Below are 55,705 nucleotides of genomic sequence, written 5' to 3'. Positions count from 1 at the left end.
CCAGCTTCGCGCTGATTCGCACCATTCGTGAGCAGCTGCGGCAGTTTACGCCTCAGGAGGCCGCTGCCGTGGTCGATATTGAGTTTGAAAATACCGAAATCTCGATCGTGGTCGACGGGGTGCCGCACTTTTCGCGCACCGTCCCCATCGGCACGTTTCAAATTCAAAGTGCTCTCAGTCGCGCCATGAACCTGCCCCCCTCGCGCAACACCGAGCTGCTTCAGGGCATGACGGTGCCGATTCAAACGATGGATACGGTGGGTGCGCCCCAGATGGGCAATACCAACCCCGGCACGACCGCCATGCTGCGAGTGCTGGGCGAGTTGTCTGACGAACTGCGCCGCTCCATCGACTTCTACCTCAACCAGGGCGAAGACATGGAGGTGGCGCAGCTGCTGCTGGCGGGGCCAGGGGCATCGATTGGCCAGCTTGACGAGTTTTTGGCCCAGCGATTGAGCTTGCCCGCCAGTCAAATCGATCCGATTTCGGCCCTGTCTTTAGATGTTGCTGAAGACATTCCTGAAAGTCAGCGGGCTGGGTTGGCGACGGTGATTGGCCTTGGTCTGCGGGAGGTATAGGTATGTACGGTCTGGATATTAACTTTCTGAAAGACCGCGAAGTTCGGGTCTTTGACGCCAAGCCCCGATCGCGGGGTGGCGGAGCAACGGTAGTCGGCGATCGCAGGCCCCTATATATAGGCCTGGCAGCGGCGTTAATTCCTCTGGCGCTGGTAGGCGGCTACTGGGCTGTCACCCGAGGCCAGGTCAATCAGCTCCAGGTGCGCAGTGCCGAACTCGATGCCGAAACAGCCGCGCTGCAAAGCCAGCTTCAGGAGATCAGCGGCATTCAACAGCAGATAGACCTGGTGCGAGCCGAAAACAACGCCTTTGTGACGGTATTTAACGACATCATTCCCTGGTCGGCCCTGCTGCAAGACATTCGCACCCGCACCCCGGCCCGCGTGCAGATTGTCAGCCTGAACCAGACCGAGGGTGCCCCGCTAGAGGTTGACCCCGCTGACCCCAACGTGGCGGCTTCACCACCGGCTGGGGGCATTTCGATTGAGGGGGTGTCTTGTTCCTACGATGCCATCAATGACTTTGCGCTGGTCTTGCAGCGATCGCCGCTGCTGCAGTCGCAGACCGTGGCCATTACCCAGGCCCAGCAGCAGCCCAGCCTGCTCGACCCCCAAACCCAGGGCCGCTGCCCGGGTGCTGCGGTAGATGATCCCGACTTTTTAATCGACTACGGCATTGGTGCCAACATCACCGACACCCCGGCCTCGCAGCTCATTGATGAGCTAGAGCGCCAGGGCACCGTTGGTTTAGTAACCCGTCTTCGGGCCCTGAGAGAAAGAGGAGTGATCGAATGACCGCCACAGGAGATTTTCTTCCCGGTGAAGATAACCAGGGCCTAGAGCAGGTAGGCCCATCCTACCCAACGGCCTTTGGGGTTGAGCTAACGCCAAAAGTGCAGGCCATTGGCCTGGCCGTGCTGGGTTTGCTGGGGGCCTTTGCCCTTTGGAACTTTGTTGTCAAGCCTGTTCGCGAGCAAAAAGTGGCCCTTGAGGCCGAAGTGGCGCAAAAGCAGGCCCAGGTAGATCAGCAGCGGGCCAGTCTGCAAGACCGCGCCGCGCTACAGGCTCAGCTCAATACGGCCCTGGAGCAGCGAGTTGGTATTTACAGCCTCCTGGGCGACCAGCAAACCGTCGATACGCTGCTGCTCGATATCAACCAGCAAATTCAAAACAGCAACGCCGCGATCGCCGACGTGCTGCGGGCCGACCCGGCTCGTCTCGACAACGCCCAGCTGGCTGCCCTGGGGCTCAATCGCGAGCAAATTCAGCGAGTTAGAACTACCTTCCCCGGCGATACTCAGCTGCAAAGACAGCTCTACACCTCCGAACTGCTGCGGTTTAACCCCAGCCCTCCGGTAATTTTGGCTGACGGTCCGGCTGAGCTCAACGGCAAACTCGAACGCTATACCGTAGATGTCTCGATGCAGGCGCTGTTTCCCCAGACCCTGAGCATCATGCGCAACATTGAGCGCCTAGAGCCACTGATTGTGATTCGAGATTTGCAGCAGAGCATTGCGCCGCCGCCCGAGGGAGCCACTGAAGAGCAGCTCCTGGGCATTAGCCGACTGCTGCTGACCGACTTCACCCTAGAGGTTCTGGTGCCCGTTGGTGATCCTACTGTGCCGCCAACGCCGCCCCCCCCAGAAGTTCCCGCTGAAGGTGAAGCGGCCCCTGTCGAAGGCGCAGCCCCTCCTCCGGAAGGGGGTTAACTCAACCTTTTGGAGCCCAGTTTCTGTCGCCACTACCGTGGCCCCAATCTACCCGCCTAGTTATAACCCCGCGCGGCCCTGCCGCATCTGTGATGGAGGAGTGAACCGTGAACCGCCTGATGAACCTACACCCGATTTTGCTGGGCAGCGCCCTGGTTGCCCTGGCTGCCCAGCCTGGCCTGGCTTCAGTGACCAGCATTACCAATGTCCGCCTCAACCCTACCGCCACCGGCCTCGATCTGGTGTTTGAAACCGAAGGCGGCGATAACAGCAATGTCTTTACGGTTAACCAGGGCAATAGCCTGGTTGCCGACATTACCCGAGCCCAGCTCAACCTGCCCGATGGCGGCAGCTTTACCCAGGCCAACCCCGCCCCCGGCATTACTCAGGTCTCGGTAGTGCCCCTCGATGCCAACAGCGTGCGAATCACCATCGATGGCGATGGCCAGACCCCTGTGGGTGAAGTAGACTCTAGCGGCGATCGCGTCGTACTCTCCGTTCGCAGCGATGGTCAGGCTGCCCAGGCTCCAACTCCGGTACCCACCGAACTCGAAACCATACCAGCCACCACCACCACCCCTGAGGTCGCCCAGGCCGCTCCGGTTCCAGAGCCAGCCCCAGACGTAGCTCCTGTGGTTCCGGCTCCCGCTAACCCAGATGTGCTGGTCCCCAACCCCGAAGTCACGATTGACGGCAATCCAGTGCCTCGTCCCCAGGTGCAGCAGGCTCCCCCCTTCCTGCCTCGGGCTGTTGCGCCTCCCATTGGTGATATTTCTGTTGCTGAAGGGGCACCCACCTTCAACAACATCAACTTGGGCAGCAACGAGCGCATCCCCAAGCTGCTGCTGCGCGATGCTCCCGCCCGTGAGGTCTTATCGCTCCTAGCGCGGGCCGCGGGCCTCAACCTAGTCTTTACCCCCGCTGGTGGAACCGAGGGAGGCCAGGAGGGTGGAGCTAGCGCTGACGGTCCGCCGATTAGTCTAGATATTGAAAACGAGTCGGTGCAGGATGTGTTTAACCACGTGCTGCGGGTAACAGGGCTGCAAGCCAATCGAGTGGGCCGCAGTATCTATGTGGGCCCTACCCTGCCGGTTTCAGCCCAAAATGTTTTGGCTAGAACACTGCGCCTGAACCAGGTTGACGCTACCGTTGCCACCAACTTTTTAGTCGCCCTCGGGGCAGAAAGCGCCGTCAGCCGCGAGCGCTTGGTCACCAATGTTAATGCTGTTGAGGTGGCCGAAGGTGCTCCTGCCCTGACCGAAACCCAGACTGCAACCGTAGAGCAAATCGAGGTTAACCGGGTCGACTACGAAGATAGCCAGGGCATTCTGCGCGGCTTGCAGGTCGTGGCTGACGAGCGCACCAACTCGGTCACCCTGGTAGGCCGAGCCGATCTAATTGCTATTGCCACCGAGCAGCTTACCCGTATCGACCTGCGCCGACGGCAGGTGGCGGTCAATGTCAGGGTTATTGATATTGACCTCAACGCCATCGATGCTTTTGGTACCAGCTTCTCATTCCAATCCGGTGTCTTTGGGGTGCTTAGCTCTGGTGGACTCGGCATTCTCAACCTTGGCGATGGCGTACCAGGTACTCCTTTTCCCTCGACTGTACCTAGCGGTACGCCGATTGGTCCTCGCCCCCTCAATGGCCCTAGCCCCAACAACACCTCTGGCAATTTCCTGGCTCAGCTGCTGGGAACGGTGCAGAATGGCAGTGGTAAAATTATTACTGACCCAACTTTGATCGTTCAGGAAGGGCAGACGGCAACTGTTCAACTTACTCAAGATGTAGTAACTGAAATAGAACAAACTATTGAAACAACCGAAACTGGTAACCTCATCACTGAGGAGATTACGACTGAACCGGCTGGCCTAATTTTGCAGATCGATGTCGATCGCATTGACGACAACGGCTTTGTTTCGCTATCTGTGGCACCCAGCATCTCAGCACCTACAGACACCTTCACTGCCTCAGCAGGGACGTTCTTCTTGCTATCAGAACGCCAAATTAGCTCGGGTCAAGTGCGAGTTCGTGATGGTCAAACTCTGTTGCTTTCTGGCATTATTCAAGAGTCTGAGCGCAATAGCGTTACCAAGATTCCCATCCTGGGCGATATTCCCATTTTGGGTGCGCTGTTCCGCAGCACCAGAACCGATAACCAACGCCGTGAGCTAATTGTGCTGCTGACTCCCCAAATTCTAGATGATTCTGATAATTCAACCTTTGGCTACCAGTACACCCCCAGTGAACAGGTTCAGGAAATTCTAGAGAATCGCGGCCGCCAGCCGGAAGAGTAGAGTCTTGGCATTAGCAGTTGCTCTCAGCAGCAGGCTGCAAACCTCAAGCTCCTGCTTGAAAAAATAGCTGAATCAAAAGGGTAGGTTTCCGTTCTGGTGCCTGCCCTTTTGATTTGCGGTTCAGTTTATTCAGCTACGTAAGAGCCATACATGATGTATTCGTCGCTTTTTAGCTGGGTTTCGCCGGGGTAAAACGCTATTTCTATGGAGGTTGCAGCGCCACTGGTGTCAGCCTTAGGAATGAGCTTGATGTACTGGTTTTGGGTGTCGTAAAAGCTGGGGCTAGACTCAAGCCTGAGCAGGTAGCCCCCCTCGGTGCCAACCAGCGTATAGGGGCTGCTCTGGCCGCTACTCCATTGCACCTGGTCGGGGGTGACGGTCATGGTGCCAAAGGCCAGCAGTACATTGCTGAGGGGCTGCCACTCATGAATAAGCGTATCCGGCAGGGCCGCTGCGGCAGTTGAGGGGGTTGTATCTGGAGCGGCAGGGGTGGCGGCGGGGGGGTGAGTGGCGGCAGGCTTGGGGGCTGGCTCGGCAGGGGCTGCTGGGGCGGCTGGGGTTGGCTCAACGGCGGTAGGCGGGGGTGAAGGATTGGGGCGGCATCCGGCGATCGCAGCTCCTACCACTACCGCCAGCACCCATCCCGCTAGAGTATGGCGGCGCTGACGCCGTGGATGGGCTAGTATTGCGACCGTATCTACCATTGCTATGCTCCAAGGCAGGACCTGGTGCCATAGTAGCGTTTTGCAGACTTGCCGATGTTTTGGCTAGGCTGCAAAAAAATGGGTTTCAGGAGCACGGCAAGAGCCAGAGCCGCAGCTTTTTTGGTGCAGGATGTATCGGCGATCGCTGGTGTGGGTAAAGTATAGGCAGTGCCGCCCTGGATAGAGGTTTAGCCGAGTCAGATGTTGTAAAGACAGCGACTTGTATATCCCAGGTGCGATCGCTAAAGTTGGAGTGCACCCAGGGAGATAGGGTATGGCTCAAACGGTTCAGTCTGCGGCAACGACGGCAATTAAAGAGGCTCAGCCAGATGTAGAGCTACGTCAGGTATTCAAGACCTTCGGAGCCGATCTGGCGGTACGCCAGCTCGATCTGGCGGTGCAGCCGGGCGAGTTTTTTAGCATCTTAGGTCCCTCGGGCTGCGGCAAAACCACCACTCTGCGACTAATTGCGGGGTTTGAAACCCCCACCGCTGGAGAGGTGCTGATCCAGGGCACCAGCGTGAGTACGGTGCCCGCCCACCGCCGCCCCGTCAACACCGTGTTTCAGAGCTATGCCCTGTTCGACCACATGACCGTCAAAGACAACATTGCCTTTGGCCTCAAAATTCGGCGGTTGGGAACGCCTCAGGTGCGCGATCGCGTAGCCGAGGCCCTGCGACTGGTCCGCATGGAAACGATGGCCAACCGCTACCCGGCCCAGCTCTCCGGTGGGCAGCAGCAGCGTGTGGCGCTGGCTCGCGCCTTGGTCAACCGTCCTGCCGTCATGCTGCTTGACGAACCGCTCGGTGCCCTCGACCAAAAACTGCGCAAGCAGATGCAGGTCGAGCTGGCCAACCTGCACCGCCAGCTGGGCATTACGTTTATTATGGTCACCCACGACCAGGAAGAGGCCCTATCGCTGTCGAACCGCATCGCCGTGATGAACAACGGCCAGATTGAGCAAATTGGCACACCTAGCGATATTTACGATCGCCCCCGCACGCCTTTTGTCGCTGACTTTATTGGGGATACTAACCTGCTGCCCGGACGCGTAGACCAGACCTACCCCGCCCAGGTGCAAGTCACCACCGCGAGCGGGCTACGGGTGCTGGCTCAATCTGCTCAGGCTTCCCGCCCTACCGTTCAAGATGTCGTCGTGAGCGTGCGGCCTGAGAAAATCAACCTCAGTTTGAGTGCTCCCGGCAGCGGTGGCAACTGCTACCAGGGTCAGGTCAGCCACCTGATGTATTTAGGCACTCACCTGCACTGTGTGGTACGCCTTAGCTCCGGCGAAGCCCTAACGGTGCGGCAGCCCAATCGCGCTGAGTCTATTACTGTGGATACCCCTGTCTACGTCCACTGGGCCGTCGATGACTGCCTGGTGCTAAACGCCGCCTAGTAGAAGGTCTACATCTCTGCACTGCGGCTACAAAACCAGGGCCAACAGTAGACCTAGCGCCACAGCTCGGCTAGTCGATCCCCCTTTAGGCTCGCCTGTCCTCCTCCTAAATACAGACTCCTGGGGCACATCCTCATATACTGAATAACTAAATATTGGCATTGCCCGCCATCTCCCTACAGCCGTTGCCTGTCTGATTCGCCCCCTAACCACCTTGGAGAAAACCGTGTCTGCAAAGCGACTCCTGACCTCCCCCTACTCACGTCGGCTAGCCCTGAGTCGGCGGCGATTTTTGCAGGGGTCGGCGGCAGTCTTAACTGGCCTTGCCGCCGCTAACTGTCGTCAGAATCTGGCTGGTCCGCCAGCAGGCGGTAGCGGTGGCGATGGCGCTCTGCATATCTACACCTGGGCCAACTATACCGATGACAGTTTGGCGACCGCCTTTACTGAACTCACCGGCATTCCGGTGGTGGTCGATATCTTCGACTCCAATGAGGTCATGCTGACCCGTCTGCAGGCAGGCGGTGGTGATGCCTATAGCCTGATCTACCCCTCCGACTACATGGTGTCAGAGATGATCGACCTGGGCCTGCTGACGGAGCTAGACCAGAGCCGCATCACGGGTCTAGACAACCTCAAGGCCCAGTGGCAAAACCCCGCCTACGACCCCAACAATGCTCACAGCGTGCCCTTCTGCTGGGGCACTACCGGCTTGCTCTTCAATCGCGAGGCTACCCCTGGCGTACCCGCCGACTGGGATTTTTTGTGGGAAAACCAGGACGCCCTTTCTCGCCGGATTACTATGCTCGACGATATGCGTGAGACCCTGGGTGCCACCCTCAAATCCTTAGGCTACTCGTACAATTCCAGCGATCCCGAAGCAATCCAGGCTGCCTACAACCGTCTGCTTGAACTCAGACCTCACATTGCTGCCTTTAAGACTACTGGCTTTGAAAACGAACTGCTAAGCGGCGATTTGAGCGTGTCGATGGCCTACTCTAGCGATGCGATCGCCCTCACCCTTGAGGACGACCGCATGGAGTACATCATTCCCGCCAGCGGTGCATCGCTGTGGACCGATACCCTGGCCATTCCCGCCACCGCTCCCAACGTTGACGCCGCCTACCAGTGGATCAATTTCATGCTGGACCCCGAAGTGGCCAGTGCTGCTGTAGAACGCCTATTTTTTGCCACCGCCAATCAGGCCGCTTTTAACCAACTGCCCGCCGAAATTCAAAATAATGAAGACCTCTACCCCCCCGAAGCGGTACTGGCTAAAAGCGAAGGTATTGTCGCTGTAGATACAGCCAGCACCGATCTGTTTGACCAGCTGTGGACCGAAGTGACCAGCGCTTAGAGAGTTCAAAGTTCAAAATTCTGAATTTTGAACTTTGAACTTTGCATTTCTAAAGGCTCCTCTCCTATGACCCCTGTCCCCTCCCCACCGCGCCCCTGGGCCGCTCGCTTCGCTCCCCGACGCTGGCTGGGGCCAGTTGTGCTGCTGGGGCCAGCTGGGGTATGGCTGCTGCTGCTGCTGGTGTTGCCTACGCTGCTGATTTTTGAGATCAGTTTGGTGCCGGGGCTGCGCCTGGGGCAGCCCAGCGACGGTTACGGGCTGGGCAACTATCTGCAAATTTTGCAGCCGGTGTACCTGCGGGTGATCGGGCGATCGCTAGCCTTTGCGGTAGGTTCAACAGTGCTCTGCCTGCTGCTGGGGTTCCCGGTGGCCTACTGGCTGGCGCTGATGTCGCCTCGGCGCTGGCGCAACCTGCTGCTGGTGGGGTTCATTTTGCCGCTGTGGACCTCGTCGCTGCTGCGGGCCTATGCCTGGGCGGCCATTCTGCGCCCTAGCGGCGTGCTAAATACCATCCTCACTGGCCTTGGGCTACCAGCTCAAAACTGGCTGAATACGCCTACAGCGGTGTTTATTGGCCTCACCTACAGCTTTTTGCCCTACATGGTGCTCATTCTCTATGCCTCGCTCGAAAAACTCGACACCCGCCTGCTAGAGGCCGCTGCCGACCTGGGGGCAACGCCTTCTCAGGGCTTTTGGAAGATTACCGTGCCCCAAATTCTGCCCGGCATTGCCGCCGGTTGCCTGCTGGTGTTTATCAGCACGCTGGGCGACTTTGTGGTGCCCACCCTGCTAGGTGGAGCTTCGTCAATGAATATTTCGCGGCTGATCTACAACCAGTTTCTCGGCCCTACCCGCGCCTGGGGCTTTGGCTCAGCGCTGAGCATGGTGCTGATTTTGGCCGTCAGTTTCGCGATCGCCCTGCTCCTGCGCTACGGCGACAAACGCTCCGTATCCGAAACCTGATCTAGCTCGGTCTAGATGGTGCATCCGTGCAGCGATGCACCATCTAGACCTACGTGACCCCTCATTCTCCCCATCTCCCCTATCCCCCCATCTATCCATCCCCCCACCTACCCAACCACCCACCTACCCATCCACCCGTCTACCAACCTACCACCCATGCCCGCCTCGCGCTCCATCACCTGGCCCAGCCTCTTCACCGCCCTGATGTATGCCTTCATGTACTTCCCCATCATTGTGCTGGGGGTGTACAGCTTCAACGACTCGCGCTATAGCGCCAGTTGGGAAGGGTTTAGCCTGCGCTGGTATCGGGCGTTGTTTAGCGATCGCCGTCTGTTGTCAGCCCTGCAGGATAGTCTGACCATTGCGATCGTGGCGGTAGCGATTTCGGCTGTGCTGGGCACCCTGATGGCCATTGGTCTGGCTCGCCATCGGTTTCGGGGCAAGGGGCTGTACCGGGGGGTGTCATACCTGCCGCTGATTGTGCCCGACATCGCGATCGCGGTAGCTACTCTGGTGTTTTTAGCGTCGATGGCGATACCGCTGAGCCTGGGCACCATCATTGCGGCCCATATGGTGTTTTGTCTGGCCTACATTGCGGTGGTGGTCGCCAGCCGTCTCCAGCGCCTCGACCCCAACCTTGAAGAAGCCGCCCTCGACCTGGGGGCTACCCCCACCCAGGCGCTCGTCAAGGTGCTGATTCCGCAGCTGGCACCGGGTATTCTGGCCGGTTGTCTGCTGGCCTTTGTGCTCAGCATGGATGATCTGCTAATCTCCAGTTTTACCGCTGGCGGAGGAGCCAACCCACTGCCCATCGAGATTTTTAGCCGAGTACGCACCGGGGTCAAGCCCGACATCAACGCTCTCAGCGTGGTGCTCATTCTAGGCTCGGCCCTACTAGCGGGCCTGGCTGAGTACGTGCGCTATTGGGGCGATCGCCAGCGACAGACGCCGTAGTCTCCCCGTCCGTCTGCCTTCCCTCCGGCCTACAGTGGTGCTGGAACAAAACGTTGAAACCCAGCATCTATGGTTCAGTCCAGCTTAGAACAGAGATTCTCTACCAGCAAAACTCCGCTTCTGCATCTGCACCAGGTTTAATTCAAAGTGCCGCTGTAGCCTCGGCAAAATCGATAGCTAGTCCAGTGCCTATTTCAGCCAGACGCTATTGGTGAATGAGTGATTTAAACCACACAGCGATTTGCTGTCAATCACGCGTAGGCAGGGTTAGAATCACGCCCAGCCAGAGGTTGTATCACCCTAAAGCTTGAAGTATCGGGCGATATTGAGAATAGCCTCAAATCGTTCAGGTTTTCGTCATGTCTCAAGTCACTAGCCAGTCGCTCAAAGCTATTGTTGATCAAATTTTTGCTGAACGCCGCATTAGCCGACAGGTGCAGCGAGAGCTAATGGACGTGCTGCTCAGCCAGCCTACGCTCAGCAATCAAGACCATGCTACGGCGCAGCGTGTGTTTGACGCTATCCGTCAGGGGCGGCTACGGATAATCGATTAGTTGCCAGTTTTCAAATTGGTCATATCTGACCTAAGAGATAGTTTGCTAGATGGAAAGCATTTTGGCCTGTTTATGCTACAGGTAAACGAGTTTTTAGCACTCTAGCAACGTCTATGGCTTTATTAGCCCGGTCTGTTATAGATAATAGGCCGGGTTCAATTTTTTAAACTACTCAAAATATGGCGACAAGGGAATAAAGTCTTGTGTTTTGGTACCTGGCTAGACCAACTTGTCTAGGCACGCAGCAAGCGTCGGCTCCAATTAAACATCTAGGGTGCCAGACAACGCTTCATACATGGGCTTTTGTACCCTCGACCTCGGTCATAGTCTACAGGGTCAAGGCAATATTGAATGAGTTTCCGGCGTTTCACCTATTCTCTGGTGAGAGAAACAAAAGAGGGTTGACCGTGGTTTCGATTAATTCTTGACGATCTTGAATTATGAAATCTCATTCTTTTGCTGAACTGAATTATGCCTGCTGATGGATAAGCCTGCACAAAGGGCTTGTTATGGTATCTCTGTTGATGCCCATAGTAGAGGTATTTTGATGACTAATTTTCATGATCAAAACGAGAGCATTTCTAATAATCCTGAACAGGCCAATCAAAGTGCTTCGCCTCAAGACGTAAACGTTGCTGAGCGGGCTAATCACGACTCTGACCAGGCCGCCACCGAAGCTTCGGGTCTTGTTTCTGACCAGTTTGCTAACCGGGCTGAAGATTTCTCTGACCAGGCTTCTGACCAGGTCCAAAACGCCAAGTCTGCGGTTACTCAACCGCTGCCAAAACCCCCCGGTATGTCTAGCACTCAAGCTACTGCCGATGAACTGTTAAAGCGGTTGAACTGGGGTGAACCTGCCCTAACTATTATTGATGCTCGCAGCCGCCAATCCTTTAATGCGGAGCGCATTACTGGTGCTATGTCTAGAGATCAAATCGCTGAGGCAACTCAATCTCTGGAACACCAGCGAGATATTTATGTCTACGGTGACGGTGGCGACCAGGCTACAGAAGTTGTCAATCAGCTGCGCCAGGCAGGCTATCAGAAAGTAGCTCTTTTGCAGGGCGGACTGTCGGCCTGGAAGGCTATTGGTGGGCCTACCGAGGGTGTAGAAGCCTTTTCTTCGCCCGCTGGCGCTAAGGTCTAGGCCGAAGCAGGTCGCGTAGATTCTGCTGCTTTGATGCGGTCAACAGCGTCTTGCGATTAAGGTGCCCGCTCAAGGGAGCCAAGTACGACATCTGACTTGGAAAAACTCCTATCTAGAACCAGTAATTTGCGGGAGGATTGCAGCGCAATCCTCCCGCAAATTAGTTTAAATAAAGAGAATTTGACGTAACACAAAACCTAAACCGCACTTCCCCGATTTCATAAATTCATAGAAGCCAAACGGTAGAGGCGTAGGCGTAGTTGAACCAAAATCTTTGTGGCACGTTGCGCTGTCCCAGTTTCTAACTATGATCAGGGTTGATGTCCTAAGCGCAAAGGCCATTACTATCGCTATAGATCAAAAGCCCCCCTGACAAACGCTATGTCCAGAGGGGGCTTATTTAGTGTTTTTAGATGGTGTGTCCTAGAACGCACTAGCTTAACTTGGTTAGTATTAGTGGCGTTCTGCACTTGTCTGAGTCTATCCGGCAGCGCTATGGGGCACTATATTTAGGCGCGATCGCGCCGTCGCCAGAATCCAGAGAATTTCTAGCCCTCTTTGCCCTCTTCTGGCTTCACGGTCGGTAGGAAGTCGGGCTTTTCTTTGTCTTCCCAGCCTGCGGGGCGCTTGGAGTTGTACCAGGCCACAGAACCCAGGGTCACTGCGGCTATAAAGCCCACCACATAGACCAGCACAAGGGATGAAGAGGTTGCCGCTTCACCTGATACCGCAAAATAAAGTGCCATAGCTATATAAATCTCCAAAATTGGTTGTCTTTTATCCTACGACGATCGGTCGGTCAGGGGATCACCCCCAGGTCTGACCCTGTTGTCACAGCAGCTCTCAACTCACCGGCAATCTATGCCCTTCGGACTATTCCCCACCGGCAGCAGGGGGTGGCGCTTCTAAGGGTGGTGGTGGTGCCACGATAGGCGGCGGCGCGGGAGCTGGGGCTACCGGAGCCGGGGCCGGAGCTACCGGAGCCGAATTCACCGGGCGCGGCGCGGGAGCTGGGGGTGCAGGGGCAGGTGGGTCATTGGTAACGACTGGAGCAGGCGCTGCGGCTGGCTCCGGGGCAGGGGCACTAGTATCTCTAGGCCTGCCGCTGCCGTTGTCGTCGTCATTATTGCTGACGGTCGCAGGTTCCTCATTGCTGCTCGACGAAGACGGCTCACTCTCCGAGCGGCTAGCGGTCTGGCGACCGCCGCCGCCAGACCCAGAGGCTGACTCCGACGGTTGAGACGGTCCGTTTTCGGCCACCACTCGACCGGGCTTGACCGGACTGAGGGTGATGGTGCCCTCGCGTCCGCCCAGGCGAGGCAGGCTCGGAAAATCTTCAGAGGGAATATCGTCGGTCAGCTTGGCCATAAAGTCGCGCCATACAGCAGCGGCCATGCTGCTGGCTCCGCGAGTGGGCGTGTTGTCGTCGTTGCCCATCCACACCCCAGCCGCCAGCTGGGGAATGTAGCCCACAAACCAGAGGTCGCGATATTCCTCAGAGGTGCCCGTTTTACCGGCTACCGGGCGGCCCAGGTAAGCGTTGCTGCCTGTGCCGCCCTCTACAACCCCGCGCAGCATCCAGGTCATGATCGCGGCCGAATCGGCGTCAATGGCCTGCACCGACTCGTTGGGCCGTTCGTAAATGACTTCGCCATTGCTGTTAAGCACCCGTCGAATGCCGTGGGCTGGGCGATGTATGCCCTTATTCGCCAGGGTGCCGTAGGCGCTAGTCAGCTCTAGTAAGTTGACTTCTGATGTACCCAGGGCTAGCGAGTAGGCAGGCAGCAGCGGCGATTTGATCCCCATCTTCCCTGCCAGGTCAACTACCGGGTCAAAGCCCACATCGACCAGCAGCTTCACCGCCACGATGTTGACCGAGTTGCGCAAGGCCTTCAGCAAATCCATGCTGCCGCTGTAGTTTTCGCCGTAGTTCTTGGGTTCGTAGCCATCGACTACGTAGCGGGCGTCGACGTAATTTTTGTACGGCGATATGCCTCCGGCGATCGCCGCCGCATAGACAAACGTTTTGAAGGTTGACCCCGGCTGTCGCTGCGCCTGGGTAACGCGGTTGAACTGGTTTTCGCTGGTAAAGTCGGTGCCGCCGACCATGGCCTTAATTTCGCCATTGCGGGGGTCAACGGCCACCAGAGCTACCTGCCCTACTCGCTGCCAGTTGCTGTAGCGTTCAACGGCCTCTTCAACGGTTTCTTCAGCACGGCGCTGCCAGACCACGTTGAGGGTGGTTTCAACCGTCAGGCCGCCAGCTTCAAGCTGGTCGGGGGGCAGCAGCGCTTCCAGCTGCTTCTGAATATAAATTGTGAAGTAGGGAAACTCGCTGTAGAGAAACTTGGGCTGGTTGGGGGTGACTTCTACGCTGGCGGTGATGGCCTCTTCGGCTTCTGCTCCGGTGATAGCCTTGGTGGCCAACATGCCGCGAATCACGCGGTTGCGCTGGCTGCGGGCGGCCTCGACATCGACGGCTGGTGAATAGAGACTGGGGGCTGGGGCCATACCGGCAATCATGGCCGACTCCGCCACGGTGAGCTGGTCGATAGTTTTACCGAAATAAATCCAGGCGGCGTCGGCGACGCCGTAGGCCCCAGAACCCAGATACACCAAGTTGAGGTAGCGCTCAATAATTTGCTCTTTGGTCAAGCTTTTTTCGAGCTTGACGGCCATTAGGGCCTCTTTGAGCTTGCGCTGGTAGCTGCGTTCTTGATCGAGAAAGACAATGCGCGCCAGCTGTTGGGTAATGGTGCTGGCCCCTTCAACGGTTTCGCGCTGCTGTAGATTTGTCAAAACGGCGCGGGCAATGCCCCGGTAATCGACGCCGTTGTGCTCGTAAAAGCGGCGGTCTTCGGAGGCGATAAATGCGTTTACCAGGTGCTTAGGAATGTCGTCGTAGGTGATGGTTTCTCGACTGGCGGGGCCAAGCTTTTGCAGAATGACTCCATCGGCTGACACCATCGTGACGGTGCCGTCGCGCTGGTAGGTCAACGCCACATCAGGATCGGGCAGCGTAGCGTTGGTGTGCTCGAACACGCGGTAGGCACGTGTTCCTCCCCCGGCAATGCCAGCCCCGGCCAGCAGCACCACCCAAAACAAGGGCCGCAGGAACAGCGGGCGGTAGCTGCGCGGCGGTGTCCCCTGCTCGCGGGAGGGCGCAGTCTGATCTTCAAGCGATCGCGGTGAAGCGGTCGTTTTAGCAAAATTGGTCGAGCTGACCCTAGCGCTCTTGCGCTCCGAGGCCTTGCGTCTGCCAGAACGCGATGACTTCCCTGTAGGAAACGACAGCCAGGTTAACCAAGATCGAGCCATAGCACCGTTGCCCTTCACGTCCTCTGAGAACTGTATGGGGTTTCGACCATTTGTTCAAGGGTATAACAAGTCCAACCCTGGAGCTGAAGTTTTACCAACGGCAAAACTCCACTTCTGGACCTGAACTCGGTTTGTTGCCCTTTGATTTGATGGATCCCCTAAAGCGCCGCGTGCCCCAGAGCCAGCCCCGTCACCAGCATACCCAATACCAAAAAAGGCTGAGCGCTGGCCTGATACTTGACGTCGTTGCCCAGGGGGTCGCGCAAAAAGTACATATCCTGAAAGGTGATCTGAGGAATGATCAGCAGGATCAGCAGCACCGCGTAGAGGTTTTGGTGAATGGCCATCAGGTAGGCCGCTACGCCCCCCTGAAAAATGTCGATCGCCAGTACGCAAATCCAGGCGGCGGTGGTAACGCCAAACATTACCGGCAGCGACTTCAGCCCCATCTGGCGATCGCCCTCTACGCTCTTGAAATCATTCACCACGGCAATGCCCAAGCCCGCCAGGCTGTAGAACAGGGTGAGCACCACAATCTGCCAGGTCAGGGTGCCAAACAGGGCGTGGCCTGCCCACCAGGGCAGCGCAATATAGCTGGCCCCCAGAGCGTAGTTGCCCAGCCAGCCGTTTTGCTTGAGCTTGAGGGGCGGCGCTGAGTAAATGTACGACACCAGCGAACCGCCAATAGCGAGCGCCGTAATGGTTGGAAAGCTGTGCCCGGCCCAGCGATCGAGGGCAAAGGCCACCGCCACCCCACCCACCAGCAGCACCAAAATTTGGGCCACCACCTGACCGATGGAGATCGCCCCCGAGGGGATGGGGCGGTAGGGCTCGTTGATGGCGTCGATGTCGCGATCGTAGAAGTCGTTAAGGGTTTGGGTATAGCCGGTCAGCAGCGGCCCTGAAAGCAGCATACAGGCCGCCGCAATCAGCACGTACTCTAGGTTCCAGTGGTAGTTGCCCGAGGAGGCGGCTCCGCACACCACCCCCCAAATCAGCGGAATCCAGGTAATGGGCTTCATCAGCTGCAGTCGAATCTTCCAGATCGAGGTTTCGCCTGCCTTAGCACCCTTCATGCCGAGGAGCTGACGAGCCGCATTGCCCTGGGCCTTGGGTGCGACTTCGGAGGCCACGGATTCAGCTTCGAGGGTACTCTCAGCCGCCAAAGTCGAGTCTGGAGCGCCGTTGACTGGAATGGAGGACGGTTGTTCAGCCATGATTTGTGAAATTGCTAAGAGTCGGTGAAACGTTAGGTCAGCGCGATACTTAACCCACGGTGCCACATTTTTTAGTTCAGAATCAAACCCTCGCCCTAGCAAGGACAGTTTTACCGCGAACCGATGACATATCGCTGGGTCAGCTGACTCAGTGTCCGTCAGAACGATCTCGATGCCTTCTCAGCCGACTGACCACTGCCCCTAGGGGAACACCCGCAGCAATGCCAATCGCGGTGCCAAGCGCTATGTTGTCCATGCCAACGCCAAGGGCAACGCCAATACCGATGCCAATCGCTATGCCTATACCCACTCGACAACTGCGCTCTCTAAACGGCTGATCTCTGCGGTCAGCATCGCCAGATCCTGTTATCGGCTCCTGCCACCAGGGCGGTGAAGGGGGTGACCAGACGACCGCCCTCTAGAAATTAGTCCTTAGCTAAAGGAAATAACCAGGTGCTGATCTTGGAACTTAGCCCCGGCTACCGCCTTACCCTGCAGCGCCGTCGGCAGCAGCAGGTTGCGCCGCTGGTCACCCGCCTCAATGGTAACCTCGGGGCCGTACTGGGTGAGCTTGACCTGGGTTTTGTCGAAGCTGGGCAAGAACAGCCGCACGGTTTTAGCGGCTACATCCACGCTGACCGGGCGCGGGGCTGCTGCTGCCCACTGGGCCGGGTCGGGTAGCGATTCCACCGCCGCTTCCCACCCCTGGTCAACGACTGAAGGAATTGGCACCTGCGGCAGGGGCGCAAAGGCGTTGATCTGCTCATTATCGAGGACGCCGTGGTTGACTAAAACACCGCCTACGGTGAGGCCAATCTGCTGGGCGCTGCCCCACAGGTAGCGGGCGGTAGCGACGGCACCAGCGGTGGGGGTTGTCACCAAAAAGGCCGCCACGCGGCTGGGGTTGGTGACCGCCTGGCGACCCTCTTCAAGCTGCGATCGCACCTGCCCGGTGGGCTGATCGAGCACATCGCCTGACCAGTCGACCGCCAGCACCGCCGAAGCCATCGGCTGCAAAAAAGGCGACAGCACCTTGCCCACATCCGACTGCTGAAACACGCCGCGAAACCGTCGCAGATACCAGTCGAGAATTTCGGGCATGCCCAACATGCGCAGGGTGGCCATAGGATCGGTGCTGTCGTAGACGATCACGTCATAGCGATCGCTAGCGTCGTACTGTCGCAGGGCATTGAGGGCCAGAGCGCTGTCCATCCCCGGCATCACCCCCAGTTCCTGGCCGTAAACCGCCTTTAGAAACGGCGTGCGCAGGTATTGGGCTTCCAGGGTCTTAACTTCGTCCCAGCTTTTCTCTAGCTGTGTCGCGGCCTGAAACTGCATCGCCCACAGGTTGGGCTCCAGCTCTGCAGGCTCTGGCCCCAGGGGTTGGCCCAGCAGCAACGCCGGGGCCGGGGTCGCGTCTTGAATGACCAGCAGCACCCGCTGCCCAGCTCGCGATCGCTGCTTAGCCGCAGCAATCGCAACCGTCGTGCAACCGCTGCCGCCCTTGCCTAAATAGGTAAGAATTAATGCCATAAAAACTGGGCCTACATGTTTTGCGAGGTCATCCTTGCCTTAGATCCTGGCTGCAGATTATTTTCCCATTCGCGCCATAGCAGCTCGGCTACATTCCCCCCATCTAAAGGGGGAAAGAGAGAATCATCCGCAGGAAACTTATTTACAGTAGGACTCACCACTCAACGTCGCCCACTACTGAATGGCAGATAGTTCGTCCTCGAAGAACCATGTGGTGTAGCGGTCTTCAAACTCCACCACTACGCCCACACCGCTGCCGTCTACCATTTTGAAGCGACTTACGACACCCTGCTTGCCGAGGTAAGTCGCCGTTTCTTTGGAAACCCGATCGCGTAGACGGGATACCTTCACCTTCTGGCCAATCTCTAAACCCATGTTTACTGAGGGCTCCAACTGCATATCCAACAAGAAAACCAAAACACAGTGTATCAGCGTCTTGGCCCCTGTTGATCGTCAAACTGTGATCCTCAAAATCCACTATTGTGAAACCTGGGAAAGGGTTAATCTACGGCGGCGGGAAATTGGGTGGATGGGTAGGGGATGAGTGGGTGAGTGGGTGGGTGTACCTGTTTGGAGCGGGGAGAAACTGAGCTTTGGGTGTGTGACCGGAGGAAACCGGGAGTGGAGCGGGGTTAGTTAGCGTTGGTAGCGTAATTTTAAGGAGTAAGGGGAATGCTGGCGAAACGGATTGTGCCCTGTTTGGATGTGAAAGCCGGGCGGGTGGTCAAAGGGGTCAACTTTGTCGATCTCCGCGATGCTGGCGATCCGGTGGAGCTGGCTCAGGCCTATAACCAGGCGGGGGCCGATGAGCTGGTGTTTCTCGATATCACGGCTACCCATGAAGACCGCGACATTATTTATGACGTGGTGTACCGCACTGCTGAGCAGGTGTTCATTCCCCTGACCGTGGGCGGCGGTGTGCAATCCTTAGAGACTATTAAGAAATTGTTACGAGCCGGAGCCGATAAGGTCAGCATCAACTCGGCGGCGGTGAAGCGACCTGAACTGGTTCGGGAGGCCAGCGATCGCTTTGGGGCGCAGTGTATTGTGGTAGCCATTGATGCTCGTCGCCGCGAAGACCCCAGCAACCCTGGCTGGGACGTCTACGTGCGCGGCGGTCGCGAGAATACAGGACTCGATGCCCTGAACTGGGCTGAAACCGTTGTGGCTCAAGGGGCGGGCGAACTGTTGGTGACCAGCATGGATGCTGACGGTACCCAGGCGGGCTATGACCTGATGCTAACCCGTGCGATCGCCGACAGGGTGCCGGTGCCGGTGATTGCCTCGGGTGGAGCGGGCAACTGCGACCACATTCACCAGGCCCTAACCGACGGCAAGGCAGAAGCGGCATTGCTGGCCTCGCTGCTGCACTACGGTCAGCTGACGGTGCAGCAGGTTAAAGAGCACTTGCGCGATCGCCAGGTGCCGGTCCGTTTGACCTAGCTGGCAAACGCCATTCTGGCAAAAGCGAAAACATTCTGTGGAACTATGCCGGTTTTATGAATGCCTGTTACGATGTGTAACATATAGGTGAGAAGCTTTACGTTTCGAACTTTACATTTTTGCCGTCAAGTCTTTCATCGTAGACCTCTTTCATGCTGCTGCTCATCCTGACTATCGTTATTGCCTTAGTGGCCTGGGCACTCCGCCTGATGGAGCAGGCTGTCAAAGGTCAGGAGTTTTCCCTGATGCTGGCTGGCTTCCTGGTAGCTTCCTCTGCCGCTGCCCTGATGGGAGTCTATTTTTTAATGGGCAACTACGTGGTTTACATGAATAGTGCTGCTGCCCAGCAGATGTCTGCCCTAGACCCGCTCGATATGCCCTACTCGATTTATGCCAGCGCCACCGTGCCCGACTCCTCTAACCCGGGGGTTGACTACTGGTTGACTCAAGCTGATTAGAGTCCTGTCGAGCTAGGCGGCATCCGCCATTTCGTTACAAAAAAGTTTGCTACAGCAAAGCTGTCGGGATACATGTCTCGGCGGCTTTGCTGTAGCAAACTGATTCCGCGCGGGTCCGGGAGAAGTAGGTCAGCAGCGCCATCCCTAATTCAGTGCTCGCCAGGTGGCGGGGCCAACGATGCCGTCTACGGTAAGGTTATTCGCCGCCTGGGCTTGTCGCACAGAGGCCTCGGTTTGACTGCCAAAGATGCCGTCGATCGCGCCGTTATAGAACCCTTTGGCCCGCAGCCGCTGCTGCAGCTGGCGCACGACATCACCTTCCATGCCGGGGCGCAGCACAGGGAAGGCTGTGGCGTTGCCGCTGTTGCTGGCGGGGGGTGTATTGGCGGCTGGCGTGTTTGTCGCTGGCGTATTCGCGGCTGGGGTACTAGCTACCGGGGTAGCACTGGTGGAGGTTGTAGCCGCAGGCGGGTTGGCTTCGCTCGGCGGGGTGGGAAACAGACGGCTCCAGGTGGCAGGGCCGACAATGCCATCGGCGGTGATACCCGCAGCCGTTTGAAAACGGCGCGTGGCGGTGGCGGTGTCTTCTTGGTACAGGCCAGTCACCTGACCAGGGTAGTATCCCAACAAAATGAGCATGGACTGCAGCTCGCGCACTGACTCGCCCTGACTGCCAAGTTGGAGGGTAGGCCGCACAATACGCCCGCCGCTGACAGTTGGAACGGCGGGTTGGATAGCCGGGGTGGCCTCCTCTGCTGGGGCCTGAGTCTGGGCAAAACTGGCGGAGCTGCTGAGCAGGGCGATTGCCGTGGTCATTCCCCAAAGACTAGGGCTGACCCAACCTTGGGTAACCCGTTTAGTAAAAGGGGAGGCGCAGAACATAAACTTGGCTCCAGACGGGGGTGACAGTAAGCGGCAGGCGCTTGACAGCAAGCATTATAGGATTGCTATCCAGAAATAGGATACTGCACCCCCTTAAAATTCACGGTTGACGACTAAATTCGTCTTTTACTTCTAACGTTGGTTTCAACTAATGTTGGTCTCAACGATTCACCCAGCGCCAGGATGCACCGGCATGAATGCACCCCAAGCCACGGCACAGCGAGAAATATCGCCGAGATTAACGCCAGGCTCTCTGCCGGATCGGCTGGGGGCAGCGCTGGAGGCCATCGTCATTGGCGATCGCTGGCTGGCCGACCAGCGGCGTGGGGTCGATGCTGCCGCCGGGGGGTGGCAGGGGGGGCTGTTGCGGGTTGCCCGTGCCTGCGCTCAAGGCGATTTGCTTTTGCCGCAGCGGTGGCAACCCCATTTTCAAATGCTGCCCGATACCGCAGCGCTGCTGCTCAATGCCTTGCCCTATCTATGGCTGCAGGCCGACGCCCACAGCCATCATCGGACGACAGTGGCTAACTGGGCTGCCGACCTGGAGCGCTGGCGCAGCCTCCCCAGCGGAGAATCGCCCCAGGTGGTGGCCTGTGAAGGTTTGTTTGACCTTGTCTGCCAGGCGATGGCGGCTGAAACCGAGCTGAACTGGAGCGATTTCTCCACTCTAGTTCTGGCTCCTACTCTAGAAGGTGAAGATAATCCCCTGGAGCCAGCCCTGCGGCTTGTGACCCAGAGCCAGGGCGAGTTTGCGGTGGTGTTGGGCGCGGCCTATCAGCGGGGCTGGGCGGCTACGGAGATAGCTCTGGCCGGGATGCTGGTGGGCCTGGCGGGCGGGCGAGCCGGGCTGGGGGCGAACCTGCGGCAGCGCTGGCTGTTGGCGTACCCTGAGGCGAGGCAGGACGGCTGGCAAACTCTAAAAGCCGACGACCTGGAGGCGATCGCGCTAGCCCTGCACTACCGCTGGGCAGGGCGGCCAGAGCCACGGGTGGGGGGAGAGGCTCGCGATCGCCTAGAACAGCCTCCTTTCCCCCTCGGGATCAGAGTTTAGGGCCAGGGGTACAGGCGTTGACCAAACCCGCCGCCTATAATAGCGTTTGAGAGGCTCCGGTTGGGCTGGCGGCTCGAGCGCACAGCGGGGAGAGGAGCGTCTCAAACGCTCGCTGCTGACGATTCATTTGGCTGGCCCCGTAGTCTAGGGTCTTTCGGCCTCTGCCCACCCCTCTAGCTGTCTTAAATTTATGAAGGCAATTCAGGAATTTGTGGCTGTGGTTGAGCGCTGGTGGGCTGTAGAGCAGCGGACCATAAAGCTGATCAGCCCTCGTTCTAAGCTGGTACCCCGGTCGCCGTCTCTAGAGACTATACAGGCCAACGATAGGCCGATCGTATCTGGCTCTGTCCAGCCCGTGGAGTTGCGCAAAGACCGACCGCAGCCCTGCCGCCCCCTGCGGCGACGCAAAAATATTCGCCATCCCCAGCTGGCCTTTGTGCTGACCACTCTGAGCCTAACAGCCGTTTTGGGGCAGCGCTTTTACAATCAGCCGGGCTTGCAGGTTGGCAGCGTGGCTCCTAACACGATTTTTGCCCCCGCCGATGCTCGGGTAGAAGACAAAGAAACCACTGAAGAACGTCGTCGGGATGCCCGCAACGGGGCTCTACGGGTCCTGCGAATAGAGCCTGCCACAGACGAGGCGGTGCTGCGATCGCTGAGTAGCCTGGTGGCGGAGGTGGGCGATGTGCGCCGCCAGGCCGGAACGGTGCCCTTTGTCGCTACTAGCGTTTTGTCAACCCAGGTGCAGAGTTACCTGCGGCGCTCCGACGATGCCACCTGGCTAAAGCTGCGGAGTCTGATCGACCCCTTGGCCAACGAAAGCGCCCGCGATGAGCGGGTAACGCTTGATACCCTGCTGCGCAACCAGACCATCACCCCCGATCAGCAGACTGCTCTGGGCGAACTTTGGGCCTATGGTCAGCGATCGAGCAGCGAGGAGCTGAGCCAGCTCTTAGACTCGGTAGAGCGAGCGCGTCAGGGCTACCAGGAGGCTATGGCCAACTTCACGCTGCTGGTTTCCCAGGCCGAGGGGGTTACCGAATCTCCCCAGGTGCTTGACCTGTCTTCTCAAGAATGGGCCAGCGCTCAAGTCGAGATCCGCAAGGCAGCGGAGCGTATGCTGGCCCAGGGCATTGCCTCTGGGTTACCTCCCGACGTGCTCGATCGCGCCGTCTATCTCCAGCTCAAGGACACCCTGCCCCAATCGATCGAACCCTTTGCCCGCCAGCTGCTGCTCTCTACCCTAGAGCCCAACCTGATTGAAGACAGCGATCGCACTCGCCTGCAGGCCGATATGGCCGCCGAGGCGGTCAAACCCGTCTTTGTAGAAGTGCAGCAGGGGGAACTCATCATTGCTGCTGGTGACATTATCACTCAGAGCCAGTTTGTGCTGCTCGACAGCTTTAACCTCAGCCAGCGCCGCTTTAACTACTGGGGGCTGGCTATGTTCGGCGGGCTGGTGGCTGGCGGGGTGGGCGTGTTTTTGCTGGTTGAGCGCTGGGTGCCCCAGCGACTGCGTCAGCAAGACTACCTGCTGCTAACGGCTATGGTGGTCAGCGCTGGGATCATGAAAATGGTCGGAGTGGCGGCCTACGGGCTGCCCGCCATCGGCCTGCTGGCTGGCAGTTTTTACGGCCCTGTGCTGGGGGGAACCCTGGTTGTGCTGGTGGCCGTACTGCTGCCGGTCGGGGCCACGGTAAGCGGTATTTCGTTTATGGCTGGGGCGGCAGGAGCTTTTGTGTGCAGCCTGCTGGCGGGCCGTATGCGATCGCGCGAAGAGCTAGCCCTCCTCGGCGGTGGCGTTGGCCTGACCCAGGGGGTAGCCTACCTGCTGCTGACGCTGGTGGTCAGCCCGGTATCGCTGATCTCGGCCTGGTCGGGCATGCTGACTGGGGCCGCTCTCCAGGGCATCTACGGCGTAATTTCTAGTATTGCCGCCCTGGGCTTAAGCCCCTATCTAGAGCACCTGTTTGATCTAGTGACTCCCATTCGCCTGGCCGAGTTGTCAAACCCCAACCGCCCTATGCTCAAGCGGCTAGCGTCGGAAGCGCCCGGTACCTTTCAGCACACAGTATTTGTGTCGAGTCTGGCGGAGGCTGCCGCCCGCGCCCTGGGCTGCAACGTAGAGCTAGTACGAGCCGGTACTCTATACCACGACATCGGTAAAATGCACGACCCCCAGGGGTTTATCGAAAACCAGATGGGCGGCCCCAATAAGCACGACACCCTCAACGATCCCTGGCTAAGCGCCGAAATTATCAAAAAACACGTCACCGAGGGCATCGTGATGGCTCGCAAATATCGCCTACCCAAAGCCGTGCAGTCCTTCATTCCCGAACATCAGGGCACCATGTTGATCAGCTACTTTTACCATCAGGCCAAGGAAATGACCAAAGATGAGCCAGCCCTGATCGTCAAAGAAGATGACTTTCGCTATGATGGCCCCATTCCGCAGTCGCCCGAAACCGGTATTGTCATGCTGGCCGACTCCTGCGAAGCCGCCCTGCGATCGCTCACCGATGCCACCCCCGACGAAGCTCTGGCTATGGTCAACCGCATTCTGCGCGCCCGCTGGAAAGATAACCAGCTGGTAGAGTCAGGTCTGACTCGCGACCACATGGCGCTGATTGCCGAAATTTTTGTGCAGGTGTGGCAGCAGTACAACCACAAGCGCATCGCCTACCCAAAAGCCGCCTTAGCACCTAAGCTCAGTTAACCGCAAGCCCCAGAGAAAACAGCTCGCCCAGATCCTTAAATAGGCTTTTGAGCTGGCAACCGCCCCTTGGCCTGGGAGTCGACAATACCGTGATGCTCAACCGGGCGGCTGTTGGCCAGGGCTACATTTGGGGCTAATTAACTGGAACGGCCTATGTATACTTGGTGCAAATTAGCCGAAGAAAACGCTAAAACACTCCAAAGTCGGGCGCAGAACGGAGATAGTTAAGTAGTATTTTTACTAAATTATGAACTTATCACAAAGCCCTGACAGCGCCTCTGTGGAATGATTTCACGGTCAGAGTAGACTTGGATATAGCAACTTAAGAGTCTTAATAAATGCTCTTTAGACTGGCCTTTGTACCATCGGCTTTTGCGATAGGAAGCTAAGACGTGTACATTTTCTGCGCCATCAGCCCCAGATTTCGCCAACCGCTCGTATGCGTCCAGAGCTTTGAATAGGAGCTATATGACCTCTGTAGTTAATGTTACCGACAGTGCTTTGACTGTTGATTCTGAGAATCAATTGGAGCAGCCCGATACTTCATTTAAAGCGTTAATTCAGCAAATTCAGGAAGACTGGATTGCCCATGGTCGCGATTGGACTAAGCCTGGGCTTAGGGCTGTGGTAGTCCATCGGTTTGGCGTATGGCGCATGGGCGTCAAGTCTAAGTTTTGGCGGGCACCGCTGAGCTTGGTCTACCGCATGATGTATCACAAAGTGCGAAATACCTATGGTATTGAGCTGCCCTACTCGGTCAAGCTGGGGCGACGAGTCGTTGTAGAGCACCAGGGCAATATCGTTGTGCACGGCAACTGCGTCATTGGCGATGACACTATTATTCGGCAGGGCGTTACGCTGGGTTTGCGTCATCTCGATCGCCCCCTGGATGCTCCAATCTTGGGCAACCGGGTCAATGTGGGAGCGGGCGCTAAACTGTTTGGCAAAATCACGATTGGCGACAATGTCAACGTGGGGGCTAACGCCGTAGTTTTAATCGATGTGCCATCAAATTCTACTGTGGTAGGAATTCCGGCCAAAATTATCAAATCTAAGGCAGACAGCTTGGCTTAAGCGATTGCTGGCTTGCTCCACCCCTTGCCAGCGCCAGTTGATAGATAGACTGGAGCCCATCACGATTTTTATGCCTCAGGTGTTCTGTATCCTGGGGCATTTGTGTGTACGTCTCTGACTAGCGCGCTCAGAATATGACCAATTGGCTAACCGCTAAAACTGGGGTGGCTAGCGAACTCGCAATCGGCCCGAGAGTTGCCAACCGATAAGATGGTCGCTATGAGCGACAAAAAGTCTATGCGTGGGGAGACGACCCCGCTAGACTAGCCATAGTCTGAGGCTACTCCTACGCTATAGTTTTTCTGCCATGCTCGGCTATTTGCTCAAGCGTCTGCTGGTGGCGATTCCAACGCTGCTGGTCATTAGCGCAGTGATCTTTTTTATCCTGGCGCTGTCGCCCAGTAACCCGTTGGGCGACCTGGCGACAAACCCAGCGATTACGCCGGAGGTGCGGGAAAATATCCGGCGATCGCTGGGCCTTGATCAGCCCATTCCCATTCGCTACCTGAAGTGGACGGTGGCGCTGTTTAGCGGCAACTTGGGCTACTCGTTCGTCAGCCGTCTGCCGGTGGCGGAGTTGATCGCTCAGCGACTGCCCGTAACGCTGTGGGTGATCGGCGTAGCCTATCTGTTGAGCGTCGCTTTGGCCTTGCCGTTGGGAATCATCGCGGCCCTGCGGCAAAATACCTGGATTGACCGCACCATTACCACAGTGGCGTTTATGGGCTTCTCCACGCCGCCGTTTTTTTCGGGGCTGGTGCTGATTATTGTGCTGAGCGTGCGGCTGGGCTGGCTGCCCTTTATCTACGACAACACGCTGGTGGTAAACGATTTGGGCAGCCTGGGGCAGTGGCTGCGGCAGTCGATTATGCCGATCGCCACGCTGGTGCTGTTTCAGACGGCGGTGCTGCTGCGGTTTGTGCGGGCCGCCATGCTCGAAGAAATTCCGCAAAACTATGTGAAAACGGCGCGGGCCAAAGGACTGGGGCGCTGGCGCATTGTCACCCTGCACATGCTGCGCAACGCGCTGATTCCGGTGGTGACGCTGGTGGCGCTGGATATTCCTACCATTTTTACCGGAGCGCTGGTGACGGAGCAAGTGTTTCGGGTGCCGGGGATTGGGGCACTGCTGATTGAGTCGATCTACCGCAGCGATACGCCGGTGGTGATGGGGATTGCTTTTATCTACGCGGTGCTGGTGGTGGCCTTTAACCTGGTGGCCGATCTGCTCTACGGCGTTGTTGACCCCAGGGTGCGCTATGGCCACTAATGCCGTTGCGCCCAAGTTGACCGCCACTATGAGCGATCAGAACCGCGCCTGGCCGCGACTGTGGGGCGATCGCACTGCTCGACTGGCCCTGATTGGGCTGGGGATATTGATGCTGGCGATCGCCCTGGGGCCACTGCTTTACCCAAGCTCTCCGAGCGACATCGACTTTGGCCGTGCCCTCCAGCCCCCTAGCGTTGCCGCCCCCCTGGGCACCAACGACCTGGGCCAGGATCAGCTGGCTCGGCTACTGCTGGGAGGCCGCATTTCGCTGGCGGTGGGGCTGGCGGCTACCCTGGTGGGCATTAGCCTGGGGGTGGGCATTGGGGCGCTGGCTGGGTTTTGCGGCGGCTGGGTCGATGTCTTGCTGATGCGCGTTACCGACCTATTTTTGGCGTTGCCTCAGCTGCCCCTGGTGTTGCTGGTGGTCTACCTGCTGGGCGACCCGGTGCGGCGTGCCCTGGGGCCAGAGCAGGGCATATTCTGGCTGATTGTGCTGCTGATTGGCGGGCTGAGCTGGATGTCGGTGGCCCGTTTAGTGCGGGCTGGGTTCTTGAGCCTCAAGCAGCGCACCTTTGTAGAAGCCGCCGTTGCGCTTGGTGCCCGGCCCTGGGGCATCGTTAAGACCCACCTGCTGCCCAATATTCTCGGTCCTGTGATTGTGGCAGCTACGATTGGGGTTGGCAACGCGCTGCTGGCTGAGTCAACCCTGAGCTTTTTGGGGGTGGGCTTTCCGCCCGATGTGCCCACCTGGGGTCGTATGCTCTACGATGCCCAAAACTACATCGAGAGCGCGCCTTACCTGGTGCTGGCCCCCGGCTTGGCTATTTTCCTCACCGTTCTTTGCATTAATACGCTGGGCGATCGCCTCCGCGATAGTCTAGATCCCACCAGCCGCTAAACCGCTATGGCTCTTCCCCAGCAGCAGATCCTCACCCAGGTCGCCCGGATGTTTCCGGATGCGCTGTTTTACGCCCCTATCCAGGCGCGGCTGGTGGCCCTCACCATTGATGATGTGCCGACGCCAGGCGATCGCAAGGATGCCTCTACTCGCCTCATTCTCGCCGCCCTCGATCGCTACAATCGCACCGCCGAGCACCCGGTACAGGCTACCTTCTTTGTCATCACCGACCATCTCAATCCGGGCAGCACCATTCTGCAAGAGATTTTGGCCAGCGGTCACGAAATTGCTAACCACGGCACCACCGACACTACCCCAGCTATTTTGCAGCCAGCCCAGTTTGCCCGCCATTTTCAAGAGGCCCACGATCGCATTACCGACCTGATTCAGCAGCCCCTGCGCTGGTACCGGCCAGGGCGTGGCCTCTACAACCGGGCTATGGTCGACCACATTCGGCTTACCCCCGGCTACGAGTCGCTGGTGGCCCTGGCCTCAATGGTGCCGTTCGACACCCTGCGTCCCCTCAGCACCCCCAACCTCAACACCTGGTACCTGGCCCGCTTTATCTTTCCGGGGGCTATTTTTGTCATGCACGGCGGGTCAATGGAGCGCTGTGTGCAGACGGCTCAGGCGCTGCCAACGCTGCTCGACCTCATAGATCGTCAGGGGTTTCGAGTGGTAACGCTCTCGCAGCTGTACGACAGCCTGAACCCAGATAGCCCAAGCCCAGATAGCCCAAGCCCAGATAGCTCGACAGCAGAAAGCCCTACAGCAGAAACTCCTGCAGCGCCACCGCCACCCCATCCGCATCCACCCCCGGAGCCACCCAGTCAGCCCCCTGCTTGACGGGTTCAGGCGCATCGCCCATTGCCACGCCAATGCCCGCGTAGCGCAGCATTTCGAGATCGTTGTAGTTGTCGCCGATGGCCATGACCTGGTCGGGTTTAAGGCCCAACAGGTCTTCGGTCAAAAACCGCACGGCTTCGCCCTTGTGGGCTAAGGGGTGGGTGGCCTCAACGAAGTATTCGACCGATCGCGTCAGATACAGGTCTTCGGTGGGGTAGCGCTGGCCCAAATGGCTCAAAATATCGCTGAGCAGGTCGATATTGTTGCTCAAGGTCAGCAGCTTGGTGGTTTCGATCGCCACGTTGTTGTTCAGCAGCATGGCCAGGTCGCCAGCGGCAATGGGGCGTATGCCCGATCGCTGGGCGTAGGCCTCGGTGTCGTCGATAATCGTCCGCACGTGGAGCTGGTCGTCGATATACAGGTGAATCGACAGGTCGTTATTGGCCTCCATGGGGGCCAGGTAGGTCAAAATTTCCAGCGCCAGCTGCCGGGGCAGGGGCGTGTGGCGGTGCAGCTTTTGGGTTTTGGGGTCTTTGATGAAGGCCCCCTGGTAGGCCATCAGCGGCAGGGCTGAGCCCACCAGCTGGTGAAACCGCAGCGCCGATTGGTACATGCGCCCGGTGGCGATCGCAACCGCAATCCCCCGCTGCTGCACCTGGCTAATGGCATCCAGCACAGGGGCATTGATCTGGTTAGACTCTCCGGCCAGGGTACCGTCGATATCGAGCACGAGTAGACGAATGTCGGCAGTCATGGGGTGAGCCTGTGAACGTTTCCGCGTTTATTATCTCTGGCGCAGGGGCTGATTGTTAACGCAGGCTAGGGACAGCCAGATTGCAGGGGCATCGTCAGAGCCAATACCAACTCTCAAATGAATACTCTCAATTTGCGGGGGTGTAGCATGTCACGTCCTGATAGGGGCAATGGGTGTGAATCGGGGTTCATTAAACTGAATTTTGTCTAAGTCTCAGGTGACAGTGCACTGTATAGGCGCACAGTCCAATATATTGAGGCATAGAAAAATGTCATCATCCTGCTGAGTTGAAGCCCGATTTTTTCGCCTTTGCCGCTGTTGTAAACCTGTTGCTCAGCCCTACGACAAAACCGCGAGTAGACCAGCCGTGCATAACTGAAAATTCAATATTTCTTTACAAAAAACCTCACAAATTATGGTTTGGATTTAGCATGAAGGTAGGTCGTAGACAGAGATTTTCGCTGGTAAGGTAAGGGGTTGAGCTTAACTGTTCTCTCCTGCCAGTGAACATCTATCGATGACCGATACTCAGCCCTAACACCGACTTTGTCTTCATAGAAAAATGGAGGAAAAGTTATGCCTATCATGCGTTACGATCCCCTGGGTGACATCGCTCGTTGGGAGCCATTTCGAGGTATTGAGCGCTTGCACCGAGAAATGAATCACCTGTTCGATCGCTTTCTGGCTGAGGGTGATGGCGACGGCGACAGAGATCTAAAATCGCTAACCTTCATGCCTTCGGCAGAAATGGAAGAAACTGATGATGCCATTCATCTCAAACTTGAGATTCCAGGGATGGAAGCTAAAGATTTAGATCTTCAGGTCACCGAATCATCGGTTTTAGTCAGAGGCGATCGCAAGTCAGAGTCTAAGCACGAAGAAAAGGGCTTAGTTCGCTCAGAATTTCACTACGGCCAGTTTGAGCGCATGATCCCGCTGCCCGTGCGCATTCAAACTGACCACGTGCAGGCTGACTACAAAAACGGCATGGTGCATCTGACTCTGCCCAAATTGGAATCAGAGCAGCAAAAAGTTGTGAAAGTCGATATTCACTAAGCCGTTCTGAAGGGGGGCTGCGATCGCGATCGAAGTCTCCCTTCCTTCCCCCGCCGCCCGTTCCCAGGAGGTAGACCATGCTCGATGCTGTTGCCCACGACATGCGGTTTAAAGACCGTGCCGACGCCGGGCGACAACTCGCCGAGCGGCTACAGCGCTATGCCCACCGTGCCGATGTGCTGGTGCTGGGGCTGCCTCGCGGCGGGGTGCCGGTGGCCTACGAAGTGGCCCAGGCGCTAAATGCGCCGCTGGATATTTGCCTGGTGCGCAAGCTGGGGGTGCCAGACCACGAAGAACTGGCCCTGGGGGCGATCGCCTCGGGCGGGGTGCGCGTGCTCAACGCCGATGTCGTCAGCGGCATGAATATATCGGCCTCAACCATTGACGCGATCGCCGCTAAAGAACTGCAGGAGCTGCAGCGCCGCGATCGCGCCTACCGGGGCGATCGGCCCCCACTGGATGTTCGCGATCGCACCGTCATTCTGGTCGACGACGGCATTGCCACCGGAGCCACCATGCGCGCCGCCGTCTCGGTGATTAAACCTCAGCAGCCCGTCCGCCTAATTGTGGCCGCCCCCGTTGTGGCCCCGCCCATCTACCAAGAGCTGAGCCTGGCGGTCGATGAGGTGGTGTCTGTCGCGATGCCCGAAGCCTTGCGCGCGATCGGGTTTTGGTACGAAGACTTTGCTCAAACCAGCGATGCAGAGGTGCACCAGCGCTTAACTGAGCAGTCCTAGGCCGTCATGAGGTACTTGCCAGGCCGCTTCAAAAAAGGCCAGTTCGCAGTCCATCGCGTAGCGGTAGGCAGCCCGGTGGCTGGGGGTATCAACCGCTTGAGCATCGATCAGCGCTTCGAGTTGGGCGGCCAGGGGCTCAAACTGGTCGCTGCTGTAGGTCTCAATCCAGGCGCTGTAGCGGTGGGGCGGCGGCTTAAGCTGCGCCAGGGACTGCCCCAAAAATGCGTAGAGCCGCATGCAGGGGGCCATGGCGATCGCCGTCGCCTCAGACGACTGCCCCCAGGCGGTGCTGAGCAAAAAATCGGTATAGCGACGGGTCGCCGCCCCAGGGGTAACAGTGGACAGGTCTACGCCCCACTCTTGAGCGTAGCCGCCGTGCAGATTCAGCTCGCCCAGCACCCCGTCAGCCAGCTGGTGAAAAACCTGGAATGTCTCCCAGGTAGAAGCCTTAGCAGCAGCGATGCTGTAGGCCCGGGCAAAGGCTTCTAGAAAGAAAGCGTCCTGGCCGACGTAGTAGGCAAATTTCTCTACGGCCAGGGTGCCATCGCCCAGGCCCTGCACGAAGGGGTGTTGCAGGCAGGCCTGGGCCAGGTCGTCGTTAGCGTGCCACAGAGTTTGGGAAAGGGGCATGGGAACAAAAGATGTTGAGGAGATGAGGATAGACGCGGAGCGGCTTCCCGCAGGATGGGGTCGAGAAGATAAGGGGATGAGGACGATGGGACGGAGAAGGCGTTGACGTAGGGGCGCATAGCGTGCGCCCTCAGCTAGGACGGCAAGAGCGCCTGGGCCAGATCGAGCGAGAAATAGTAGGCGTTGTTGACCTCGCCCCAGAGCACCTCAAACGGGAGGCTGGGTTCGCCCAGGTGGCTGATTACCAGGCAAGCGCCGGGCATAGCGGAGCTGCGGGTGTAGTCGTTGACCGTAACCACGGTGGGCAGGCCAGCCGCGATCGCCGCGTCTACCCCCTGGCGGCTGTCTTCGATCACCAGGCAGGTGGAGGGGTTGAGATTCATAGTATCAATCACCAGGTTGTAGATATCGGGAGCGGGTTTTTTGGTTGGCACCATATCTCCGGCGGCGATCATCTCAAACCAGGTGGGCGACTCTGGCCCCAGCAGATGCTCCAGCAGCGGAATCACGCTGTCTTTGGCGCTGGTAGTGGCGATCGCCAGCCGCACTCCCTCCCGCCGGGCCGCCTCGATCAGTCGCCGCACCCCAGGCCGCAGCGGGATTACGTTGCTGGCGACCAGCGATTGAAAGTGGCGGGCCTTGGCCTGATGCAGCGCCACCACCAGCTCATCGGTATCGGTTGAAGGCTGAAACGTCGGCTGGTAGCGATCGATGTAGTGGCGAATGCGCTCTTTGCCACCGGCTACCCGCAACAGCTGACCGTAGAGGCCCACTGGCCAGTGCCAGGACAGACCACATTCTTGAAACGCCTGGTTAAACGCAACCCGGTGGCCATCCCGCTCCGTTTCGGCCAGGGTGCCGTCAACATCAAAAATGAGCGCTTCAAGGGTTTTCATGGGGGCCGGAGGGGAAACAAGGGAAGATAGAGGCTGGCTGAGGCCAAAATTGTGCTCCAAGGGCAGAGGCTGGCTACGTTTCTCCCTGTCACACTATGAAAATGCCGGGAGCTGCCTTGCTTAGCCAGTGCTGGGCCGATCGTCAGCGATCGCGAGAGGGCCAGGGAATGTTCACAAAGCGTCTCAGGTTGGGAATCGCCCCTGCTCTTCACCCTAGACTGTCGCCTCCAGACTGTCGCCTCCAGACTGTCGCCTCCCAGCAGCATCCTCAAAAGCGGCCCCAAAACTACAGAAAGCACAACGATTCTAGCCGAGAAGCCCACCGTTTCACCGTAGGATGAAGAGGCGACTTGCGCTAAAAAACTGGGTCAGCGTCGGCCCCGGCGCAGCAGGCTGTTGTCAACGGTTACGAAGCATATGGATATCAAAAACGGTTTTGTCGCCGCAGTGGGCAATACTCCCCTAATTCGCCTCCCCAGCGTTAGCGAAGCGACCGGCTGCGACATTTTGGGTAAAGCAGAGTTTCTCAACCCCGGTGGGTCGGTCAAAGATCGTGCGGCCCTCTACATCATTAAAGATGCCGAAGAAAAAGGCTTGCTCAAGCCCGGTGGCACCGTGGTCGAAGGTACCGCAGGCAATACCGGCATTGGGTTAGCCCACATTTGCAACGCCAAGGGCTACCGCTGTCTAATCGTTATTCCCGACACCCAGTCCCAGGAAAAAATTGATCTGTTGCGCACCCTGGGGGCTGAGGTTCGCACCGTGCCCGCCGTGCCCTACCGTGACCCCAACAACTACGTTAAAGTTTCGGGTCGCCTGGCCGAAGAACTCGACAACGCCATCTGGGCCAACCAGTTCGACAACTTAGCCAACCGCCTGGCTCACTACGAAACCACCGGCCCTGAGATCTGGGCGCAAACCGACGGCAGTATCGACGGCTGGGTAGCCGCGACCGGCACCGGCGGCACCTACGCAGGTGCAGCTCTATTCTTTAAAGAGAAAAATCCTCAAATTCGCTGCGTTGTAGCCGACCCCATGGGCAGCGGTCTCTACAGCTATATCAAAACCGGCGAAATCAACATCAAGGGCAACTCGATTACCGAGGGCATCGGCAACAGTCGCATTACCGCCAACATGGAAGGTGTACCGATTGACGATGCCATTCAGATCGAGGACTCTGAGGCGCTGCGGACGATCTATCAACTGCTCTATAAAGACGGGCTGTTTATGGGTGGTTCGGTGGGCATTAACGTAGCGGCGGCGGTCAAGCTGGCCCAGCAGCTCGGTCCTGGCCACAAGATTGTTACGGTGCTGTGCGACGGCGGCTCGCGCTATCAGTCGCGTATTTACAGTCGCTCCTGGCTAGAAGAAAAAGGGCTGTGGTCTGAGGATCTGGCCCCTGAAGTGCCCACTGGAATGGCTTCGCCTGTCGCCTAGATCTGCCCCGTAATCTACAGCCCAACGTGGTCGCCTGGAATCGCGATGATTACTGTCTTTGTAGGGCAGATGGTTGCAAAGCAGATCGACTACACTAGGACAGATCAAAGGAACAGACTAAAGGGGGCCGTCTGCGGTGCAAATATGCCTCAGCGCTACCCGAGTTTACCCTGCTCCATAAATTCTCGGGGACACACCTGTGACCGACCAGTCTGACAAATCTTCGCTGCCGCCCGAACCTGCCCTAGATCAAGGTCCAGGACAACGTAAGCAGGTGTCGCAGCCCAATCCCTGGATGGAAGGGCTGCAAACCATTGGGCTCAGCGTGGTGTTGGCTCTAGGAATTCGGCATTTTGTGGCAGAGGCGCGCTACATTCCCTCTGGCTCGATGGAGCCAACGCTGCAAATCAACGATCGCCTGGTGATCGAAAAAATTAGCTACCACCTCAACCCCCCTGAGCATGGGGATATTGTGGTGTTTTGGCCGCCCGAAAGCCTCACCCCTCCAGGCAAGCGGCGCGATGCCTTTATCAAACGCATTGTCGGCCTGCCGGGGGATGTGGTCGAGGTGCGCGATGGTGAGGTCATTCGCAACGGCGAGGTGCTGAGCGAGCCCTACATCAAAGCCGCCCCCGACTACCAGTGGGGGCCGGAGGAAGTGCCCGACGCGTCTTATTTGGTGCTGGGCGACAACCGCAACAGCAGCTACGACAGCCACGCCTGGGGGTTTGTGCCCGAAGAAAACATCATTGGCAAGGCGGTAGTCCGGTTTTGGCCGCCGGGTCGGGTTGGCCTGCTCGACGATTGAGATTGACCCCGCAAAAGCTGTTGCATGACAATTGTTTTACTCTGTCAGATGCTTAAATCTTCTGGGGTTTATTCAGGGAACCTTAACACAGCAGGTTAGTGTGCAAGCTGGCATCGGGTTTGTACAGGTGTCCAAGGTCAGCTTTGGGCTGGCGCTGCTATCCTGGTTATCTGTCAGGTTTTGCCCTAGAGCTTAATGCTGGTGGCCGTTGCGCCATTGATTGCCATTGTTAATTCAGCCTCTTAGCAGGCGAGTGTTCCCGTTGGTTATATGACTTTTACCCCTGCCGATAAACCGCCCTTTGCCATTACGACCCCGCTCTATTACGTCAACGGCTTACCCCACATCGGCAGCGCCTACACGACTATCGCTGCTGACGTCGTAGCCCGGTTTTACCGCCTGATGGGGCACCCGGTGCTGATGATTACCGGCACCGATGAGCACGGTCAAAAGATTCAGCGCACCGCCGAAGAACGGGGCGTTTCACCGCAGGAGCACTGCGACGAGTTTGTGGCCGGGTTTGAGCGGCTGTGGACGTTGCTCAATATTGACTGCGATCGCTTCATTCGCACCACTGCCCCTCGTCACAAGGTTATTGTCGACGAGTTCTTTCAGCGCGTGTGGGACCGGGGCGATATCTACAAGGGCCAGCAGCAGGGCTGGTACTGCGTCTCCTGCGAAGAATTTAAAGAAGAGCGCGATCTGCTGCCTAACCAGCACTGCCCCATCCACACCAATAAACCCGTTGAGTGGCGTGACGAGTCGAACTACTTTTTCAAACTGTCGAACTACCAGACTCAGCTGGAGCAGCTCTATGCCGATCGCCCCGACTTTATTCAGCCCGAGTCGCGCCGTAACGAAGTGCTGAGCTTTGTGAAGCGAGGGCTGCAGGATTTCTCCATTTCGCGCATCAATCTCGACTGGGGTTTTGCTGTACCCACCGACCCCGGCCACACGCTCTATGTCTGGTTTGACGCGCTTTTGGGCTATATCACCGCGCTGCAAGACCCTGGCGAGCCGCCCAGCCTTGAAAAGGCGATCGCCCACTGGTGGCCCATCAATACCCACCTAATTGGCAAAGATATTCTGCGCTTTCACGCGGTGTACTGGCCTGCCATGCTGATGTCGGCAGGGCTGCCGCTGCCAGAGCGGGTGTATGGACACGGCTTTTTGACCAAGGACGGCCAAAAAATGGGCAAGAGCCAGGGCAATACCCTGGACCCGGTGGAACTGGTCGAAACCTACGGCCCCGATGCCGTGCGCTACTATTTCTTGCGCGAAATCGAGTTTGGCAAAGACGGCGACTTCAACGAAACCCGCTTTATCAACGTGCTCAACGCCGACTTGGCTAACGATTTGGGCAACCTGCTGAACCGCACTCTCAAAATGGCGGCTCGCTACTGTGACGGCAAGGTGCCCGATATCAACCCTCAGGCGATCGCGGCTGACCACCCCCTGCGGGCGATCGGCTATAATCTCACCGACACGGTAGCTAAAGCCTATACTCAGCTAGCCTTTAGCCAGGCCTGCACGGCCACCCTGGCCCTGGTGCAGGCCAGCAACAAGTTCTTGGATGAGCAAGCGCCCTGGAGCCTCTATAAGCAGGGCAAACAGGCCGAGACTGAAGCCGTCTTGTACGCCGTGTTGGAGTCGGTGCGTCAGGCCGCCTACCTGCTGTCGCCGATTATCCCTGACATTAGCAACCAGATTTATACCCAGCTGGGCTTTGCCGTCGATTTTAATGACAAAGCTCTCGGTCAAGCGATCGGCTACGCTGACCACGCCGCCTGGGGCTACCTGCCCCCCGCTCAACCCCTGGGAGAAGCCGCTCCCGTCTTTCAACGACTAGAGCTGCCCGAAACGGCAGCTAGCCCCTGATAAAAAACCATCCAGCGCTGTTTACGCTCGCTTTAAATTCAACAAACTCAATTTAATAAACCCTCAAAAACCCATGTTAGATACTCATCACAGCCATTCTTTAATTAGCGACGACGCCATATTCACCCCCGAGCAGGTGCTCGATAACCGGGGGCGAGTGGCCATTTTTATCGACGGGTCCAATCTGTTTTACGCGGCCCTGCAGCTGGGCATCGAAATCGACTACACCAAGCTGCTGTGCAAACTGACGGCTGGGTCGCGGCTGTTTCGCTCATTCTTTTACACTGGGGTCGATCGCACCAATGAAAAGCAGCAGGGCTTTTTGCTGTGGATGCGGCGCAACGGCTATCGGGTGATTGCCAAAGACCTGGTGCAGCTGCCCGACGGCTCTAAGAAGGCCAATCTTGATGTCGAGATTGCCGTAGACCTGGTCGCTTTGGTCGATTACTACGACACCGCCGTACTGGTCAGCGGCGATGGCGATTTGGCCTATGCCGCCGATGCCGCCAGCTACCGGGGGGCGCGGGTTGAGGTGGTGAGCCTGCGATCGATGACCAGTGACAGCCTGATCAACGTGGCCGATCGCTACATCGACCTCGAAGGGGTCAAAGACGACATTCGAAAGCTGCCCCGCAGTGCCGCCAGCCACAACTACACCTACCGACCGCTCTCTAACCTGGCCGCTACCGAAGAGCCGCCGGAAGACGGCGTGGTGATTGGCGAATAACCTTTAGGGCAACCCATGGCAGCACAATGGCGGCGGTTAATGATTGGGGGAGCTGCGATCGCGGCTGTCACGATCGGGCTATACAGTCTGGTTGGTCCCCAGTCAGGTTCTAATCGAGGTGCCGATGACGCCACAGCCGACCCAGAACCGGGTCTCACCCTGCGCGATGTCACCCTGGAGCAGCCCGGCGACGACGGGCTGCTGCTGTGGCGGGTCAAGGGCGACGAAGTCACCTACAGTGCTGACCAACAAGTAGCCTTCATCACTCGCCCCGACGGCGATCTTTTTCAAGATGGCGAGGTGATTTACAAAGTCGTCGCCGACTCGGGCGAAGTGCGGGAAAACGGCAGCGTTATTTTGCTGCGGGGCAATATTGTCGCGACAGGCGTTCAAAATGGCTCCGTTTTGCGGGGTAATGAAATGGAGTGGCGACCCCAGGACGACGTGCTGATTGTGCGCGATCAAATTACCGGCACCCATCCCCAGCTGCGTGCTGCCGCCGACGAAGCGCGGGTGTTTAACCGCGAAAACCGCATGGAGCTAGAGGGCAATGTGGTTGCTAGCACCGTGGTGGCTGACCCCGAGACTGAGTCCTGGCTCAAGCTTCAGGCCAAAGAACTAACCTGGTTTTGGAAGGACGAGCGCATCGAGAGCGACGAGCCTTTGCGAGTCGAGCAGTTTAAGCAAAACGCCATTACCGACGTAGTGGTGGGCCAGCGCGGCTCCCTCGACCTGGCCGAGCAGCTGGTTGCTCTGCGGGGCCAGGTGGCCATGCAGATGTTAGAGCTGCCGCTCAATATGACCAGCGAAGCCCTCGACTGGCAGGTGGACGAAGAGCAGGTCGCCGTCAACCAGCCCCTGACCCTGGTTCATCCCGAAAACAAAATTAGGGTTACGGCCCGTCGGGGCCAGATGAACCTAGCTGAGCAGCAGATTGTGCTCTCTGAAGATGTGGTGGCGGTTGGTGAAACCAACCAGACCCGCCTGACCAGCGATCGCCTCAACTGGAACGTTGAAACCCAAACGGTAGTGGCCGAAGGCCAAGTCAACTACCGCCAGGCCGACCCCGCCATTAACCTCAGCGGCTCCCGTGCGGTGGGTCGCCTTGACGATGAAACCGTGGTGGTCGACGGCGGTCGCGTCGTCACTGAAATCGTGCCGAATTAGCCCGCTAGTTGACAAATTCGCTGTTTTAGGATCATGGTTTATGGGCTAAAGCGCGCAACGTTGCTGCAACCCAAACCCTACCCACTGTCGACCCCATTCGTTTGCTGTTGCCAAGCTCACTATGCCTTTAACCTGCCAAACTCTCGTCCAAACCCACCCCGCCGTCTGGGAAAAGGCCACTACCCACCCCTTTCTGAACGGCTGCCGCAGCGGCACCCTACAGCCAGCTCAGTTCAACACCTGGCTGGTGCAAGACTTTTTGTTTGTCAAAGCCTTTACCCGTATGGTGGGGCGCGTGCTGGCTGCCGCCCCCGACGACCATATCGACGTGCTGCTGGCGGGGCTGGGTGCCCTCAAAGACGAGCTGCTGTGGTTTGAGGCCAAGGCGAGCGAGCGATCGCTCAACCTCTCCACCCCCCTCCAGTCCACCTGCCAGCGCTACTGCGAGTTTATGGCCAGCCTGGCGATCGCCCCCTACCCGGTGCAGGCCACTGCCCTGTGGGCCATTGAGTATGCCTACAACCAGGGCTGGCAACGCCCCGGCCCCATGCCCGCGCCCTATAGCGAGTTTGCCGATCGCTGGGGCAACCCCGGCTTCACCGACTACGTTCGCCTGCTCGCCGCCCAGGCCGATGCCGCCCTAGCTACCGCCAGCCCCAGCGTCGACGCCGAGGCTGAGGCTGCCTTTCTGCGGGTCGCTGATCTCGAAGCGGCTTTCTGGCAAATGGCCTTTGCCTCCGGGGAGGTGAGGGGATGAGGGAATGGAGAAATGAGGGGATGGCGGGGATAGGCGAATGCAGAGTGCAAAATTTTGAATTCAAAATTTTGCACTCTGCACTTTGCGTTTTGTACTCTGAACTTTGCACTCCCCCTACCTCACCCCCTCACCTTCCCTCCTCTCCCCCCGCCCGCTGCTGTAATACCGCCTGCCGAAACCCCAGCACCACCAAAATATTCGACAGCGTTAAAAAGGCCTCGGCGCTGCCGTGGAGCCAATCAACATTCGCCAGCTCTTCGCCCAGCCCGACCTTGGCATAGATACCGGCTGGAATGGTCACGGCCACAAACACCAGCAGCGCGTAGAACCCGGTCAGCGCCAGCCGGGGGGTTTCCTGGGTACGGCCCATAAACCATAGAAACCCCAGGTAGGGGAAGAGAGACATGGCAAAGAGGGTGTTCTTGTCGAGCATTGTGGGGCGTGGGGTTGATGAACGTGGGTTGGATGATGGTATAGGAGTGAGGGGTGGATTGGCGAAGGAGTTAGTTTTGTAGGGTGCATTCGCACAGCAATGCACCGCAGACAGGCCATGCCACGATCAGTCACACCCTAAATTTAATCGTTGACAGAGCAATAGGGTTTTCACTCTGGGCTTTCTGCCGAAACTTGCCCGTGTCGCCAAATCCACCAGGCGGCGAGGCAGAGGGTACAATTGCCAACTACGGTCATGGCGGCCTGTAGCGTTACCAGCCAGGCTAGGTTGGGGGCGTTGTCAAACAGGTGCCAGGTACAGGCCGCCATCGCGCTGACCAGGGCCGGAAACATGCCGATCGCCAGCCATCGCCAGACGGGGCGCTGGGTGACCGCCGCAAACTGCCAGATAAACCACATCGCCGCCATCCACTCCAGCACGCTTGAGATATGGATCATCCAGGTGGGTAGCGAGAGGGCGTGCATGAGGTTCGGGGTGTAACAACAGCCTCTATTGTAGAGAGGTCGGGGTATGGCGTATAGCGGTTTAACGAACGGGTGACCAAGGGCGGGTGGAGAATGCGAGCGGTTTTGTGTGGCTACTACGGCATGGGCAACGGCGGCGACGAGGCGCTGCTGGCCACCCTGCTGCAAATGCTGCCTTCAACGGTGACTCCGGTAGTGCTGTCGGGCAACCCAGCTGAAACCGCTCAGCGCTACGGCGTTGAGGCAGTGCCGCGCAAAGCTCTGGGGCCAGTCCTGCGGGCTTTGCGCGGGGCCGATGTGTTTATTTGGGGGGGCGGTAGCCTGCTGCAGGATGCCACCAGCCTGCAAAACCCAATTTACTACGGTGGCCTGATGGCCCTAGCCCAGTGGCTGGGGCTAAAAACCATTGCCTGGGGCCAGGGCATTGGCCCGCTGACTCATCCTCTGAGCCAGGGACTGGGGCGCTATGCATTGGGTCGCTGCGACGCCGTCAGCGTGCGCGACAACGGTTCGGCGGCCTGGCTGGCGCGGTGGCAAGTGCCGGGTATGCAGGCCCCTGACCCAGTGTGGGCACTGGCGGCAGCGCCGGTAGAAGGGCTGTGGGAGCTGCCTGCCCCCCGCGTAGCCGTGGCGCTGCGTCCTCACCCCTGGCTGAGCGAACGTCATCTCGATCAATTTACCCAGGCGCTAGCCTCATTTCAGTCGGCTACCCAGACCTGCCTGCTGCTGGTGCCGTTTCAGCCGGTCAAAGACTTGCCCATTGCCGAGTATATTCAGCCTCGGCTGTCTGGCCCCAGCCGCGTTTACACCCTCGACGATCCGCACCAGCTCAAGGGGCTGTTTCGCGGCGTAGAGATGACGATTGGCATGCGGCTGCACGCGCTAATTATGGCGGCGGCTGAGGGCTGCCGCTGTTTTGGGCTAAGCTATGACCCTAAGGTTAGCCAGCTGATGGCCGACCTGGACCTGCCTGGTTTTGACCTTAACCCCCAGGCGGGGGTGCACCGCTGGCCAGAAACCCCAGAGCAGATCACCAAAACCTGGCTGGAGGTCTATGCTAACGGTGACCCGCTGACGCCAGAGCAGATTAAATCGCGGGTCGATCGCGCCCTCATGCACCGAGATTTGCTGCACGATGTGCTGACGACCCTGGCCCGTTAGCCGAGGGCTTTCTCAATGGCCGCCTTGAGATCGGCGTCGTCGGGCGGGGTTTTGGGGTCAAAGCGGGCGACGACATTGCCGTCGCGCCCGACTAAAAACTTGCCAAAGTTCCAGCTAATGTCGGGGCCTTCGCCGACCAAAAATTGGTAGAGCGGGCTGCGGTTGGGGCCGTTGACATCCTGCTTTTCGAGCAGAGTGAAGTCAACGTCGTATTTGCTCTTGGTAAAGTCTTTGATTTCTTCAGGGCTGCCGGGTTCTTGCTGGCCAAACTGATTGCAGGGCACGCCCACAATCATCAGGCCGCGATCGCCGTAGGCTTTATCCAGCTCTACCAGGCCGTTGTACTGGGGGGTGAGGCCACACTTGCTGGCCACATTCACAAAGAGAACAACTTTGTTAGCCAGTGACTCGGAGGCCAGAGGCGCACCGTCTAGGGTGGCTAGATTTGTAGGAAGAGGCATAGGGCTGAACGGTCTGTACAACGTTGTTATTATCGACCATGCTACGGCGATCGCTGTGTATTGCCCAGGTGATTTTGCGGCAGCGGGCGATTCAGTGGGACGATTGGCGGGTACTGGCTACTCACCGCCCTGCTCGGCCTGCCAAACAGCCTCCAGGGTGAAGGGTAGAGCGGCGGCTTCGACCGAAATGGAGCCAATGCCCCAGGCGACTAAATCGGCAATTAGCTCGGGATGGCGCACCGGAGCCTGGCCGCAGATAGAGCACATCAGGCCGCAGCGGTGGGCTTCCTGCACCAGGTGGGCCATCGCCAGCCGCACAACGGCGTGGCGCTCGTCGTAGGCCGAGGCCATGATGGGCTGGTCGCGATCGACGGCCAGCAGCAGCTGGGTCAGGTCATTCGAGCCAATGGCAATACCCTGGATGCCGGCCTGGGCGTAGGCGGGCAGCAAAAACAGCACCGACGGCACCTCGGCCATAATCCATAGCACAAACCCGTCGGCATCGAGCAGACCGGCGCGCTCGATGCGCTGGCGGCAGGCGATCGCCTCTTCGACCGTGCGCACAAAGGGCAAAATGAGCTGCAAATTGGCGTAGCCCGCCCGCTGTAGGGCCGCCAGTGCCCCCAGCTCCACCTGAAACAGGCGATCGTCTACCTCGTAGCTGAGGGTGCCCCGCAGCCCCAGCATGGGGTTGGGCTCGACTGGCGGGCTGCCCTGGAGGGCCTGCCATTCGTGCGATCGCAAGTCGAGACTGCGGTAGCGCAGGGGCTTCGACCCCAACGCCTGCAAAATTGGCTCTAGCTGCTGCACCAGGCGGCTTTGTAGCTCGGCCTCCTGGCCCTGGTTGACCCAGTCCCACGGGTGGCGGCCATCGAGCACTTCGAGCAGCAGCCACTCCGATCGCAGCAGGCCAATGCCGCTGGCGTAGTCGAGGGGGAGGGTGGTCAGCTGCCGGGTTTGGCTGAGATTGATCATGACCTGGGTCTGCAGTCGCTGATAGCGAACCTTGTGCTGCGGCGACAGGTCGGCTGCTGGGTCAGCCGTGGTTTGAAACTGGGTGAGGGCGGTTTGAAACTGCTGATGGTCGCCAGCCTCGTCGGTCAGGCCGTAGACCACGCCGCGATCGCCGTCGAGCCAGAGCACCATGCCGTTCTCTAGCAGCTGCGTGGCCTGGGGTGCCCCAACCACCGCTGGAATACCGACCTCCCGCGCCAAAATTGCCGCGTGGCAGGTGGCCCCACCTCGCTCCGTCACAATGCCTTTGACGGCCTGTAGCTGCAAAAAGACGTCGGGCTGGAGGTCGGGCAGCACCACAATGCACCCCACGGGCAAAGGCTGGGGTAAGTCTTGGGGATGGTGGGCTACGACCGCCACGCCCTGAATGCGCCCGACCGCTGCCCCAATGCCTCGGACCACCGTACTGGCTGCGGGCAGCAGGGGCGGCTGCAGACGGGAGCGAGGAGCGGCGATCGAGGGTGCTGGCGCTACCGCCGCCGGGTCACTCCAGGGCGTAGCCTCGGTGATGATCAGAGTGGGCTGATCGGGGTTGGCGCTGGGGTGCAGCAGCCACTCCAGGCGCACGCCGTCGCTGTCCAGGGCCGTCAGGGCCAAATCGGCCAGGTGGGCGAGGCGGGCCAGTTGGGTAGCACCCAGGGGCGTGTGCAGCTCGGGGCGATCGCGCTCTACCACCTGAATGGGTTGGGCTATAGCCGCTGGGCGGGGCCGATACTTAGACGCTGGCATCAGCTGGTAAATCCGTTCCTGAAACCCCGGTTCCCAGGTGGCCGCAGCGACCTTGCCCCGGCTGGTGCGGCAGTAGGTCGGAATCGCCTCTCCCAGGGTCATGGCCAGACCCAGCCCCGCGACGGCCGCCACGGTAATCTGCCCCTGCTCAAGGGTTAAGGTGCCCGATGCGATCGCTGGGTAGACCGGCATGATCAGTGTGGCAAAGCTGAGATCGCTCAGGCGCTGGCAGTGCAGTTGCCAAACCGATAGGCAGCGGGCCGTGAGCGCCTGGCTCCAAAACTGCGGCAGCACCTGGGGCAAGGCGGCAAAGTCAGCCTCAATTTGGGCCGGTAAAAGGCCCTGGCTGAGCAGCGCTGGCGGAGCGGCCCTGTTTTCTAATCGGGTTTCTGATAAGTTCTCTGGCCCCGACGATACCCACAGCGAGGCGCGCAGCATCCAGGCGGCAGGGATAGTGTCGCTGAACGGAGGGGAATTTGACCAATCGGCCTGGGCGATCGCTGGAATAGCTCGCATGGCTTGCTGCCACTGCTGGCTGCACTGTTGCAACGCCTGAAACCCGCCCTGGCCAATCGGCATCAGCCGATCGCCCTGCGGTTCTCGCCAGGGCATCTGCTCCAGGCTGCGGTGCCAGGGCGCAGTCGTCAGCACAACCCCCTGAGCCACGGGCAGGCCATGCTGTTTGAGCAGGCCCAGATAGTAGGCTTTGTGGCCAACGGCTCGCAGGTCGGCTAAACCCAGGTCATCCAGTCGTCTAAGCCAGGTCATACCAGAGGTAAAAGGCTAGCCCTCACTAAAAACCAGCCTGAGGGAGATGGCCAAGTATTTAGTTGTTAACCAATGCTTGTTACCGCCCCAGGGCGATCGGCCTGCTCAAAAGACTGAGGCACTGGACAATACCAGGCCAACCTGCGATCGCAAACGAGCGTTGTATTCAAGTCAACATCTTATACTTACAAATTCTACGCGATGGCCATCACCTTAACCGCCTGTCCAAAGACCTAGAGTGGGCCATTGCCCCAAATTCGTTATTTTTACCCTCGTCGCCGCTGTTGGTCTCCGCCACAGTAGAGTCAGCAGTGCGCAACCACAGCCCTGCTTTTTTGCCAGGGAAAAGTCTATGCGCGTCTCATCCTCAGCTCAGAGCTGGTTTGGCCAGGGTAAACAACAGCTGCTCAACCTTTTTTTAGCCAGCCCCTGCCCGCTGTGCCAGCGATCGACCGCGGCGGTGCTTTGCCCCAGCTGCTGTCGCCAGGTGCGGCAGTGCCAAACCTCAAACCCCTGCGATCGCACTATTCCCGGCCTAACAGTCGTGAGCTGGGGCCGCTACGAAGGCAGCCTGCGCCAGCTCATTGGTAGCCTCAAGTACAGCGGCCACCGCGAGATCGCCCAGTTTCTGGGTGCCGAGCTGGGGCAAACCTGGCGCGATGGCTTCTTAGGGCCGGTCTTGGACCGTCGCGTTAAAGCCGGGGCATCGGCTCGCCCGCTGGCAGTCGTGCCCATTCCGCTGCATCCGGGCAAACTACAGCAGCGGGGCTTTAACCAGGCCGACCTGCTGGCCCAGGCCTTTTGCCGCCTCAACCGCCTGCCCCTGCACAGTCACGGGCTGCGGCGGGTGCTGGCTACCCAGGCCCAGCACAGCCTTAGTCGGGCGGCTCGTCAGCAAAACCTGGCCCAGGCCTTTGACATCGAGCCCCAGCAGGCCAGCGCGCTGCGCCAAACAACCGTGTGGCTACTAGACGATATATTTACAACCGGAGCAACCGCCCAGGCCGCGGCTCAAACCCTGCGGCGTCACGGCATTGCGGTAGCAGGCATCTGCACCGTAGCCCGTGCGATCGCCTGGAATGCCGAATCTGGCCCTACCAGCTCTAACGGCATTTCACTCCCGCGGTAGATTGGTCGCCGGGCAACCCTGTAGAAGATGTTAATAATTCTTTGGCTCTGCTGCACATCAGGCCGAGTGCATTAATATAAATCTAAAGAAATTATTAACAACTGCTATGAACCCTCAGCTCCTACGACACCTGTGGTCTTTGGTAGAACGGTCGCAGAGCAGTCATCTCCTTGCCTTAGATGACAACAGCCTGGTGTGCTGGCTGTTAGATCAATTCGCCGGACAGCAGCCTATCGACCAAACCGAAACCGATCAGCTCCACGGTTATATCCGCGCCAAAATTCCCCTCATTCGCGACCTGGCCCAAGGGCGCTAGTGGTCTGTCAGGCCTGATTTTGAGAATCTGCGTAGGCTGCATCCGCCAGCGACGCGCCACGCCATGACCAAGCAGAAGTAGCACAATTTTAAGTCTTAACATCGACAGGCACTGGGCCAAATTCTTAAGAGCCCAAGGTGCTGACTTTTGTCGCGGCTGTAGAAACTGAATCCGTTACGGGCTAGCGGGACTGGTGCTTTCCTGTTGCCGGAGCTAGTGGATCCGCCCTCTTTGCATCTTCCTGCCGATATATTGTTATCCTTGATGCAAAATGAAAACTCAAACCGTTGGAGTGTTAACAAGTGCAACACTCTCGGTTGTTAAAGAGTGTAGATTTTGCAGTGTTTTTTGTGAGTGAGGATTGATTCATGCGTAAGTGGGGTTTACTCGCAGCTGCCCTGGGGCTAACGATGGCCGCCTGCGGTGGCGAAACCACGACCACTGCCGATGGTGAAGCGGGAGGTACGGCTACTGCCGGGAGCCGTTTAGACGTTGTCAAGGATCGGGGCCAGCTAATCTGCGGTGTTGACGGTGGCATTCCGGGCTTTAGCTTTGTCGATGAAAGCGGTACCTACTCGGGTCTCGACGTAGATGTATGCAAGGCCGTAGCTGCCGCTGTTTTGGGCGATGCTGAAGCCGTAGAATACCGTCGGCTAGACTCTACCGAGCGCTTCACGGCTCTGTCGGGGGGTGAGGTCGACATGCTTTCCCGCAACACCACCTGGACGATTAGCCGCGATACCAGCGTTGGTCTGGAGTTTGCGCCAACCACCTTCTACGATGGTCAGGGCATGCTGGTGCGAGCCGACAGCGGCATCGAAACCCTCGAAGACTTTGCCGGTCAGGCCATCTGTGTTGAAACGGGGACCACCACCGAGCTCAACCTGACCGACCAAATGCGGCAGCTAGGTGTAGATTTCGAGCCCGTGGTGTTTCAGGATGCCGATGCCGCCTATGCCGCCTACGACGAAGGCCGCTGCGAAGGCATGACCTCCGACAAATCGCAGCTGGTTGCCCGTCGCAGCACTCTGCCCAACCCGGATGAGCACGTTCTGCTCGATGTCACCATGTCTAAAGAGCCCCTCGGCCCGGTGACTGTCAACAACGACTCCAGCTGGTTTGACGTGGTCAAGTGGGTCACCTTCGGTCTGATTCAAGCTGAAGAGTATGGTATCAATTCCGAAAATGTTGCCACCTTTGAGGGTACAGAGAACCCTGATATTGCTCGCTTCTTGGGCGCTGAGGGCACTTTGGGTACCGACATGGGGCTACCCAACGACTTCATGGTGCAGGTGATTAGCCAGGTGGGCAACTACGGCGAAATCTACGAGCGCAATGTTGGGGCCGACTCTGAGTTTGAGCTGGAGCGAGGTCAAAACGCATTGTGGACCGAGGGCGGTCTCATGTACTCCCCCCCCTTCCGCTAAGCAAAATGGGGGGCAACATGTTCCCCTGATTTATGTTTCGCCAATCTCTGAAATCTAAAGGGCGCAGCTAGACTGCGCCTTTTTCATAAATCCTTGTAACAAATTGAACTTTTCTTGACATCACTCTTAGATTATTTTGCATACAGCCTTTCTACGACTTTTCTACGACTTAACCGCAGGTGATATAGATGACTCACGATAGCGGCAGTAAATCCTTCAATGTGAAGGCCATGCTGCGGGATGAGCGATTCTGGAAGATTGCCTTTCAGGTAATTACGCTAGTCGTTGTCGTTCTCTTGCTGAGCTTTTTCCTGGGCAACTTGAACCGTAACTTAATCCAGCTGGGGCGGGCGTTTGGCTTTAGTTTTTTGCTCAACCCGGCTGGCTTTAGTATTGGCGAAAGCTTGATTCAGTATCGTCCCAACGACCCCTACTGGCGAGCGCTGATGGTCGGGTTGGGCAACACGCTGACCCTGGTGGCGGCGGGAATTGCCCTCACCACGCTGCTGGGAACGGCGGCAGGCGTGGCCAGCTTCTCTAAAAACTGGCTGGTGCACAAGCTGAGTCGGGTATACGTGGGCCTGGTTCGCAATATTCCGCTGCTGCTACAGCTGTTCTTCTGGTACTTCGCTATTTTCGGCGCTCTGCCCAACCCGGCTAACCAGCTTGATGTGCTGGGGCTGGCTTTTCTCAACAACCGGGGGGTGTATATTCCCTGGGCCAGCAGTGCGGTGCTGGCGGTACTGGGCATTGCCGCGACGATTGGGGCCGCGATCGCCGCCTTCTACCTATGGCAGTGGCGCACCAAAATTCGCATTGAAACTGGTGTGGGTGGGCAGAAGCAGGCGATCGCCCTGGCGGCGCTGGGTCTGGTCTGGCTCGCCATCATCGTCTTTGGCATGAACTGGACTGTGCCTGAGGGCGTTGAGGGCGGCGGTGTTACCGGCGGTCTGCGGCTGTCGCGGGAGTATGTGGCCGCGCTCACGGCGCTGGTGTTTTATACCTCGGCCTTTGTGGCCGAAATTGTGCGGGCGGGCATTCAGTCGGTGTCGAAGGGCCAGTGGGAAGCGGCCCGTTCTCTAGGGCTGCATGCAGGCATCGTGATGCGGCTGGTGGTGTTTCCCCAGGCGCTGCGGGTGATTATTCCGCCCATGAACAGCGAGTACATGAACCTGACTAAGAACACCAGTCTGGCCTTTGCGATCGCCTTCCCTGAGATGTACTCAGTGGCAACCACCACCTACAACCAAACCGGGCGGCCGGTGGAAGTATTTGTGGTGCTGATGGCCACCTATCTCATTCTTTGCCTACTCATCACCCTGGTGATGAACCAGTTCAACCGGGCCGTACAGTTCAAGGAGCGCTAACCCATGACCACCGTAACTCCCGATTCGTTTTCCTCAGCGCCCCCTGAAGTCGTTGGCCTTGGGCCGGTGGCCTGGGCCAAAAAAAACCTGTTTAGCGACTGGTTCAACAGCCTGCTGACCGTGGTGATTGTCGGCATTTTTGCCTGGGGAGCCATTCGGCTGACCTCCTGGGCCTTAACCACCGCTCAGTGGCAGGTGATTCCCAATAACTTTGGCCTGTTTATGACGGGCACCTTTCCCTCCGGTCTCTATCCGCGCATCTGGGCCTTGCTGGCGATTGTTTGCGGTCTGGCGGGGATATCTTGGGGGGTGCTGGGCCGCAATGTCTCGACCCTGTTTAGCCGCAGTGTGCTGATTGGCCTGGGGGTAGTGTGTGCCTTTATTGTGCTGTTTCCGCCCACCCGGCCCAGCTCCCTCAAGCTGCTGCCGATGGTCGCTCTGGTGGCGATCGCCGCCGCCGCCGGTCGTCAGGCGGGGCGCAAATTTCCCGGCATTGGCAAATGGGTGTCGCTGGCCTGGTTTTTGTCGTACTTTGTGGCCCTCTGGCTGATTGGCGGCGGTCTGGGGCTTACCCCCGTATCCACCAACGACTGGGGCGGGCTGGTGCTGACGCTGTTTACCGCCGTGAGCGGCATTGCCCTATGCTTTCCGCTGGGGCTGCTGCTGGCCCTGGGGCGGCGCAGTGCCCTGCCGGTGGTGCGCTGGCTCTCGACGGCCTACATTGAGCTGGTGCGGGGGGTGCCCCTGGTGGCCCTGCTGTTCATGGGGCAGGTGATGATTCCGCTGTTTTTGCCGATTGGGTCGCGGCCCGATCGCATTCTGCGAGCCATTATTGCTTTAGCGCTGTTTAGCGCCGCCTACCTGGCCGAAAACGTGCGGGCTGGCCTGCAGGCGGTGCCTCGCGGCCAAAACGAAGCGGCGATGTCGCTGGGCCTCAACACGCCTACAACTCTGGGCTTAATTGTGCTGCCGCAGGCTCTCAAAATTGCTATTCCGGCGATCGTGGGTCAGTTTATTAGTTTGTTTCAAGACACCACGCTGCTGTCAATTGTGGGTCTGGCAGAGCTACTGGGCATCGGTAAGTCGATCTTGGCCAACCCTACCTATCTTGGCCGCTATGCTGAGGTCTACCTGTTTCTCGCCGTGATTTACTGGCTCTTTTGCTACGCCATGTCGTTGGGCAGCCGCAAAATCGAAGAAAAGCTCAATACGGGCCACTGATCGCAGGCTGTTGTACGGGCTAATCATTTACGGTCCGCACAATAGCCGGGGCCATACTGATCTAGGCTGTGTGCCAACCCGACTCAAATGTCTCTCCGTGTAACAGTTAACAGTTTGGAATCTAGAAACCTCCTAGGGTTAAGGCAAAATGGCAATATCTGCCATGGGTAAAGGTATTTATACCAAGTCCAGCTCGGAATCTGTAATCTTCCCATAGGTAGAATTCCACTTCTGGACTTGAATTTGGTTTAGTGCCCTTGAGTTCGTTGTTGATGCGTCGTTAATAACCCCATTCAGGGGCTGAACTTACGAGGAAAATGTTCATGACACAGTTTCAGACGGAGCAACCATCGGCCCAACACACAAGCACGGAGCCCGTTATTGTCGCCCGCGATGTCGAGAAGTGGTACGACAACGGCTTCCACGTGCTTAAGGGCGTCAGCATGACGGTCTACAAAGGCGAAGTGCTGGTCGTTATGGGGCCGTCTGGTTCGGGAAAATCAACCTTTATTCGCACCTTTAACGCCCTGGAACCCTACCAGAAGGGCAGCATTGAGGTTGACGGTATTACCATTTCCCACGACCTCAAAAATATTGAGGCCATTCGCCGCGAAGTGGGGATGGTGTTTCAGCAGTTCAACCTGTTTCCTCACCTGACGGTGCTGCAAAACGTTACCCTGGCCCCCATTTGGGTGCGCCGCTGGCCCAAGGCCAAAGCTCAGGAAGTGGCGATGCAGCTGCTAGAGCGAGTCGGTATTTTAGAGCAGGCCCACAAGTTTCCGGGACAGCTTTCCGGGGGGCAGCAGCAGCGGGTGGCGATCGCGCGCTCCCTGGCCATGCAGCCCAAAGTTATGCTGTTTGACGAACCCACCTCTGCCCTTGACCCCGAGATGGTGCGGGAAGTGCTGGATGTGATGCGATCGCTGGCTGATTCCGGCATGACTATGGTCTGCGTCACCCACGAAGTCGGCTTTGCCCGCGAGGTGGCCGATCGCGTCGTGCTGATGGACGGCGGCTACCTGGTCGAAGAAAACACGCCCCAGGAGTTTTTCAGCAACCCCCGCGAAGACCGCACCCAGAAATTCCTTTCCCAGATTCTATAGCGAGATTTTGTAGAAACTGGTCTTTAGAGCGGTTTAAGCGAAATCACCCTCAGGCTCCAGGTGCTGTCGTCAACAATGTCGATAATAAAGACGACGGTACTTGCCTAGGGAGGCCACCTGTATGGACATCCTCGATCAAATTCGTCTCGACTATCAGCACTTCCCCAAAGACCAGAGCTACCACCTGTACGCCGAAAACGTGTACTTTAAAGACCCGCTCAACGAGTTTCGCGGCGTCAATCGCTACCGGAGCATGATCGGGCTCATCGATCGCTTGTTTAAGCAGGTCAACCTCGATCTGCACCGTATAGAGTACGCCACTCCTACTCAAATTAACACCCACTGGACTCTCAGCTGGGTGGCCCCTGTACCCTGGCAGCCGCGCATGAGCATTCCTGGGCACAGTGAGCTAGCCCTCGGCGAAGACGGCAAGGTAATTTCCCATATTGACTACTGGCACTGCTCTCGGCTGGCGGTGCTGGGTCAGCTATTCGGTAAAAAATAAGGCATGGAGTGTCCCGTTGGGTAGGTCATAGCGGGCCGAGGGCGACTAGGTTGCCTCTTATTACAGAGAGAGGCTATAGCGGCGGTAAAAGCGGCTCCTCCTAGGCAAAACAGGGAGAAGATGGCTAACATTGCTGTCAAAGTCTGTCAAAAGCCGAGATCGATTTGGGTGGGAGAGAATGTAGATATGCGAACAATACAGAAGACACTGGCAAGGGCTTGTTTACTGTTTGGGCTGTCCATTTCGCTGCTGGCGGCTGTCTACGCAGTTGGGTCTGGCGAAGATTTTGAGCTTGAAGACGCCGCTGAAGCTGGGGTTGCGCTAGTTATCTTTGGCCTAGCGCCTACGGCTCTGGGCGGCTGGCTAGCGTGGAACCTGCGCCACGGCAGCCTGCAAACATCCCAGTCCCTGTCACTACAGCAGGAGCAGATGTTTCTACAGCTGCTGCAAAACCAGGCGGGGGACCTCACCATTATTCAGTTTGCGGCGGCAGCACAGGTGCCGATCGAGCAGGCCAAAGCGTTTCTAGACCAAAAAGCTCAGCTGCTCAACGCCTCCTTTGATGTGAAGGATAGTGGTGCGATCGTCTATCGCTTTCCGCTTTAAGGCTTAGGGCGTGTCGTCAATGCTCGCTGCTATTCCTGCCCTATCAGCGTTGTCACGCCCAACCCCTCCAAAAAGGCTAAAGGCTGTAACCGCTGATGATTGCGCCATTGGCAACTCATCGATGGCAGACCCTAAAGGTACTCGCGCCCCAGGTAAGGTTGCAATACCTCCGGCACCCGTATTGAGCCGTTAGCCTCTTGGTAGTTTTCTAAGATGGCGGCCATAGTGCGACCAATGGCCAGCCCCGACCCATTCAGGGTGTGCACGTATTGAGTGCCTTTCTGCCCCGCTGACTTAAAGCGCACATTGGCGCGGCGAGCCTGAAAATCTAGGCAGTTCGAGCAGCTAGAAATCTCGCGGTAGCTGTCAGAAGAGGGCATCCACACTTCTAAATCGTAGGTTTTGCAGCTTGAGAACCCAAGGTCGCCTGTGCAGAGGGCCAGCACCCGGTAGGGCAGCTTAAGCTGTTGCAGAATATCTTCGGCATCCTTCACCAGCGCTTCTAGCGCATCAAAGGAAGTGTCGGGGTGGACAAATTTGTACATTTCCACCTTATTGAACTGGTGGAGGCGAATTAGGCCCCGCGTGTCTTTGCCGTAGCTGCCCGCCTCGCGCCGAAAGCAGGGCGTGTAGGCGCAGTACTGAATGGGCAGCTGGTCGGCACTCAAAATTTCGTCGCGGTGCAGGTTAGTGAGGGGCACCTCGGCGGTGGGGGTAAGCCACAGGTCGTCGTTGCGACACTGAAAGCTCTCTTCGGCAAACTTGGGCAGTTGCCCCGAGGCGGTGAGGGCCGCCGAGTTGACCAGGTAGGGAGGAATAACTTCGTAATAGCCTGCTTTGATGTGGCGATCGAGCATGAAGGAAATCAGCGCCCGCTCTAGGGCGGCCCCGACTCCCATCAAGGCCACAAAGCGACTCTGGGCAATTTTTTCGGCGGCGCGCTTGAAGTCGAGAATACCCAGAGTTTCGCCAATTTCCCAGTGGGGCTTAGCGGGCTGCTGGGGCAAATACTCATCGCCCCAGCGGCGCACCTCAACATTCTCGGTTTCGTCTTTGCCAACAGGGGTGGAGTCGCTGGGCAGGTTGGGCAGGCTCAGCAAAATCGCTTCGATCTGACCCTTGATCTCCCGCTCTTGGGGCTCTAAGGTTTGCAGCTCGGCCTTGACCTGATTGCCCTCGGCTTTGAGGGCAGCGACCTCTGGCCCATCGGGGGCGGCACCAGCTTTAATCGTCTGGCCGACCTGCTTACCAATTTCGTTACTGCGGGCCTGCAGCTGCGATCGCGCCGTTTCTAGCTGGCGTTGCTGCTGGTCTAGCTCTAGCAGCGGGGTCAAATCGTACTTGCCCCGTTTACCCAGAGCAGTCTGCACCTGCTCTGGGTTTTCTCGTATTTGCTTTAGGTCTAGCACAGCAGCCCTCTAAGATCTGATTCTCTGGCGTTAGGAAAACCCCTTGCCAATAGATCAGAATATCAGCATTCCTAAAATACCTGCTCAATCTCGGCAATTTCAGGAATAAACTCGCGCAGGCGGCGCTCGATGCCCATGCGCAGCGTCATGGCAGAGCTAGGGCAGGAGCCACAGGCCCCCTGTAGCCGTAGCTTAACGACAGGGCCATCAATTTCTACCAGCTCTACGTTGCCGCCGTCGGCCAGCAAGTAGGGGCGCAGCTCGTCGAGCACTTGCTCCACATTGGGGGCAGTAAGGGCAAGGGTTTCCATAGGGTTATATTCGCCAAACGCAATTGTGAACTACTACCATTTTAGGCAGTTTGCCCCTAAATCAGAGCGCCAAACTCAATCATTTCTTGAGACAGTGCTCAGCCGACTCACTGGCAACGTCGCTTTCAGCGCTGACTAGGCCCTACCTAGATGTCCCTAGAACTCCCTTGGCATCTCCTACACAGGCCTGTGTAATGTCAGAGGTGGATCCGCTTCATTAACATTATCCAGCTCCGCCAAAACACCACAACGAAAAAGGGGAGCGAACAATCGCTCCCCTTTCCTATTCAGTTGTTTTATTCAATTGTCATATTGAGTTATCAGGCTGTAGGCAAACTACATAATACCGATTTGGGACAAAATGCCTTGCCCAGTCAAAAACTCGGTAGCTACACCAATCACGAAGCCCAGCATAGCCAGACGGCCGTTCCAGGTTTCTGCAAAGTCAACAAAACCGAACTTGGTCTCTTTGGTTTCCATGATGGATATCTCCTAGGTGATTAGAGGGGCGAAAATCAATATCCTGTTACTTAACGTAACATATGTCTTTGGAATGTGTGGATTAAAACGATGACTTTTTCCGATGCTCACAATTAAATCGCTCAATGGCATGGTGCCAGATACCCCTAGCCTGAGCTAGGCCTACAGATTGGTGAGCCAGGTAACAATACCGTGGCCGGTCAAAGCCTCAAACAGAATTGCAGAGGCGAAACCAATCATGGCCAGCCGACCGTTCAGCTTCTCGGCGTACCGGTTAAAGCCGAACTGCTGGCTGTCATCGATATACACCTTGGGCTCGACGGCAAAGTTGTTGAGGCGACCGCCCTCTTCTGTGGTGTAACCGCTAGTCGTCATAGATTGCTCTCCGTTTCTTTTGCTTTGTGTCCTGATTGTAACACATTGTAAAGAAATATTGCAAAACCATTTACATTTTTGGAAGAGTGGCCGTGGCTGTACATTGGCTATGGGTGCCTTTTAACCCCCTTATGCAGGGGCAAGGGCTACCGTTGAAAGGTTTGGGTGCCTTACCACTGGTGGCAATGGCTGATGACACTAATTGATTTGCAGAACAGCACGGTATTGGTAACGGGCGGTTCCCGCGGTATTGGGGAGGCGATCGCCCGTACCCTGCACCAGGCGGGGGCGTCAATTTTGCTTCACTACAGCCAGGGAGAGGCCGGGGCCAACCAGATCGCAGCTGACCTGGGGCATGAGCGTGTTTATCTGGTGCAGGCCGATCTGGCGGTGCCTGGAGCCGCCTCCGCCCTGTGGCAAAAGGCCCTGGCCCAGGGCGGAGCGATTAACGCCGTAGTGAATAACGCGGCCACTATGCCCGCCGCTGCTATTACAGACCCCTGGGATAGCTGGTCGGCGGCCTGGCAGGACACGCTCCAGGTCAACCTGGTTGCTATGGCCGATCTATGCCGTGAAGCAATTTGCCATTTTCAAAGCCAGGGCGGTGGCACGCTGGTCAATTTAGCCAGCCGGGCGGCGTTTCGGGGTGATGGGCCGGAGTTTATGGCCTATGCGGCCTCGAAGGGCGGAGTGATTGGGCTGACCCGCTCGATCGCTAAGGGGTTTGCCCAGGATGGGGTGCGGGCCTATGCGATCGCGCCTGGGTTTGTTCGCACCGATCGCATTGAGCAGGTGATGGCGGAGCGAGGGGCGGAGTATGTTACTCGCGACATTCCTATGGGGGCCCCGGCGGAACCGCAGGATATCGCTAATTTGGTGGCCTTTTTGGTGGCGGGGCTAGCGCCCCACGCGACGGGGGCGACGTTTGATGTCAACGGCGCGTCTTATTTTCATTAGGGGTTTTGTTTGAGGATGTAGGGTGCATTCGCGCCAGCAATGCACCGCACAGGTCTGCTGAGATAAACTTTTTTAGCCAAAGATCTGGGCTTGCGGCGCACAATCTAGTGCAGCGTCAAGACTTAATTTTAGGGTAGACAGACGCGAGCTTACAGCGTGCGTCGTCGACCTTCATCTGCCAGTCAACCCCGCGCTGGATGGTGTTGACATCACGCGACCAGGCAGCTGTTT

At 57.9% G+C, this 55,705-nt stretch carries 54 protein-coding genes (1 of these 54 cut by a window edge); 36 read left to right on the top strand and 18 right to left on the bottom strand.

The window, feature by feature from the left end; genetic code table 11:
• The 4 genes from pilM to ACQ4N7_RS07385 form a co-directional block, all read left to right on the top strand.
• Positions 1 to 578, top strand: partial view of a type IV pilus assembly protein PilM gene (gene pilM, locus ACQ4N7_RS07400; protein WP_430710974.1) — the 3' portion only. 523 nt of this gene lie to the left of the window's left edge; the window shows 578 of its 1,101 coding nt (coding positions 524–1,101); its start codon lies off the left edge, out of view; its stop codon occupies positions 576 to 578.
• Between the two features lie 2 nt (positions 579 to 580).
• Entirely contained in the window at positions 581 to 1,372 is a 792-nt protein-coding gene (locus ACQ4N7_RS07395; RefSeq protein WP_430710973.1) for a PilN domain-containing protein, read from the top strand.
• Entirely contained in the window at positions 1,369 to 2,286 is a 918-nt protein-coding gene (locus tag ACQ4N7_RS07390) for a hypothetical protein (RefSeq protein WP_430710972.1), read from the top strand. The genes ACQ4N7_RS07395 and ACQ4N7_RS07390 overlap by 4 nt, the downstream gene beginning before the upstream one ends.
• Before the next feature lie 107 nt (positions 2,287 to 2,393).
• On the top strand, positions 2,394 to 4,586 hold the full coding sequence (locus ACQ4N7_RS07385) for an AMIN domain-containing protein (protein ID WP_430710971.1): 2,193 nt from the start codon (positions 2,394 to 2,396) through the stop codon (positions 4,584 to 4,586).
• Positions 4,587 to 4,711: 125 nt separating this feature from the next.
• On the opposite strand, the gene ACQ4N7_RS07380 is transcribed toward ACQ4N7_RS07385, so the two are convergent.
• Positions 4,712 to 5,290, bottom strand: a complete 579-nt coding sequence (locus ACQ4N7_RS07380; RefSeq protein ID WP_430710970.1) for a hypothetical protein — start codon at positions 5,288 to 5,290, stop codon at positions 4,712 to 4,714.
• A 274-nt stretch (positions 5,291 to 5,564) separates the two neighbouring features.
• Between ACQ4N7_RS07380 and ACQ4N7_RS07375 the strand changes: the two genes are divergently transcribed.
• From ACQ4N7_RS07375 to ACQ4N7_RS07350, 6 genes are all read left to right on the top strand, one after another.
• On the top strand, positions 5,565 to 6,689 hold the full coding sequence (locus tag ACQ4N7_RS07375) for an ABC transporter ATP-binding protein (RefSeq protein ID WP_430710969.1): 1,125 nt from the start codon (positions 5,565 to 5,567) through the stop codon (positions 6,687 to 6,689).
• A 226-nt stretch (positions 6,690 to 6,915) separates the two neighbouring features.
• On the top strand, positions 6,916 to 8,046 hold the full coding sequence (locus ACQ4N7_RS07370; protein ID WP_430710968.1) for a polyamine ABC transporter substrate-binding protein: 1,131 nt from the start codon (positions 6,916 to 6,918) through the stop codon (positions 8,044 to 8,046).
• 66 nt (positions 8,047 to 8,112) lie between these two features.
• The gene (locus ACQ4N7_RS07365; RefSeq protein ID WP_430710967.1) at positions 8,113 to 9,009 is read left to right on the top strand and encodes an ABC transporter permease; all 897 of its coding nucleotides are present in this window, start codon (positions 8,113 to 8,115) and stop codon (positions 9,007 to 9,009) included.
• Between the two features lie 156 nt (positions 9,010 to 9,165).
• Positions 9,166 to 9,963 carry an ABC transporter permease gene (locus ACQ4N7_RS07360; protein ID WP_430710966.1) on the top strand — a complete coding sequence of 266 codons (798 nt, stop codon included), beginning with the start codon at positions 9,166 to 9,168 and terminating at the stop codon, positions 9,961 to 9,963.
• A gap of 359 nt (positions 9,964 to 10,322) precedes the next feature.
• A complete protein-coding gene (locus tag ACQ4N7_RS07355) occupies positions 10,323 to 10,517 on the top strand; it encodes a hypothetical protein (protein ID WP_194056968.1) in 195 nt (64 codons plus the stop codon).
• A gap of 547 nt (positions 10,518 to 11,064) precedes the next feature.
• Positions 11,065 to 11,664 (top strand): rhodanese-like domain-containing protein, encoded by a 600-nt coding sequence (locus ACQ4N7_RS07350; protein ID WP_430710965.1) that lies wholly within the window; start codon positions 11,065 to 11,067, stop codon positions 11,662 to 11,664.
• 548 nt (positions 11,665 to 12,212) lie between these two features.
• Here the strand turns inward: ACQ4N7_RS07350 and psb35 are convergent.
• The 5 genes from psb35 to petP form a co-directional block, all read right to left on the bottom strand.
• Positions 12,213 to 12,410, bottom strand: a complete 198-nt coding sequence (gene psb35 / locus ACQ4N7_RS07345) for a photosystem II assembly protein Psb35 (protein WP_430710964.1) — start codon at positions 12,408 to 12,410, stop codon at positions 12,213 to 12,215.
• 127 nt (positions 12,411 to 12,537) lie between these two features.
• Entirely contained in the window at positions 12,538 to 14,982 is a 2,445-nt protein-coding gene (locus ACQ4N7_RS07340; protein ID WP_430710963.1) for a transglycosylase domain-containing protein, read from the bottom strand.
• Between the two features lie 158 nt (positions 14,983 to 15,140).
• On the bottom strand, positions 15,141 to 16,199 hold the full coding sequence (gene chlG / locus ACQ4N7_RS07335; protein ID WP_430710962.1) for a chlorophyll synthase ChlG: 1,059 nt from the start codon (positions 16,197 to 16,199) through the stop codon (positions 15,141 to 15,143).
• A 432-nt stretch (positions 16,200 to 16,631) separates the two neighbouring features.
• Positions 16,632 to 17,732, bottom strand: a complete 1,101-nt coding sequence (locus ACQ4N7_RS07330) for a Get3/ArsA fold putative tail anchor-mediating ATPase NosAFP (protein WP_430710961.1) — start codon at positions 17,730 to 17,732, stop codon at positions 16,632 to 16,634.
• A gap of 174 nt (positions 17,733 to 17,906) precedes the next feature.
• Complete coding sequence (petP, locus tag ACQ4N7_RS07325) at positions 17,907 to 18,107, bottom strand: cytochrome b6f subunit PetP (protein ID WP_430710960.1); 201 nt, start codon at positions 18,105 to 18,107, stop codon at positions 17,907 to 17,909.
• Positions 18,108 to 18,404: 297 nt separating this feature from the next.
• On the opposite strand from petP, the gene hisF reads away from it, so the two are divergent.
• Both hisF and ACQ4N7_RS07315 read left to right on the top strand, forming a co-directional pair.
• The gene (hisF, locus tag ACQ4N7_RS07320; RefSeq protein ID WP_430710959.1) at positions 18,405 to 19,175 is read left to right on the top strand and encodes an imidazole glycerol phosphate synthase subunit HisF; all 771 of its coding nucleotides are present in this window, start codon (positions 18,405 to 18,407) and stop codon (positions 19,173 to 19,175) included.
• 152 nt (positions 19,176 to 19,327) lie between these two features.
• The gene (locus tag ACQ4N7_RS07315; RefSeq protein WP_430710958.1) at positions 19,328 to 19,633 is read left to right on the top strand and encodes a hypothetical protein; all 306 of its coding nucleotides are present in this window, start codon (positions 19,328 to 19,330) and stop codon (positions 19,631 to 19,633) included.
• A 144-nt stretch (positions 19,634 to 19,777) separates the two neighbouring features.
• Here ACQ4N7_RS07315 and ACQ4N7_RS07310 read toward each other — a convergent pair whose 3' ends face one another.
• Entirely contained in the window at positions 19,778 to 20,449 is a 672-nt protein-coding gene (locus ACQ4N7_RS07310; RefSeq protein ID WP_430710957.1) for a peptidoglycan-binding protein, read from the bottom strand.
• 259 nt (positions 20,450 to 20,708) lie between these two features.
• On the opposite strand from ACQ4N7_RS07310, the gene ACQ4N7_RS07305 reads away from it, so the two are divergent.
• The 6 genes from ACQ4N7_RS07305 (at position 20,709) to ACQ4N7_RS07280 (ending at position 28,370) form a co-directional block, all read left to right on the top strand.
• Complete coding sequence (locus ACQ4N7_RS07305; RefSeq protein ID WP_430710956.1) at positions 20,709 to 21,566, top strand: hypothetical protein; 858 nt, start codon at positions 20,709 to 20,711, stop codon at positions 21,564 to 21,566.
• Positions 21,567 to 21,756: 190 nt separating this feature from the next.
• Positions 21,757 to 24,282: an HD family phosphohydrolase gene (locus tag ACQ4N7_RS07300; RefSeq protein ID WP_430710955.1), complete on the top strand. Its 2,526-nt coding sequence runs from the start codon at positions 21,757 to 21,759 to the stop codon at positions 24,280 to 24,282.
• 468 nt (positions 24,283 to 24,750) lie between these two features.
• Entirely contained in the window at positions 24,751 to 25,356 is a 606-nt protein-coding gene (locus ACQ4N7_RS07295; RefSeq protein ID WP_430710954.1) for a serine O-acetyltransferase, read from the top strand.
• Between the two features lie 307 nt (positions 25,357 to 25,663).
• Entirely contained in the window at positions 25,664 to 26,626 is a 963-nt protein-coding gene (locus ACQ4N7_RS07290) for an ABC transporter permease (protein ID WP_430710953.1), read from the top strand.
• The gene (locus ACQ4N7_RS07285) at positions 26,616 to 27,524 is read left to right on the top strand and encodes an ABC transporter permease (RefSeq protein WP_430710952.1); all 909 of its coding nucleotides are present in this window, start codon (positions 26,616 to 26,618) and stop codon (positions 27,522 to 27,524) included. Before ACQ4N7_RS07290 ends, ACQ4N7_RS07285 begins: the two co-directional genes overlap by 11 nt.
• A 6-nt stretch (positions 27,525 to 27,530) precedes the next feature.
• The gene (locus tag ACQ4N7_RS07280) at positions 27,531 to 28,370 is read left to right on the top strand and encodes a polysaccharide deacetylase family protein (protein ID WP_430710951.1); all 840 of its coding nucleotides are present in this window, start codon (positions 27,531 to 27,533) and stop codon (positions 28,368 to 28,370) included.
• Here the strand turns inward: ACQ4N7_RS07280 and ACQ4N7_RS07275 are convergent.
• Entirely contained in the window at positions 28,291 to 29,124 is an 834-nt protein-coding gene (locus tag ACQ4N7_RS07275; RefSeq protein ID WP_430710950.1) for a Cof-type HAD-IIB family hydrolase, read from the bottom strand. The genes ACQ4N7_RS07280 and ACQ4N7_RS07275 overlap by 80 nt on opposite strands.
• 576 nt (positions 29,125 to 29,700) lie before the next feature.
• Here ACQ4N7_RS07275 and ACQ4N7_RS07270 point away from each other — a divergent pair.
• Both ACQ4N7_RS07270 and ACQ4N7_RS07265 read left to right on the top strand, forming a co-directional pair.
• Positions 29,701 to 30,180, top strand: a complete 480-nt coding sequence (locus tag ACQ4N7_RS07270; protein WP_430710949.1) for an Hsp20/alpha crystallin family protein — start codon at positions 29,701 to 29,703, stop codon at positions 30,178 to 30,180.
• A gap of 77 nt (positions 30,181 to 30,257) precedes the next feature.
• Positions 30,258 to 30,917: a phosphoribosyltransferase gene (locus ACQ4N7_RS07265; protein ID WP_430710948.1), complete on the top strand. Its 660-nt coding sequence runs from the start codon at positions 30,258 to 30,260 to the stop codon at positions 30,915 to 30,917.
• Here ACQ4N7_RS07265 and ACQ4N7_RS07260 read toward each other — a convergent pair.
• Both ACQ4N7_RS07260 and ACQ4N7_RS07255 read right to left on the bottom strand, forming a co-directional pair.
• Complete coding sequence (locus ACQ4N7_RS07260) at positions 30,900 to 31,547, bottom strand: TenA family protein (RefSeq protein WP_430710947.1); 648 nt, start codon at positions 31,545 to 31,547, stop codon at positions 30,900 to 30,902. The two genes, ACQ4N7_RS07265 and ACQ4N7_RS07260, sit on opposite strands and share 18 nt — an antisense overlap.
• Positions 31,548 to 31,681: 134 nt before the next feature.
• Positions 31,682 to 32,443: an HAD family hydrolase gene (locus ACQ4N7_RS07255; protein ID WP_430710946.1), complete on the bottom strand. Its 762-nt coding sequence runs from the start codon at positions 32,441 to 32,443 to the stop codon at positions 31,682 to 31,684.
• 417 nt (positions 32,444 to 32,860) lie between these two features.
• Between ACQ4N7_RS07255 and ACQ4N7_RS07250 the strand changes: the two genes are divergently transcribed.
• From ACQ4N7_RS07250 to ACQ4N7_RS07225, 6 genes are all read left to right on the top strand, one after another.
• Positions 32,861 to 33,880: a cysteine synthase A gene (locus ACQ4N7_RS07250; protein WP_430710945.1), complete on the top strand. Its 1,020-nt coding sequence runs from the start codon at positions 32,861 to 32,863 to the stop codon at positions 33,878 to 33,880.
• Between the two features lie 199 nt (positions 33,881 to 34,079).
• Positions 34,080 to 34,688 (top strand): signal peptidase I, encoded by a 609-nt coding sequence (gene lepB / locus ACQ4N7_RS07245; RefSeq protein WP_430710944.1) that lies wholly within the window; start codon positions 34,080 to 34,082, stop codon positions 34,686 to 34,688.
• 270 nt (positions 34,689 to 34,958) lie between these two features.
• Positions 34,959 to 36,566, top strand: coding sequence for a methionine--tRNA ligase (gene metG / locus ACQ4N7_RS07240; RefSeq protein ID WP_430710943.1), 1,608 nt, complete (start codon positions 34,959 to 34,961; stop codon positions 36,564 to 36,566).
• A 73-nt stretch (positions 36,567 to 36,639) separates the two neighbouring features.
• Positions 36,640 to 37,293, top strand: coding sequence for an NYN domain-containing protein (locus tag ACQ4N7_RS07235; RefSeq protein ID WP_430710942.1), 654 nt, complete (start codon positions 36,640 to 36,642; stop codon positions 37,291 to 37,293).
• 15 nt (positions 37,294 to 37,308) lie between these two features.
• On the top strand, positions 37,309 to 38,460 hold the full coding sequence (lptC, locus tag ACQ4N7_RS07230; protein ID WP_430710941.1) for an LPS export ABC transporter periplasmic protein LptC: 1,152 nt from the start codon (positions 37,309 to 37,311) through the stop codon (positions 38,458 to 38,460).
• A gap of 121 nt (positions 38,461 to 38,581) precedes the next feature.
• Entirely contained in the window at positions 38,582 to 39,217 is a 636-nt protein-coding gene (locus ACQ4N7_RS07225) for a TenA family transcriptional regulator (RefSeq protein ID WP_430710940.1), read from the top strand.
• 127 nt (positions 39,218 to 39,344) lie between these two features.
• Here the strand turns inward: ACQ4N7_RS07225 and ACQ4N7_RS07220 are convergent, their stop codons facing one another.
• The gene (locus ACQ4N7_RS07220; protein WP_430710939.1) at positions 39,345 to 39,650 is read right to left on the bottom strand and encodes a DUF3593 domain-containing protein; all 306 of its coding nucleotides are present in this window, start codon (positions 39,648 to 39,650) and stop codon (positions 39,345 to 39,347) included.
• A gap of 170 nt (positions 39,651 to 39,820) precedes the next feature.
• A complete protein-coding gene (locus ACQ4N7_RS07215) occupies positions 39,821 to 40,135 on the bottom strand; it encodes a DUF2499 domain-containing protein (protein ID WP_430710938.1) in 315 nt (104 codons plus the stop codon).
• Positions 40,136 to 40,228: 93 nt separating this feature from the next.
• Here ACQ4N7_RS07215 and csaB point away from each other — a divergent pair, with 93 nt between their 5' ends.
• Positions 40,229 to 41,296 carry a polysaccharide pyruvyl transferase CsaB gene (csaB, locus tag ACQ4N7_RS07210; protein WP_430710937.1) on the top strand — a complete coding sequence of 356 codons (1,068 nt, stop codon included), beginning with the start codon at positions 40,229 to 40,231 and terminating at the stop codon, positions 41,294 to 41,296.
• Here csaB and ACQ4N7_RS07205 read toward each other — a convergent pair.
• Complete coding sequence (locus ACQ4N7_RS07205; protein ID WP_430710936.1) at positions 41,293 to 41,757, bottom strand: glutathione peroxidase; 465 nt, start codon at positions 41,755 to 41,757, stop codon at positions 41,293 to 41,295. The genes csaB and ACQ4N7_RS07205 overlap by 4 nt on opposite strands.
• Positions 41,758 to 41,874: 117 nt before the next feature.
• Positions 41,875 to 44,268: a putative PEP-binding protein gene (locus tag ACQ4N7_RS07200; protein ID WP_430710935.1), complete on the bottom strand. Its 2,394-nt coding sequence runs from the start codon at positions 44,266 to 44,268 to the stop codon at positions 41,875 to 41,877.
• Positions 44,269 to 44,620: 352 nt separating this feature from the next.
• Between ACQ4N7_RS07200 and ACQ4N7_RS07195 the strand changes: the two genes are divergently transcribed.
• The 8 genes from ACQ4N7_RS07195 to ACQ4N7_RS07160 all read left to right on the top strand — a co-directional run bounded on the left by ACQ4N7_RS07195 (position 44,621) and on the right by ACQ4N7_RS07160 (position 51,942).
• A complete protein-coding gene (locus ACQ4N7_RS07195; RefSeq protein WP_430710934.1) occupies positions 44,621 to 45,397 on the top strand; it encodes a ComF family protein in 777 nt (258 codons plus the stop codon).
• 106 nt (positions 45,398 to 45,503) lie between these two features.
• Positions 45,504 to 45,713 carry a hypothetical protein gene (locus tag ACQ4N7_RS07190; protein WP_430710933.1) on the top strand — a complete coding sequence of 70 codons (210 nt, stop codon included), beginning with the start codon at positions 45,504 to 45,506 and terminating at the stop codon, positions 45,711 to 45,713.
• A 368-nt stretch (positions 45,714 to 46,081) separates the two neighbouring features.
• The gene (locus ACQ4N7_RS07185; RefSeq protein ID WP_430710932.1) at positions 46,082 to 47,140 is read left to right on the top strand and encodes an amino acid ABC transporter substrate-binding protein; all 1,059 of its coding nucleotides are present in this window, start codon (positions 46,082 to 46,084) and stop codon (positions 47,138 to 47,140) included.
• A gap of 188 nt (positions 47,141 to 47,328) precedes the next feature.
• On the top strand, positions 47,329 to 48,507 hold the full coding sequence (locus tag ACQ4N7_RS07180) for an amino acid ABC transporter permease (RefSeq protein WP_430710931.1): 1,179 nt from the start codon (positions 47,329 to 47,331) through the stop codon (positions 48,505 to 48,507).
• Between the two features lie 3 nt (positions 48,508 to 48,510).
• Complete coding sequence (locus ACQ4N7_RS07175) at positions 48,511 to 49,728, top strand: amino acid ABC transporter permease (RefSeq protein ID WP_430710930.1); 1,218 nt, start codon at positions 48,511 to 48,513, stop codon at positions 49,726 to 49,728.
• Positions 49,729 to 50,051: 323 nt separating this feature from the next.
• Positions 50,052 to 50,831, top strand: coding sequence for an amino acid ABC transporter ATP-binding protein (locus ACQ4N7_RS07170; protein ID WP_430710929.1), 780 nt, complete (start codon positions 50,052 to 50,054; stop codon positions 50,829 to 50,831).
• A 121-nt stretch (positions 50,832 to 50,952) separates the two neighbouring features.
• Positions 50,953 to 51,336, top strand: coding sequence for a DUF2358 domain-containing protein (locus ACQ4N7_RS07165; protein ID WP_430710928.1), 384 nt, complete (start codon positions 50,953 to 50,955; stop codon positions 51,334 to 51,336).
• Between the two features lie 186 nt (positions 51,337 to 51,522).
• On the top strand, positions 51,523 to 51,942 hold the full coding sequence (locus tag ACQ4N7_RS07160; RefSeq protein ID WP_430710927.1) for a hypothetical protein: 420 nt from the start codon (positions 51,523 to 51,525) through the stop codon (positions 51,940 to 51,942).
• A gap of 131 nt (positions 51,943 to 52,073) precedes the next feature.
• Here the strand turns inward: ACQ4N7_RS07160 and serS are convergent, their stop codons facing one another.
• The 4 genes from serS to ACQ4N7_RS07140 all read right to left on the bottom strand — a co-directional run bounded on the left by serS (position 52,074) and on the right by ACQ4N7_RS07140 (position 54,517).
• A complete protein-coding gene (serS, locus tag ACQ4N7_RS07155) occupies positions 52,074 to 53,351 on the bottom strand; it encodes a serine--tRNA ligase (protein ID WP_430710926.1) in 1,278 nt (425 codons plus the stop codon).
• 71 nt (positions 53,352 to 53,422) lie between these two features.
• The gene (locus ACQ4N7_RS07150; protein WP_430710925.1) at positions 53,423 to 53,662 is read right to left on the bottom strand and encodes a NifU family protein; all 240 of its coding nucleotides are present in this window, start codon (positions 53,660 to 53,662) and stop codon (positions 53,423 to 53,425) included.
• A 336-nt stretch (positions 53,663 to 53,998) separates the two neighbouring features.
• The gene (locus tag ACQ4N7_RS07145) at positions 53,999 to 54,142 is read right to left on the bottom strand and encodes a chlorophyll a/b-binding protein (protein ID WP_073606607.1); all 144 of its coding nucleotides are present in this window, start codon (positions 54,140 to 54,142) and stop codon (positions 53,999 to 54,001) included.
• A 162-nt stretch (positions 54,143 to 54,304) separates the two neighbouring features.
• A complete protein-coding gene (locus ACQ4N7_RS07140) occupies positions 54,305 to 54,517 on the bottom strand; it encodes a chlorophyll a/b-binding protein (RefSeq protein ID WP_430710924.1) in 213 nt (70 codons plus the stop codon).
• Between the two features lie 192 nt (positions 54,518 to 54,709).
• Between ACQ4N7_RS07140 and ACQ4N7_RS07135 the strand changes: the two genes are divergently transcribed.
• Positions 54,710 to 55,474, top strand: coding sequence for an SDR family NAD(P)-dependent oxidoreductase (locus ACQ4N7_RS07135; protein ID WP_430710923.1), 765 nt, complete (start codon positions 54,710 to 54,712; stop codon positions 55,472 to 55,474).
• The last annotated feature ends 231 nt before the right edge of the window (positions 55,475 to 55,705 follow it).

The organism is Nodosilinea sp. AN01ver1, assembly GCF_050565655.1.
In the GTDB taxonomy this organism is placed as follows: domain Bacteria; phylum Cyanobacteriota; class Cyanobacteriia; order Phormidesmidales; family Phormidesmidaceae; genus Nodosilinea.
This window is presented reverse-complemented; position numbering and strand designations above follow the sequence as displayed.

Bases quoted from the DNA above. Each gene is read 5' to 3' on its own strand.
- ACQ4N7_RS07395 (WP_430710973.1), top strand. From the start codon at position 581: ATGTACGGTCTGGATATTAACTTTCTGAAAGACCGCGAAGTTCGGGTC.
- ACQ4N7_RS07390 (WP_430710972.1), top strand. From the start codon at position 1,369: ATGACCGCCACAGGAGATTTTCTTCCCGGTGAAGATAACCAGGGCCTA.
- ACQ4N7_RS07380 (WP_430710970.1), bottom strand. From the start codon at position 5,290: ATGGTAGATACGGTCGCAATACTAGCCCATCCACGGCGTCAGCGCCGC.
- ACQ4N7_RS07375 (WP_430710969.1), top strand. From the start codon at position 5,565: ATGGCTCAAACGGTTCAGTCTGCGGCAACGACGGCAATTAAAGAGGCT.
- ACQ4N7_RS07365 (WP_430710967.1), top strand. From the start codon at position 8,113: ATGACCCCTGTCCCCTCCCCACCGCGCCCCTGGGCCGCTCGCTTCGCT.
- ACQ4N7_RS07360 (WP_430710966.1), top strand. From the start codon at position 9,166: ATGCCCGCCTCGCGCTCCATCACCTGGCCCAGCCTCTTCACCGCCCTG.
- ACQ4N7_RS07355 (WP_194056968.1), top strand. From the start codon at position 10,323: ATGTCTCAAGTCACTAGCCAGTCGCTCAAAGCTATTGTTGATCAAATT.
- ACQ4N7_RS07350 (WP_430710965.1), top strand. From the start codon at position 11,065: ATGACTAATTTTCATGATCAAAACGAGAGCATTTCTAATAATCCTGAA.
- psb35 (WP_430710964.1), bottom strand. From the start codon at position 12,410: ATGGCACTTTATTTTGCGGTATCAGGTGAAGCGGCAACCTCTTCATCC.
- ACQ4N7_RS07340 (WP_430710963.1), bottom strand. From the start codon at position 14,982: ATGGCTCGATCTTGGTTAACCTGGCTGTCGTTTCCTACAGGGAAGTCA.
- chlG (WP_430710962.1), bottom strand. From the start codon at position 16,199: ATGGCTGAACAACCGTCCTCCATTCCAGTCAACGGCGCTCCAGACTCG.
- ACQ4N7_RS07330 (WP_430710961.1), bottom strand. From the start codon at position 17,732: ATGGCATTAATTCTTACCTATTTAGGCAAGGGCGGCAGCGGTTGCACG.
- petP (WP_430710960.1), bottom strand. From the start codon at position 18,107: ATGGGTTTAGAGATTGGCCAGAAGGTGAAGGTATCCCGTCTACGCGAT.
- hisF (WP_430710959.1), top strand. From the start codon at position 18,405: ATGCTGGCGAAACGGATTGTGCCCTGTTTGGATGTGAAAGCCGGGCGG.
- ACQ4N7_RS07315 (WP_430710958.1), top strand. From the start codon at position 19,328: ATGCTGCTGCTCATCCTGACTATCGTTATTGCCTTAGTGGCCTGGGCA.
- ACQ4N7_RS07310 (WP_430710957.1), bottom strand. From the start codon at position 20,449: ATGACCACGGCAATCGCCCTGCTCAGCAGCTCCGCCAGTTTTGCCCAG.
- ACQ4N7_RS07305 (WP_430710956.1), top strand. From the start codon at position 20,709: ATGAATGCACCCCAAGCCACGGCACAGCGAGAAATATCGCCGAGATTA.
- ACQ4N7_RS07300 (WP_430710955.1), top strand. From the start codon at position 21,757: ATGAAGGCAATTCAGGAATTTGTGGCTGTGGTTGAGCGCTGGTGGGCT.
- ACQ4N7_RS07295 (WP_430710954.1), top strand. From the start codon at position 24,751: ATGACCTCTGTAGTTAATGTTACCGACAGTGCTTTGACTGTTGATTCT.
- ACQ4N7_RS07290 (WP_430710953.1), top strand. From the start codon at position 25,664: ATGCTCGGCTATTTGCTCAAGCGTCTGCTGGTGGCGATTCCAACGCTG.
- ACQ4N7_RS07285 (WP_430710952.1), top strand. From the start codon at position 26,616: ATGGCCACTAATGCCGTTGCGCCCAAGTTGACCGCCACTATGAGCGAT.
- ACQ4N7_RS07280 (WP_430710951.1), top strand. From the start codon at position 27,531: ATGGCTCTTCCCCAGCAGCAGATCCTCACCCAGGTCGCCCGGATGTTT.
- ACQ4N7_RS07275 (WP_430710950.1), bottom strand. From the start codon at position 29,124: ATGACTGCCGACATTCGTCTACTCGTGCTCGATATCGACGGTACCCTG.
- ACQ4N7_RS07270 (WP_430710949.1), top strand. From the start codon at position 29,701: ATGCCTATCATGCGTTACGATCCCCTGGGTGACATCGCTCGTTGGGAG.
- ACQ4N7_RS07265 (WP_430710948.1), top strand. From the start codon at position 30,258: ATGCTCGATGCTGTTGCCCACGACATGCGGTTTAAAGACCGTGCCGAC.
- ACQ4N7_RS07260 (WP_430710947.1), bottom strand. From the start codon at position 31,547: ATGCCCCTTTCCCAAACTCTGTGGCACGCTAACGACGACCTGGCCCAG.
- ACQ4N7_RS07255 (WP_430710946.1), bottom strand. From the start codon at position 32,443: ATGAAAACCCTTGAAGCGCTCATTTTTGATGTTGACGGCACCCTGGCC.
- ACQ4N7_RS07250 (WP_430710945.1), top strand. From the start codon at position 32,861: ATGGATATCAAAAACGGTTTTGTCGCCGCAGTGGGCAATACTCCCCTA.
- metG (WP_430710943.1), top strand. From the start codon at position 34,959: ATGACTTTTACCCCTGCCGATAAACCGCCCTTTGCCATTACGACCCCG.
- ACQ4N7_RS07235 (WP_430710942.1), top strand. From the start codon at position 36,640: ATGTTAGATACTCATCACAGCCATTCTTTAATTAGCGACGACGCCATA.
- lptC (WP_430710941.1), top strand. From the start codon at position 37,309: ATGGCAGCACAATGGCGGCGGTTAATGATTGGGGGAGCTGCGATCGCG.
- ACQ4N7_RS07225 (WP_430710940.1), top strand. From the start codon at position 38,582: ATGCCTTTAACCTGCCAAACTCTCGTCCAAACCCACCCCGCCGTCTGG.
- ACQ4N7_RS07220 (WP_430710939.1), bottom strand. From the start codon at position 39,650: ATGCTCGACAAGAACACCCTCTTTGCCATGTCTCTCTTCCCCTACCTG.
- ACQ4N7_RS07215 (WP_430710938.1), bottom strand. From the start codon at position 40,135: ATGCACGCCCTCTCGCTACCCACCTGGATGATCCATATCTCAAGCGTG.
- csaB (WP_430710937.1), top strand. From the start codon at position 40,229: ATGCGAGCGGTTTTGTGTGGCTACTACGGCATGGGCAACGGCGGCGAC.
- ACQ4N7_RS07205 (WP_430710936.1), bottom strand. From the start codon at position 41,757: ATGCCTCTTCCTACAAATCTAGCCACCCTAGACGGTGCGCCTCTGGCC.
- ACQ4N7_RS07200 (WP_430710935.1), bottom strand. From the start codon at position 44,268: ATGACCTGGCTTAGACGACTGGATGACCTGGGTTTAGCCGACCTGCGA.
- ACQ4N7_RS07195 (WP_430710934.1), top strand. From the start codon at position 44,621: ATGCGCGTCTCATCCTCAGCTCAGAGCTGGTTTGGCCAGGGTAAACAA.
- ACQ4N7_RS07190 (WP_430710933.1), top strand. From the start codon at position 45,504: ATGAACCCTCAGCTCCTACGACACCTGTGGTCTTTGGTAGAACGGTCG.
- ACQ4N7_RS07185 (WP_430710932.1), top strand. From the start codon at position 46,082: ATGCGTAAGTGGGGTTTACTCGCAGCTGCCCTGGGGCTAACGATGGCC.
- ACQ4N7_RS07180 (WP_430710931.1), top strand. From the start codon at position 47,329: ATGACTCACGATAGCGGCAGTAAATCCTTCAATGTGAAGGCCATGCTG.
- ACQ4N7_RS07175 (WP_430710930.1), top strand. From the start codon at position 48,511: ATGACCACCGTAACTCCCGATTCGTTTTCCTCAGCGCCCCCTGAAGTC.
- ACQ4N7_RS07170 (WP_430710929.1), top strand. From the start codon at position 50,052: ATGACACAGTTTCAGACGGAGCAACCATCGGCCCAACACACAAGCACG.
- ACQ4N7_RS07165 (WP_430710928.1), top strand. From the start codon at position 50,953: ATGGACATCCTCGATCAAATTCGTCTCGACTATCAGCACTTCCCCAAA.
- ACQ4N7_RS07160 (WP_430710927.1), top strand. From the start codon at position 51,523: ATGCGAACAATACAGAAGACACTGGCAAGGGCTTGTTTACTGTTTGGG.
- ACQ4N7_RS07150 (WP_430710925.1), bottom strand. From the start codon at position 53,662: ATGGAAACCCTTGCCCTTACTGCCCCCAATGTGGAGCAAGTGCTCGAC.
- ACQ4N7_RS07145 (WP_073606607.1), bottom strand. From the start codon at position 54,142: ATGGAAACCAAAGAGACCAAGTTCGGTTTTGTTGACTTTGCAGAAACC.
- ACQ4N7_RS07140 (WP_430710924.1), bottom strand. From the start codon at position 54,517: ATGACGACTAGCGGTTACACCACAGAAGAGGGCGGTCGCCTCAACAAC.
- ACQ4N7_RS07135 (WP_430710923.1), top strand. From the start codon at position 54,710: ATGACACTAATTGATTTGCAGAACAGCACGGTATTGGTAACGGGCGGT.